Below are 49,267 nucleotides of genomic sequence, written 5' to 3'. Positions count from 1 at the left end.
GCGGGCCCCGGCTGGCCGGTCGCGTACTTGCCGCCGCGCAGCAGGGTGGGGCGGAACTTCATGCCGCGTTTTGGCGCCGCGTGCCGCCCCCCGGGGCGGCCGGCACGCGGGGTCGCCGGTGTCAGACGCCGGTCGTCGTGCGGATCCAGCTGCGGCTGGAGGCGATGCTCGCGTAGTTCTGCGTGCCCTGCGGGTTCGAACCGGAGTTGCTGCCCGTCGAGCAGACCCCGACCTGGGCGCCGTTGTACAGCTCCGGGCCGCCCGAGTCGCCGTGCCAGGCCGAGCCGTTGATGCCCTGGCTGGCGATCGCCGTGCCGCCGAAGGCGTCCGAGCTCAGGCCCGTCACGCGCACGTTGGCGGTCTTCAGGGTGCTCGACGGCGGGCTGCTGCCCTGGGTGCGGCCCCAGCCGTAGATCTGGTTGGTCGACCCGGTCGGCGGGTTGCCGGTGCCGAGCTTCATGTACGTCGTGTTGACCGCCGTCGTCAGGTGCAGCAGGGCGATGTCCCCGTTCGGGGAGGCCTTCTGCTGGTCGACGTTCGCGTTCGTGCCCTGCTGCAGCGTCACGTTGCCGACCTTGACGTGCATGCCCGGCGAGTTCAGGCAGTGCTGGGCGGTGAGCACCCACTGCGGGGCGATGATCGTCCCCGAGCACTCGAAACCGCCGTACGTCGTCACGTTGTTCCAGTAGATCTGGGCGCCCCACGGCGCGGAGGAGACCGTGCTCCCGCCGATGATGTCCTGCTGGGCGTCCGCCACCCCCGCTGAGACCAGACTCAGCGCCGCGGCGGCCGCACCCACCGCGCCTACAGCCCTCGACATTCGCATGAAAATGCCCTTCGGCCCAGGTGATCCGGATATCCGTCCCGAACGGGACGTCCAGCTCAACGTAAGAGCCGTGAAGGATTTTCGGAACCTACCGAAGTCGGTAACCCACCGTCCCGGAGATAGCGTGTGACCGCCTGTCGCTGCGGCAGCGGCCATGAAGGGGCCTTCAAATGCATTCTCGCGCGGTTGTTCCGGCGTGCCCGCAATTCTCGGGCCGGCGCCGGGCGCGTCCGAGGTGCGCCTCGCCTCGGCCGTCGGGCTGACCTCGGTTAGCCTTCCCCGCATGGGCGTTCGCCGCCCGGGGGGAGGGGAAACATGTCAGCACCACAGCACGATCCCGAGCTCTTCGACGAGCTGATGCGCACCGAGCTGCGCAACCAGCCCATCAGCCGCTACGCGGTCGCCACGCTCGTCTCCGGGCTGCTCGGCGGCCTGCTCGCGCCGGTCTTCGGCGCCATCGCGATCTCCCGGATCAGGAAGCAGCGGCAGCGGGGACTCGTGCTCGTCGTCTGCGGCCTGGTCGCCTTCACCGCCTGGATGGGCGTGCTCGCCTACCGGATCAGCACCGGGACGGCGTGGTGGCAGCAGCGGGCAGCCCAGGATCGGCTGCCCGAGAACGTGGTGCACGGACTCGACCTCGGCGCGCGCGACTGCTTCTGGTCCCCGGCGGCCTCGGGCGAGGCCGACGTGTTCCTGACGTCGTGCGCCGCGCCGCACACCGGCGAGGCGTTCGACGTGCTGCCGCTGGGCGAGGGCCCGATGCCCGACATCCTCGAGCTCTACCGCGACACCCTGGCCCGGTGCGAAGCCGGCGCCGGTCCGGTGCCCGATGTCCGCGTGCAGGTCATGACGCCGACGTCGTCGAGCTGGGCCGCGGGCAAGCACCGGGCGGTCTGCTACTACCACTTCGCCGCCGAGACGACCGGGCCCGTGCGGTGAGCCTTCCGCCCGGGGCCGTTCCGGTGGTCGCACTGTCCGGAGTGGACCGTCCGCTGCTCCGGCTGCCGGCGGGCATCACCCGGTTCCCGGTCGTGCGCGCCGCCCGGATCGAACTGCCGGCCGTGCGGGCCGAGGACGATCCGTTCCTCGAAGACTAAGGGTTGTCTCGTAACCCGGTGTCGGGCTGACTGGGCCGGTAGCCCATCATGTCGTTGTGGTGCAGGTGATCACAGCGTCGCGGCCGGAGTGGATTGCCCCGTTCACCGGCCTGGAGCCGGGCCAGTTCCGCAAGCTGGTACGGCTGGTCGCGAAGCGCGGCGGAGATGAGATCGCTGACGGCCGCCCAGGTCGGCAGTGGGCGTTGCCGCTGGCAGATCGGGTGTTGCTGGTGGCGACCTATTGGCGGACGAATCTGACGATGCGGCAGATCGGGCCGTTGTTCGGGGTGTCGCATTCCGCGGCGCATCGGGTGATCGACACGATCGGGCCGTTGCTGGCGCTGGCGCCGGTCCGCAAACGCCGCGTCGACTCCGTGGCGATCGTGGACGGCACCCTGGTCCCGACCCGGGATCACCGGCTGGCGACACCGTCGAAGAACTACCGCTACTCGACCAACGTGCAGGTCGCCATCGACGCCGAGACCCGGCTGGTGATCGCCACCGGCGACCCACGACCGGGCAGCCGCAATGACTGCACCGTCTACCGCGACTCCGGCATCGCCGAGCAACTCGCCGGTCGACCGGTCATGGCCGACGGCGGCTACCAAGGCAACCCGGCGGTCGTCATGCCCTACCGCAAACCGCGAGACGGCAGCGAACTCCCTGAGTGGAAAGAGGAACTCAACGCCACCCACCGCAAGGTCCGCGCTCGCGTCGAGCACGTTCTGTCCCGGATGAAGAACTTCAAGATCCTTCGCGACTACCGCCGCGCCGCCAGCACCCTGGCCGACACGGTGTCCGGAATCGCGAACCTGCACAACATCATCCTCACCGACTGACCGCAACACCAGCCCCACCAACCACACCACGAGTTACGAGACGTCCCTTAGGACTCCGCCGGCTTCGTCCACGCCACCTGGACCAGCCCCGTCCCGTGCCGGCGGGACACCAGCGTCCCTCGCCCCGGCGGCTGCGGTGACGGCTTCACGTCCGCGAGCAACGCGCCTTCGTCCTTCGTCCCCGACATGATCAACCCCGGCGTGCCCAGCTCCCGCAGCCGCTGCAGCACCGGCTCGAACAACGCCCGCCCGGCGCCGCCGGACCCGCGGACGATGAGCACGTGCAGGCCGATGTCCCGGGCCTGCGGCAGGAACTCCAGCAGCGGCTGCAACGGGTTCCGCCCCACCGTCGCCACTAGCTCGTAGTCGTCCACCAGCACGAACAGCTCCGGGCCGCGCCACCACGACCGGTTCCGCAGCTGCTCGGGCGTCACCGACGGCCCGGGCAGCCGGTTGCGCATCGCCTGGGCGCACTCGCCGATCAGGTCCGTCAGCTTGCCCTCGGCGCCGGCGTACCCCAGCAGGTGCGGCTCCGGCACCGCGCCGAGCAGGCCACGCCGGTAGTCCGCGACGATGATCGCCGCTTCGTCCGGCGTGTAGGCCGACGTGATCCCCGAAGCGATGGCTCGCAGCAGCGAACTCTTGCCCGACTCCACGTCGCCGAAGGCCATGAAGTGCGGGTCGGCCGCGAAGTCCAGGTACACCGGGCGCAACGTCGATTCCGCGATGCCCAGCGTCACCTGCTTGCCCGGGGCCGCGGGCAGCGTGTCCAGCGGCACCTCCGGCGGCAGCAGCCGGACCTGCGGGGCGCGCGGTCCCTGCCACGCGGCCGAAATCCGGCGGACCAGGTCGACGCCGCCCGCGCCGACCGTCTCCGGGCGCTGGTCGGCATCGATGCGCGGCAATGCCGCCAGGAAGTGGAGCTTCTCCGCGGTGATGCCGCGGCCCGGGCGGTCGGCGGGGACGTTGGCCGCCACCTTGCGGTCGATGGAGGAGTCCATCGGGTCGCCCAGGCGCAGTTCGAAGCGCGTGCCCATCGCGTCGCGCAGCTGGGCGCGGACGCCGATCCACTGGTTGAGCGAGACGATCACGTGGATGCCGAAGCCGAGCCCGCGCGCGGCCAGCCCGGTGATCTGCTCCTCCAGCTGCTCGTACTCCTGGCGGATCGTGGTCCAGTTGTCCACGAACAGGAACACGTCGCCGAACTCGCGTTCGTCGGTGCTCTCGGTGAACTCCGCACGCCGGGCGCGGAACGCCGCCATCGACTCGATCCCCTGCGCGGCGAAGAACTCCTCGCGCTGCTCCAGCAACGTCGTCAGCTCGGCGACGACCCGGCGGCAGCGTTGCGCGTCCCGGCGGGTCGCGTACCCGGACACGTGCGGCAGCCCGGCGATCGGCGCCAGCGCGCCACCGCCCATGTCCAGCACGAACAGCTGGACTTCGGCCGGCGTGTGCGTCAGCGCCAGCATGCCCGCGATGTCCTTCATCAGCGTCGACTTGCCGCTCTGCGGCGCGCCGACGATCAGCGCGTGCCCGGCCGCGCCGGAGAAGTCGGCCCACAGCATGTCCCGGCGCTGCTCGAACGGCTTGTCCACCAGCGCCACCGGGATGGTCAGCTTCCCGTTGCCGCCCCAGCCGAGCGGGCACAGGCCGCGCGCGGCGTCCTCGCCCAGCGGCGGCAGCAGCTGGTCCAGCGTCGGCGGTTCGGCCAGCGGCGGCAGCCAGATCTGGTGCGCGGCCGGGCCGCGGCCCGCCAGGCGCGACAGCATCGCGCCGATGATCGTCTCCCCGGTGCCGCCCTCCTCCGAAGGCGCCGGCGACACCTCCGACAGCTCGACCGTCACCGGGATTTCCACCGGCGCCAGGGAAAACGGCAGGACGCCCAGTTTCTGCCCGTCCTCGCGCACGACCGTGCTCCGCGGCGGCAGCTCGCCGGAGACGTAGGCCGCCTTGAGCCGGATCAGCGTTTCGGTGTCGGACTTCAGGTACGCCGAACCCGGCACCGGCGGCAGGTGGTAGGCGTCCGCGACGCCCAGCACGGCCCGGCTTTCCGCGGCGGAGAACGTCCGCAGCCCGATCCGGTACGACAGGTGCGAGTCGAGCCCGCGCAGCCGGCCCTCTTCGAGCCGCTGCGAGGCCAGCAGCAGGTGAATCCCGAGCGAGCGCCCGAGCCGCCCGATCGCGACGAACAGGTCGATGAACTCCGGGCGCGAGGACAGCAGTTCGCTGAACTCGTCGATGATCACCAGCAGCGACGGCAGCGGGTCCAGCGGCGCGCCGTCCGCGCGGGCCTTCTCGTAGTCGCGCACCGACGCGTAGTTCCCGGCCGCGTGCAGCAGTTCCTGCCGCCGCAGCAGCTCGCCGTTGAGCGCGTCGGCCATGCGGTCGACCAGCGCGAGGTCGTCGGAAAGGTTGGTGATGACGGCGCACGTGTGCGGCAGCCCGGTCATCCCGGCGAAGGTCGCGCCGCCCTTGAAGTCGATCAGCGCCAGGTTGAGCGTCTCCGACGAATGCATCACGGCCAGCGCCGTCACCAGCGTCCGCAGCAGCTCGCTCTTGCCGGACCCGGTCGCGCCGATGACCAGGCCGTGCGGGCCCATCCCGCCTTCGGCCGACTCCTTGAGGTCCAGCTCGACCGGACGGCCTTCCGGGTTGACGCCCAGCGGGATCCGCAGCCGGTCGCGGGCCGCGCGCGGAGCCCAGGTGACGGCGGTGTCGGTGTCGCGCGGGTCGCCGATGCCGAGCAGCCCGGCCAGCCCGAACGTCGCCGACATCGGTTTGTCGCCGACGACCGCGGCGGGGGTGTGCAACGGCGTCAGCATCCGGGCGAGGGCTTCCGCGGCGCCGCGGTCGAGGACGTCCGGGCGGCCGAGGAAGCCCAGCCGCTGCTCGCCGCCTTCGCCGACGACCATCCCCAGTGACTCCGGTGCGGTGTGCAGGCTCAGCAGCCGCTCGGTCGACGACGCCCGCGGCTGCTCCTGCCCCACCTCGATCACGGTGACGCCGAGCCGGCCGTCCTCGCCGATCAGCCGGGGCTCGCCGTGGGCGTTGCCGCCGTCGACGAGGACCACGAGGTGGGGCAGGTCGAGCTCGGCCGCCGCACGCCGGCTGAACGCGGGACGTTCACCCAGGTCGGCGCCCAGCAGCGTGGCCAGCCCGGCCGCGGTGCCGTCGGCCAGCCGCCGCGAGCCGACGGCGTCGGCCGAGCCGGCCGCGGTGGCGTGCGGCAGCCACTTCGCCCATTCCCAGTCGTGCTGGCGGTCCGGGGCCACGCAGAGCGCGACCCGCAGGTCGGCGGGGGAGTGGAAGGTGACGAGCTGGCACAGCAGCGCCCGGACCAGGCCGAGCACGGCGGGGCGCCGCCCGGCCACGGTGACCGCGGCGAAGGACCGCAGCGAGAGCGCGACCGGCAGGCCGTCCACCGTCGAGTAGGTGCGGATGAAGTGCTTGAGGCTGGTCGAGGACACCGGGTCGAGGTCCTCCAGCGGCACGGTCTGCGGCGCCTTCAACGGCGTCGCGAGCCGCTGTGGCCCGGTGCCCGCGCGCACCTGCGCGAACTGCGGCTCGGTGCGCCGGCGGTCCCACAGCTTCCCGGTTTCGACGTAGGCCCACAGGTCGGCCGGGTCGGGCTGGACGGCGATCATGGCCGCGCGCTGGCCGTCGGCGATGTCGCGGACCTGGGCACGCAGCCCGGAGAGGTACCGCTGGTAGTCCCGGCGTTCGTCGTTGATCTGCGCCTTCTTCGCCATCCCGCCGCGGCCCAGCGACATCACCACCATGCCGCCCATGGCGCAGAGGAACAGCGCGCCGAAGACGTAGGTCATCACGCCGCCGTCGCGTCCGATGTAGACGAACGACATCGCGCCCATGCCGAGCATCATCGGCAGGAACATCATCAGCTGCACCATCCCGCCCGAAGAGCTCTTCGGGAGCATCGGCGGGGACTGCAGCACGATTTCGCTCGGTCGGTCGGACGGCAGGCTCATCAGGACAGGCTGCTCCAGTTCGGGGGCGGTCTGACCGGTATTTTGGCCACTCGCCGCCCCGCCGCGGTGGGTACTTTTGCCGTCCGCCCGCTTCCGGGGCCGAACCTACGCTCAGCCGAGCAGACCCCCCGGAAGGAGACCCATGGCCGGCGAGTACCGGGCTGAGCCCGAGGCGATGCGCTCCGCCGTGGGCAACGTCGGGGGCATCATCGCCCACGGCATCAACGCCGTGGCCGACCTCGAACGGCTCGTCGTGCAGCCGATGTCGTTCGCGACGTTCGGCAGCGCGGTCGCCGCCGCCAACGCGGCCCTGCACTCCGGCCAGATCACCGCCGTCCGGACGCTCCTGCAGCTGCTGCAGCAGGTCAACGGGCTCGTCAAGGCCAGCGCCGACGCCTACCAGGCGGCCGACCGGGACGTCGCCTCCGGCTACGGCGGCGGGCACGCTCCCGCGAGCACCGCGTCGTCGATCTGGGGCAGCTCGCACGCTTCCGAGCTCGCCACCCTGGCCATCAACGACAGCGCGGGCGCCCACGGCGAGCCGTCGTCGGTCGGGAACGTGCTGCGCTACCTGGGGGACGCGCGGCTGGGCCGGCTCGGCGACCACCCGATCACCGACACGCGCTTCCACGGCGTCGCCGACTTCAACGACTGGCTCGCCGGCGACGCCGACAACCAGGCGCGGGTCGGGCTCATCGAGGTCTACGCGGGCACCGCGCGCACGTTCTCCGACGTGCCCGGCGGCGTGCACAGCGGCGACGTCGTGGTCGTGGAGCCGCTGCTGTTCTCCGACCGCCGGCCGGTCATCGGCGTCGCCGGCGACGGCGGCCGCCTCTACAACCACGGGCTGCTCGACGCCCGCACCGGTGGGCTGGCGAGGGTCAGCGTCTACCGGCCCGCCTCCGTCGTCTGAACTCCTTGAACCTTTGTGAGGACCGATGCTGACTTTCCCGAACTCCAGCGCGATGGACGCGACCGCGTCTTCGGGCGGCCCGATCACGATCCTGCCGCAGATCGTCACCGGCCAGCCGGAGCAGATCGCCAAGCACGTGGTGGACCTGGTCCGCAAGGCCGAGCAGTTCCTGAGCATGTACAACGAGCTGACCAAGGCCGCCGACCAGCTGGGCAAGATCTGGTCGGGCGCGGCGAGCGAGTCGGCGCTGAAGAAGATCAACGACTCGCTCGGCCAGCTGACGAAGATCATCGACGTCGTCCAGAAGGGTGCCGAGCTCCTCGGGGTCTCCGGCACGTTGATCAAGACCGCGCAGGAGGCCTACCGCGCGGTGGTCGCCGCGGTGAACCCCACGGTCGCCGCGCTGATGTCGAACTGGTGGACCTACGGTGCCGCGGTCGCTTTGTCGACCGCGACGAGCGCGTCGCTGCGGGCGTTCATCACCGCGATCGGCGCGCTGCTCAAGGCCCTCGGCGCGGTGGACCTCGCCCAGCAGGTCACCACGCTCGCGCAGGTCATCGGCGAGATCGAGAAGCTCTTCCACCACGGTTCCGGCAGCTCGGGCGCTCCGACGCCGTCGATCGGGAACACCCCGGTCACCGCGCCGCAGACCCCGCCGCCGGTGGCGAGCCCGTCGGGGCAGCAGGCGGTGGCGGGCGGGAGCGGCGGGGGGATCCCGCAGCAGCCCTCGTTCACTGACTACACCCCGCCCGCGCTCGCCACCGGCGGCGGTTCCAGCGGAACGGCTGTGTCGGGCAACGGCACCCCGCTGAACCCGGCCAACAGCTGGATCGCCGTCGACCCGGCGCAGAACGGAGCGACCGTGCCGGCGCAGCCTGCGCCGGTCACCCAGCCGGCCCCCGCGCCCGTGGTGCCCGCCCCGGCCGCCGGGCACGCCGACGAGGTCGTCATCCACACCAACCTGACCACCGGTGAGTCCACTGTGGAGGCTCCGGGCGGGCAGGACTTCGACCTCGACATCGCGCTGGACTACAACGGCAAGCACTTCAGCCAGCACGTCGGCTACGACGCGGCCGGGAACTGACCGGTGGCGGGCTCGGGGGTGGTCGATGCGTCCGGGGTGGTCAGCTCGGTGCTGTCGGGGTACCGGCGCGTGCTCGTCGAGTGCCGCCGGCGCGTCACCGGGGATCCCGGTGCGCTGAGCGCCGCTTCCCAGCGGGTCGCGGCCCGGGCCTCGGCGGTTTCGGGCCAGGCGCGGGAGATCGACGAGTCCGCCAAGAAGCTGCACGCGGACTGGGACGGCGACGCCTACACGGCGTTCGCGACGGCCGCCGGGAAACTCGGCGAAGAGCTCACCGAGGCGGCCACGAAGCTCGGCGACCAGGCGAAGCGGCTCGGGACCGCGGCCCGGCTCGTGCAGTCCGCGGAAGCCGCCGTCGATTCGGTGCTCGCGCAGTTCGACCAGTACGCGGCCCAGCTGACCGCGCAGGCCCGGGCGGTGAACTCCGCTTCGGTCGGTGCGTTCATCCAGGCCGCCCGGCAGCTCGGCGAACAGAGCGTCGCCGCGGCCCGCCAGGTGGTCGACGAGTTCTCCGACGCGCTCGCCGAGCTGTTCCCGCCCGAAGGCGTCGGCCGGCTCGAGCACGAGCTCGGCAAGTGGGCCCGCGGGCCGCTGCACTGGCTCAACGGCGAGCCCCTCGACGGCCGGAAGCGGCCGCGGACCGTGCCGTCGTGGTTCGGGAACTCCGGCTGGAAGAAGCTCACCTGGGACGGCCTCGAAGGCACCCGGGCGCCGAAGAAGGCGGACACGCCGTTCGGGCAGCCCGAAGCCGAGGGGCTGAAGAACAAGATCGGCCGCAACACCGAGATCACCTACTACAAGTTCCAGCACGAACAGGACGGATTTTCCCCGGAATACGACGGGAAGATCACGTCGAAGGGCTGGGACGCCGGCGCGTCCGGGCACGCGGAACTCGCGGCGCTGCACGGCGAAGCCGAGCTCAAGAAGGAGTGGGGCGTCGCCGAAGCCCACGCCAAGGGCACGGTGTTCGCCGGCGGCGAGGTGAGCGGCTCCGGCACGATCGGCGCACACGGCGTCGGCGCGCACGCCAACGTCTTCGTCGGCGGCAAGGTCGAGGGCGAGGTCGCCGCGGACGTCGCGGGGATCGGCGTCGGCGCGAACGGCACGCTGCAGTACGGCCTCGGCGCGCAGCTGGACGCCCAGGCCGTCTACGACGCCGGGCACCTCAAGGTCAACTTCAAGGCGGGCGCGGCGCTGGGCCTCGGCCTGGGCGTCGGCGCGAAAATCGACATCGACCTGCCGAAGCTCGGCCACACGATCGGCGAGTACGGCGGCGCGGCCGTCGACGCCGTCAGCCACACAGCCCGTGACGCCGCCGACGCCGTCGGCTCCGCTTGGGACGACGCCGTTTCCTACGTGGGGCTGTGATGACCCTTCCCCTCGACTTCGTCATCCCGGACGGCTGGACCGCCGTCGACCCCGGCGACTCCGGCGCGGTGTTCGTCGCCGTGCACCCGGTGCCGGGCGAGGAGTTCACGCCGAACATCACGGTCAGCGTGCAGCAGCGGCCGGACGACGCGTCGATCGACGCCATCGCCGCCGAGGCCGTCGAACGGCTTTCACGCACGCTGGCCGGGCTCGAGGTGCTGAGCCGCCGCGACGTCGGCGACCCGGCCGCGCCCGCCGTCATGCAGCTGCTGCGCCTGCGCACCGGCGAAGGCACCGAGCTGATCCAGACCCAGGTGCACCTGACGGTCCCCGGGGCCACCCCGGAAGACCGCGTGGTGCTCGAGCTCGCCTGCACGGCCGCGCCCGCGACCGCCCGGGCGCTCTCACCCGGTTTCCAGCGGTTCGTGGCCAGCGTCCACGTCCGCCAGCACGAAGGGAAGCAACAGTGACCGATCCGTACGCGGTGCCGGACATGGACGAGCTGCTGGCGCAGGTGCGCAAGCAGACCGAAGAGGTCCAGCGGATCCAGCGCACGGTCGAGGCGATGGAGATCAAGGCGCACTCGCGGCAGAACGAGGTCACCGTCACCCTCCGCGGCGACGGCCGCTTCACCTCGATCGACATCGACCCCCGCGCGATCCGCGAGTACGACGCCCGCAACCTCTCGGAGATCGTCCTGGAGGCGGTGAACGCCGGGTTGCAGAAGCTCGCCGAAGCCAGTTCCGCGAAGTTCGCGCCGGTGATCGCGGCCGCGAAAGACGTGTGATGACGGCGTCTCTGACGGGGACGACCCGGCGGGTCACGGTGGTCACGCCGCGGGCCCGTGTCGACGTCGCGCTGCCGCAGCAGTCGACGTTCGCCGAGCTGGTCCCGCAGCTGGTCCGGCTGGCGGGGGCGTCCGGGCAGGCGTCGGCCGAGCATCCGGGCTGGGTGCTCTCCCGCCTCGGCGGCGCACCCTTGGCATTGGGCCTGAGCGTCGCCGCCGCGCAGATCCGGGACGGCGAAGTGCTGCACCTGACCCCGCGGGAGCGCCCGCGGGGTCCGCTGCTGTTCGACGACGTCGTCGACTCGATCGCGAGTGTGGCCGACGCCGACGGCGGCTGGGGCCCGTCGGTCGCTCGGCGGTCCGGCTTGGTGGCCGCGGTGGTCCTGCTGCTGGCGGGCGGCCTGCTGGTGCAGGCGGCGGCGTCCGGCAGCGTCCTGGCGCCGATCGGGACGGGGTTGCTGGCCCTGGTTTTGCTGCTCGGCGGTGGCGCGTTGAGCCGCGCGTACGGCGATGCCGAGGCGGGCGCGGCCGGGTCGCTGGCCGGTGTCGGTGTGGCGCTGCTCGCGGGGATGTCCGTGCTGCCACCGCATCCGCTGTTCTCGCTGTCGGCAGGCCCGCTCGCCGCGGGTTTCGCGGCGGTGACGGTGTACGGCGTGCTGGCGGCGGTCTCGGTGGCCGACCGCCTGCCGTGGTTCGTGGCGATCACCGGCGCGGCGGGCTTCGGCGCGATCACGTCCGGGATCGTGCTCCTGGCGGGCGTTTCCCCGCTGTCGGCGGCGGCGGTGGCCGCGGTGCTGGGCACGGCCCTGGCGGCGGTGGCGCCGATGCTGGCGTTGCGCCTGGCGCGGCTGCCGCTGCCGCGCGTGCCGGACGACATGGCCGCGTTCCGCGCGGACGAACAGCCGTCGCTGGGCACCGAGATGATCGGCCGGACGTCCCACGCGCAGGCGGTGCTGACGGGGTTGCTGGTGGCGCTCGGGCTGGTGGTGCTGGCCGGCTCGGTGGTGCTTGCGTCGGGAGGGCCGTGGGAAGCGGGGCTGGCCGGTTTGCTGGGCCTGGCCTGGATCCTGCGGTCGCGGTCGTACGCCGGGCGCGCGCAGCGGTTGGTGCTGATCGGGTTCGGCGTCCCGACGCTGGTGTCCGCGGGGGTGTGGCTGGTGGCTTCGGGCCACCGCACGGCGGTGTTCGCGGCCGGCTGCGCGGTGGTGCTGGCGGCGGTGGTCTGCCTGGTGTACGCGACGCGGGTGGCGCGCGGGCTGCGTTCGCCGTACTGGTCACGGCTTTTGGACGTGACGGAGTTCCTGGTGCTGCTGTCGCTGGTGCCGGTGGTGGCGATGATCGCGGGGGTGTACGAAGCCGTCCGCGGCTGAGCGGCCCGGCGGCCGTCGATGTATTCGACTGAACGTTTCATTGACGGTGCGGCGCGGCCACTGTTAAACCTGATTCGGGAGCGCTCCCAGGCTGTTCGCCAGTCGACTCCAGGGAGATGCCATGTCACCACGCCAAGACCGTTCCGAGATCGCGGATTCGCCGCTCCTGCGCCGGCGGACCGTGCTGGCGGCGGGCGCCGCCCTGCCGGTGCTGGCGGCCGCGACACCGGCCGAGGCGGCCACCGCCGTGGTCGTCGAGCCGTCGAACGTGCAGCAGACGATCCTGGGCTTCGGCGGGATGAACCACACCGTCTGGATCAGCGACCTCACCGCCGCCCAGCGCGAGACGGCGTTCGGCAACGGCACGGGTCAGCTGGGCTTCACCGTGCTGCGCATCCCCGTCCACGAGGACCGCAACAACTGGAGCCGCGAGGTCGCCACGGCCCGGCGGGCGAGTGAGCTCGGGGCCAAGGTCATCGCCTCGCCGTGGAACCCGCCGGCGTCGATGACGGAAAGTTTCTCCGGCGGCAAGCGGCTGCGGTACAACGCCTACGGCGCCTATGCGCAGCACCTGAACGACTTCACCGCGTTCATGGCGAACAACGGAGTGCCCCTGTACGGGATCTCGGTCCAGAACGAGCCGGACTACGCGCAGCAGTGGACGGCGTGGACCGCGAGCGAGATCGTCCGGTTCCTGCGCGAGAACGCCGGCACGATCACCACCAAGGTGATCGCGCCCGAGTCGTTCCAGTACCGCAAGACGATGTCCGATCCCATCCTCAACGACGCCACCGCCCTGGCGAACGTGGACATCATCGGCACGCACCTCTACGGCACCTCGTTCGCGAACCTGCCCTACCCGCTCTTCCAGCAGAAGGGCGGCGGCAAGGAGCTGTGGATGACCGAGGTCTACTACCCCAACAGCACCGACTCGGCCGACCTGTGGCCGCAGGCGCTCGACGTCGGCGAGCACGTCCACCGCGCGCTGGTGGACGGCCGGTTCCAGACCTACGTGTGGTGGTACATCCGCCGCTCGTACGGCCCGATGCGCGAGGACGGCCAGATCAGCAAGCGCGGCGCCTGCATGGCGCACTTCGCGAAGTGGGTCCGCCCCGGCTACTCGCGGATCACCGCGACCGCGAACCCGCAGGCGAACGTCTACATCTCGGCGTTCAAGAGCGGAGCCAGGATCGTCGTCGTGGCCATCAACAAGAACACCTCGGCGGCCGACCTCGCGTTCACCCTCCGGGACACCGGTTCGGCGACCGCCCAGACCTGGCTGACGAACGCGAGCGCGAACCTCGCGCGCTCCACGGACGTCACCATCTCGAACGGGGCGTTCAACGCTCAGCTGCCGGCCCGCAGTATCAGGACGTTCGTGGTGAACTGAGCCGGCTCTTCCCTGTCGACCCGAACGCCGGATTGTTCAGCGGCTGCGTATCGGGTCGGCAGGGGGTGTGGCCGGAGGGCGACCCTTTGTCGCTGTCAGCCGTTGTCGCTGTTAGCCGTCCAGCGCGAGGGGAAGGGTTTTCCGCACCCCGGCGCCGTGCCGTCCGTGCAGCGGAACGGCCGGAAGCCCCGGGACCGGCGCCGAACCGCCGGCCCGGGGGCCGACGCGGATCGTCACTTCCGCCTTCTCCTTGCCGCCCGGTGTCCGGGTCAAGGTGTACGACGTCGCCGTGAAAGCCGCGCCCGGCACCGAAAAGTCGACCAGGCGCGGCGATCGCGGGGTGAAGCACACCTGCGTGGAATCGCCCCACACCCACGACTTCCACCGCTCGGGCGGCCCGGACGCCGGGCCCTGGACCCCCAGGGCCACCCGCAGCTCCTTCGCCAGCTCCCCGGCCTCCAGCACCGTGCTCTGGTACCCGGCCTCGGCCAGCGCGCCCATCAAGCTCAACGCCGCCGACGCCGTGCTCCGCAGCGCCCCGAGGTCACCGCCGCCGCGGGCGAGCGCCGCGATCGGGGCCAGGTCGGGCCGGTAGCGCACCGCCAGCCAGCGCACCCGCAGCACCTGGTCGCCGTGCGGGATCGCCCAGGTCAGCAGCTGGGCCGAGGCCAGTGGGATGTCCGCCCGCCGGTACGCCGAGCGCAGGGCCTCGACCAGGGGGCCCGGCGCGCCCGGGTCCGGCGTCAAGCGGATCAGCGCGCTCCACCCGCCGTCGACCTCCGCGACGCCGAAGCGGTTGCCCGCGCGGTCGACGTGCTGGCGGACCTTCACCGGCCCCGCCACGCGCAGCAGCGGGTCCGGGCTGTCGCGGCGGGTGTCGTGGCGGCGCAACCGGAACGCCGTCCAGGTCAGCGCCCAGCCCGCCGGGTGCCGGCCCGCGAACCGCACCGACGTCAGCAGCACGAGCAACCCGGCCACCACGTCGGCCGCGACCCGCACCGGCTGCGTGACGCCGTCGACGAGCCAGGCGAGCAGCACGGCGATCGCGGCGAGCTCCCACAGCGCCGCCTGCAGCGGCCGGATCGGCAGCAGCCACGGCAGCGGCGTGGCCGCGGGCCGGGACGGTGCCGGGCGGCGGACAGCGGTATCGACGGACACGGGCTCCCCTTTCCCCGGTCCTCGACGCTACTGCCTCCCCAGATACGGCGTGGGCGTAAAAATTACCCTCGCCGCCCGCTGGTGCGGTGCCTAGCATCGAGCACTCGGAGGGTCGACGGACACAGCCGGGGGCACAGCAGCGTGTGGACGCAGCGGGACCAGATCCAGGCGTACCAGTTCCTCCGCCGAAGGCTCGTCTCCGCGCTCGTCGCCGCCGACGCCAACCACCCCGTCTCGCCCAGCCGCCGGCTCGTGCTCGGCACGGTGCTGGGCGTCGTGGCCGCCCTCCTGGTCACCGCCGTCTTCGGCATCATCGGCCTGCTGAACCCCGCCGGCGGCAAGGACTGGCTGGCCGGCGGCAAGGTGATCGTCGAGGAGGGCACCGGCGCGCGGTTCGTGCTCGGCGCCGACGGCGTCCTGCACCCGGCGCTCAACTACGCCTCCGCGCGGCTGCTGGCCGGCGGCACCGGCGACGCGACCGTGTCCGTGTCGCCGGAGAACCTCGGCAAGGCGGGCCGCGGCGCCCAGATCGGCATCCCCGGCGCGCCCGATTCGGTGCCGGCGTCGAGCGCGCTCGTGACCACACCCTGGACGAGCTGCAGCCGGACCACCCAGGACGCGCCCGCGTCGGCCGAGCCGCGCACCGCCGTCCTGCTGGCCGCGCCCGCCTCCGGCGTCGAGCTGCCGCGGGACCAGGGCGTGATCGTGCGGCTGCCGGCGGGGGAGCGCTTCCTGCTGGCCGGGGGACGGCGCTACCGGCTGAGCGACGAGGCCGCGACGGCGCTGCAGTTCGACAGCTACCCGACGATCGCGGTGGCCTCGCGGTGGCTCGACACCGTCCCGGCCGGCCGCGACCTGACCGCGCTGCCGGTCGCCGGCGCCGGTGACCCCGGACCGGCGGTGGGTGGCCGCGGCACCCGGGTCGGCGAAGTTCTCGCCGTCGTCGACGCGATGGCCGCGCCCGGCATCGCCACGTCGTACTACCTGGTCCGCCGCGAGGGCCTCGAGCCGGTCGGGCAGACCGAGGCGAGCCTGCTGGTGACGACGGAGGCCAACGCCGCCGCCTACCCCGGGCCGCCCGCGCCGGTGGAGGTCCGCGCGGCCGACGTCGCCGCGGTCGCGAAGGCCGCCGCGCCGCGCGCCGGCGGTGCCGACCCGGCCGCCTACCCCGACCGCATCCCCGGCAAGGCGCCGATCACCGGCAACGCCGTGGCGCTGTGCGTTCAGGGCAGCCGGTTGCTCGTTTCGGCCGAATTCCCGCTTCCCGCCGGCGCCAAAGCCATCCAGGTCGCCACCCGGACCGAAGCAAGGGTGGCGGACGAGGTGTTCGTGCCTCCCTCGGGGGGAGCCGTCGTCGTCGAAGCCGGTTCGGCCACCGCGTACCTGGTGACCGACACGGGCCGGAAGTACCCGGTGGTGACCGCGCAGGCTTTGGCCTCGCTCGGCTACGGAGGCGTCGCCAAGCCGCCGGTCACAGGTAGTTTGCTGGCATTGGTGCCGACGGGCCCCGCGCTGGACCCGGCCACGGCCGGACGGCCGGCTCCGTCGGGTGGAACGGGGTGAAAGTCGTGCACATGACAGAAGAGCGTTCGACCGAGGGTGAACTGGACCAGGGGCGGGTCCGGGTCGCGGTCATCGAAGACCACCCGCTCTACCGCGTCTCCGTGGAACGTGTGCTGGCCGAGGCCGACTTCGTCGAGCTCGGCGCGGTCGTCGATTCGGTCGCCCGGTTCCACGTGCACCGGCAGCCGCCGGGCAGCGTGGTGCTGCTCGACCTGGGCCTGCCGGGCGTCGCGGGCGCGGCGGCCGTGCTGGAGGTCTGCGAGCTCGGGCACCACGTGCTCGTGGTCTCCGCGCAGGCGGAACCGGAGGTCGTGCTCGGCGCCATCGCGGCGGGGGCGCGCGGGTTCCTGTCGAAGGACGTCGACGCGGACGAGCTGCTGATCGCGATCAAGACGGTCGCCGACGGCGGCGCGTACGTCTCGGCGGTGGTCGCCGGGATGATCATGAAGGACAACGCCGACCGGCCCGCCGTGTCGGCCGAAGCCGAGCTGTCGCCGCGCGAGGAGCAGGTGCTGCGGCTGGTCGCGGCGGGGGAGCGGGACGTCGACATCGCGCTGATCCTCGGCATCGGCGTCCGGACGGTCCGCGGCTACCTCGACCGCATCCGCGACAAGACGGGCGAACGGCGGCGGCCGGGCCTGGTCAAGGAGGCCATCCGGCGCGGCCTGATCGGCGACGCGAACCCCCGGCGCGGCGGCCGCAAATGAGCGGGCCGGCGCCGTCTTCCCGGCGGATTTCCGTGGGCGTGATCGAGGACCACCCGCTCTACCGGTACGCGCTGACCCGCGTGCTCACCGAGGCGCCGGACATCGAGCTCGGCGCGGTGGCGGACTCGGTGGCCCGGTTCGCGGTCCAGGACCAGGCGGCGGGCAGCGTCGTCGTCCTCGACCTCAAGCTGCGGGGCGTCCAGGACGCGGCCGCGGTCCTGGAGGTCGGGCAGATGGGGCACAAGGTGCTGGTGGTGTCCGCGCACGCGGAGCAGCCGGAGGTGCTGGGCGCGATGCAGGCGGGCGCGAAGGGCTTCCTGTCCAAGGACGTCGACGGCGACGAGCTCCTGCGCGCGATCCGCACGATCGCCGACGACAACGCGTACGTGTCGCCGACGCTGGCCGGGATGATCATCCAGGACAGCGAAGAGCGGCACGCGGGCCCGAAGATCGTGCTGTCGGAGCGGGAAAAGCAGGTCCTCCGCCTGGTGGCGGCGGGGGAGCGGGACGTCGACGTGGCCGAGATCCTCAACATCAGCGTCCGCACGGTGCGGTCGTACCTGGACCGCATCCGCGACAAGACCGGCGAACGGCGACGCGCGGGCTTCGTCCGCGTCGCCATCCGCGAAGGCCTGCTCCGCTGACCCCGGCCCCGCTAGAGGCGGCGGTTGGCCAGGGCTCCCGTCGCCGCGCGGGCCTTGGCCGGCACCGCCGGGTCCACGTCCACCAGCAGCGTCTCCGGCGCCGCCCCGGCCTGGGCGAGCACCCGGCCGAAGCCGTCCGCGACCAGCGAGTACCCGATTCCCGTCGGCGCCTTCGGGTTGACCGTGACGTCCGTCGCCGCGGGGTCGGCCTGGCCGCAGCCCAGCACCCAGCAGCCCGAGTCCAGCGCCCGCGCGCGCACCAGGACCTCCCACTGCTCGCGCTTGCCCTCGCCCGCGCCCCACGACGTCGGCAGCAGCACGACGTCGGCGCCGTCGTCGGCCAGGGCGCGGAACAGCTCCGGGAACCGCACGTCGTAGCAGGTCGCGACGCCGTAGACGACGCCGTCGAGCTCGAACGTGGTCGCCGTGGAACCGGGCGCCACCGTGTCCGACTCGGCGAAGCCGAACGCGTCGTAGAGGTGGATCTTGTCGTAGCCGCGGTGGTGCCCGGCGCCGGTGATCAGGAGCGTGTTGCGGACCCGGCCGTCGTCCGCCGGCGTGAACATGCCGGCCACGATCACCACGTCGTGCTCGGCGGCCACCGCGGCCACGGCCGACGCCCATGGGCCGTCGAGGGCCTCCGCGACCGGCTCGAGCGGCCGGCCGAACCGCGCCATGGTCGCTTCGGGGAACACGACGATCCGCGCGCCGTCCGCCACCGCGGCCTCCACGCGGGAGCGAACGAGTTTCAGGTTCGCCTCCGGATCGTCACCCGAGTTGACCTGGCACAACGCGATTCGCGCCACCGCTGCCTCCTGCATGCTGGGATCGGCCGTCATTCCGCCGCACCAGGGAGTATCGCCGAAAACCCGTTCGGCGTGACCTCGTACCCTGGTGGTCATGTTGAACCGCACCGACCTGCGAGGGCAGGTCCCGACCGCCGCCGAACTGCGCGCCACGCTCCCCCGCGCCGAATACGACGTGGACGCGGCGCTGCATCACGTGCGCCCGGTGGTCGAGGCGGTCCGCGACCGCGGTGTCGAAGCCGTCCTCGAGTACACCGAAAAGTTCGACAAGGTGCGGCCCGCGTCCGTACGGGTGCCGCGTGAGCGGTTGACGAAGGCGCTGGCCGAGCTGGACCCGGCCGTGCGCGCCGCGCTCGAGGAGTCGATCACCCGCGCCCGGAAGGTGCACGCCGAGCAGCGCCGCACCGACGTCACGACCGCCGTCGTCGAGGGCGGCACGGTCACCGAGAAGTGGGTGCCGGTCGAGCGGGTCGGGCTGTACGCGCCGGGCGGGCTGGCCGTGTACCCCTCGACGGTGGTGATGAACGTCGTCCCGGCGCAGATCGCCGGCGTCGGCTCCCTGGTCGTCTGCTCGCCCCCGCAGGCCGCGTTCGACGGCCTGCCGCACCCGACCATCCTCGCCGCGGCCGAGCTGCTCGGCGTCGACGAGGTCTGGGCGGCGGGCGGCGCGCAGGCCGTCGCGCTGCTGGCGTACGGCGGCACGGACACCGACGGCGCCGAGCTCGCCCCGGTCGACATCGTCACCGGGCCGGGGAACATCTACCTCACCGCGGCCAAGCGGCTCCTGCGCGGCCTGATCGGCATCGACGCCGAGGCCGGGCCCACCGAGATCGCCATCCTCGCCGACGAGACGGCCGACCCGGTGCACGTCGCCGCCGACCTGATCAGCCAGGCCGAGCACGACCCCCTCGCCGCGAGCGTCCTGGTGACGACGTCGGCCGAGCTGGCCGACGCCGTCGACGAGGAACTGGTGAACCGCGTCGCCGCGACGAAGCACAGTTCGCGGGTCGCCGAAGCGCTGTCGGGCAAGCAGTCCGGCATCATCCTGGTGTCCACAGTGGACGACGGGCTGCGCGTCGTCGACGCCTACGCCGCCGAGCACCTGGAGATCCAGACGGCGGACGCGCGCGCGGTCGCCGCCCGGGTCCGCAACGCCGGCGCGATCTTCGTCGGCGCGTACGCCCCGGTGTCGCTCGGCGACTACTGCGCCGGGTCCAACCACGTCCTGCCCACCGGCGGGTTCGCCCGCCACTCCTCGGGCCTGTCCGTGCAGAGCTTCCTCAAGGGCATCCACGTCGTGGACTACACCGAGGACGCGCTGCGCGCGGTCGCCGGCCGCGTCGTCGCGCTGGCCGACGCCGAGGACCTGCCCGCGCACGGCGAGGCCGTCACCGCGCGCTTCGGAGGTTCGGTCCGATGACGATCGGCGAAGAGGTCACCCTGGACCAGCTGCCGCTGCGGGACGACCTGCGCGGCAAGTCGCCCTACGGCGCACCGCAGCTGGACGTCCCGATCCGGCTCAACACGAACGAGAACCCGTACCCGCCGCCGCCCGAGCTGGTCGCCGACGTGGCCGAGGCGGTCCGTCTCGAGGCTGCCGAGCTGCACCGCTACCCGGACCGCGACGCCTTGGCGCTGCGCCATGACCTGGCCGACTACCTGAGCGTGTCGACGCGGGTGGTGCTGTCGGAGGCGAACGTCTGGGCGGCCAACGGGTCCAACGAGGTGCTGCAGCAGATCCTGCAGGCGTTCGGCGGTCCCGGCCGCAGCGCGCTCGGCTTCGAGCCGTCGTACTCGATGCACCCGATCATCGCCTCGGGCACCCGCACCGAGTGGCTGCCGGCGTCACGCCGCGCCGACTTCAGCCTCGACACCGCCGCGGCGGCCGCGGTCATCGCGGAACGTCGTCCGGACGTCGTGTTCGTCACCAGCCCGAACAACCCGACGGGCGGCTCGATCCCGCTGGCCGAGCTGCGGTCTTTGCTCGACGCGGCGACCGGGATCGTCGTCGTCGACGAGGCGTACGCGGAGTTCTCGTCGCAGCCGAGCGCGGTCGAGCTGCTGGCGGACTACCCGTCGCGGCTGATCGTGTCGCGCACGATGAGCAAGGCGTTCGCCTTCGCGGGCGGGCGGCTCGGCTACCTGGCGGCCGCCCCGGCGGTCGTCGACGCGCTGCAGCTGGTGCGCCTGCCGTACCACCTGTCCCGGCTGACGCAGGCGGCGGCGCGGGCGGCGCTGCGGCACGCGGACGCCACTTTGGACAGCGTGCACAAGCTGGCCGCGGAACGCGACCGCGTCGTGGAAGCGCTGGCGGGCCTGGGTTACGACCCGGTGCCGAGCGACTCGAACTTCGTCCTGTTCGGACGGTTCGCTTCGCCTGCGGCGGCTTGGCAGTCCTATTTGGATCGGGGGGTGCTGATCCGCGACCCGGGCATCCCCGGTCACTTGCGCGTGAGCATCGGCACCCCGGAAGAGAACGACGCCTTCCTCGAGGCGAGTAAGGAAGTCTCGCGATGACCCGCATCGGCAAGGTCGAACGGACCACCAAGGAGTCCTCGATCTTCGTCCAGCTGGACCTCGACGGAACGGGCGAAGTCGACATCTCGACCGGCGTCCCGTTCTACGACCACATGCTGACGGCGTTCGGCGTCCACGGCTCGCTGGACCTGAAGGTCGAAGCCACCGGCGACATCCACATCGACGCCCACCACACGGTGGAGGACACGGCGATCGTGCTGGGCCAGGCGATCCGCCAGGCCCTAGGCGACAAGAGCGGCATCCGCCGCTTCGGCGACGCGTGGATCCCGATGGACGAAGCTCTCGCCCACGCGGCGGTCGACGTCTCGGGCCGGCCGTACTGCGTGCACGTGGGCGAGCCGGAGCAGTTCACCACGTTCACCATCGGCGGCAACTACCCGTTCGTGCTGACCCGGCACGTGTTCGACTCGCTGGCGTTCCACGCCCAGATCGCGTTGCACGTGCGGGTGATCCACGGCCGCGACCCGCACCACATCGCGGAGGCGGAGTACAAGGCGGTGGCGAGGGCGTTGCGCGCGGCGACCGAGCCGGACCCGCGCGCGGGCGGCATCCCCTCGACGAAGGGCGTGCTCTAGTACCGGACGCCGGCCGCCGCGACCTCGATGCTTCCCTTGTGGACGGTCGCGGCGCGCTCGGTGGCCTGCTCCGGCGTCAGGAACGGGCCGAGGTGGGTCAGCAGGAGCCGCCCGGCCCCGTGCGCGGCGCGGGCCGCGTCCTCGGGCGTGAGGTGCACCGGGGACGGGTCCGGACCGTCGGCCTCACAGAGGAAGAGGTCGGCGCCGTTGGCCAGTTCGGTGAGGGCGGCGCACGGGCCGGTGTCGCCGGAGTAGGCGAGCACGCGGTCGCCGTCGGTGACGCGGACGCCGAAGGCGGGGAAGCCGTGTTCGACCGCGGTCGTGGCCAGGGTCAGGCCGTGCACTTCGGCGAAGTGGCCGTTGTGCAGTTCGTGCACGTGAAAGGCCTGTTCGATCGGCGCCGGGCCGGTGTTGCTGAGGAAGTGGCCGAGCCGTTCGCGGATCCCGGGCGGCCCGTAGAGCGGCAGCGGCTTCGCGGGCCGGAGATCGGCGAACAGCAGCGCGTACACCGCCGGCAGCAGGTCGGCGACGTGGTCGGCGTGCAGGTGCGAGATCCAGATGGCGTCGACGTCGGTGAGCGCGGTGTGGTCCTGCAGCGCGGCGAGGGTGCCGGGGCCGGCGTCCAGCCAGACGGTCGCGTCGTTCCCGCGGACGAGGTACCCCGAGCACGGCTCGCCGGGGCGGGGGTACGGGGTCGCGCTGCCCAGCACGATCAACTCCAAGGACATGTGGCACCCTAACCGACATGAACAGCGGAGTCGTCGGCGTCCTTCTGCTCGCCCTGGGCGGTTTCCTGGTGGGCGGCGTCTATTCGACGTGGAAGACGGCGAAGTTCATGGCCGTGGTGCTGGGCGTCGCGGCGCTGCTCGCCATCGGCGGCGCGATCTTCTGGTTCTCGAGCTAGCCGTCGGCCAGCCGCTGGATGGTGGCACCCAGCCAGGCCTCGAGTTCGGCGGGCTCGCCCAGCTCGGACCGCAGGACCCGGCGGCGCGTCGAGACGCCGAGCACGAACGCGTCGATCGCGGCGGCCCGGCTGCGGGCGTCCGCGTCGGCGAGGCCGCTGTCGCGCAGGTAGCGGTGCAGCGGCTCCAGCGAGTTCGTGTCGAGGAACGCGGCCAGCGCCTCCGCCGCCTCCGGGCGTTCGCCGGACGCGCGGTGCAGCACCAGCAGCGGATCTTCTCCGGGGGCGCCGAACCAGCGTCGGACGATGTTCGCCGCGAGCCGGGCGCCCAGCGTGGACCGGTCGCCGTCGAAGGAGTCCGCGACGGCGATCTCCACGCGCGTCGCGGCCAGGAAAAGACCGTCCTTGCCGCCGAAGTAGCGTGTGATGAGGTTGGGTGACACGCCGGCGGCGTCGGCCACGCCTTTGACCGTGACGGCTGTGTAGCTGTGCCGGGCGAAGTGGCGTCGAGCGTGCTCCAGGATCCGCTGCCGGGTGGCGGCCGCGTCGCGAGAACTCATGTGTACGAGCATACACATCGATGTGTACGCTGATACACATGGACGACGAGATGCTCGACCGGCTCCGGCGGACCCGGCGGGTCACGACCCCGTGGAGTGAGGACCGCACGCGCGGCATCGGCGGCACCCGCCTCGACGCGCTCCTCGACCGCTGGGCGAACGGGTACGACTGGGCAGTGCACGAGCGCCGCATCGGCGACCTGCCTTGGGTGACGGTGCGAGCGGGCGGTGCTGAGCTGCGGGTCGTCCACCAGCGGTCCGCGGACCCGGGCGCGCCGGTCGTCGTGCTGCTGCACGGCTGGCCGGACTCGGTGCTGCGGTTCGAGCGCCTCCTGCCGCTGCTCGCGGACGCGCACGTGGTGGTGCCCGCGCTGCCGGGCTTCCCCTTCGCGGCGCCGCTCACCACGCCCGGGATGTCGGCCGGGCGGATGGCCGGGATCATCGCGGCCGCCCTCGCCGAGCTCGGTTACCCGAGGTACACGCTGTCCGGCGGCGATGTGGGCGGCACCGTGGCGGAGATCCTCGCGGGCGAGCACCCGGACCGGGTGGCCGCCCTGCACCTGACGAACGTCGCGCCCCAGCGCGCCCTCACAGTGGATCCGGCAGAGCTTGCACCCGACGCGGCGGCCTACCTAGCCCGGGCGGGTCAGTGGTTCCGGGCCGAGGGCGGCTACATCGCCGAGCAGTCGACGCGGCCGAACACCCTGTCCGTCGCCCTCGGCGACTCACCCGCCGGCCTCGCGGCGTGGATCGTCGAGAAGCTCGAGTCGTGGTCCGACGAGGGGGCGTTCACGGTGGACGAGCTGCTCACCTGGGTCACGGCTTACTGGGTCAGCGGCACGATCGGCACGTCGTTCGCCACGTACACCGAACCGGCGGCGCTGCCCGCCCGGGTCGAGACGCCGACCGTGCTTTCGGTGTTCCCGCGGGACAGCAAACCGGAGCCGCGGAGCTACGCCGAGGTGTTCTTGAACGTCCGTGAGTACGTGGAGCATGTTGCGGGGGGCCACTTCGCGGCTTGGGAACAGCCGGAGGCGTATGCCGACGACCTGCGCCGGGCGATCAAGCTGGGCGGCTAAGCATGCCCCATCCCGGCAGGTTCCGGCAAAGTCTTTGGGCCGCATGGGAAGGGCTTCCGAGCAGGGTTGCGGGCGCCGGGGCGGAGGGCTTGGGCGATGTTGGTGTGTCCGGCTTGGCGGTGGGTGCTGGTGGCGAGGTTGCGAGGGGGCGTGGTGGGAGGTCCGGTGCGGGGCTCGGGGGTGCGAGCTGGACGATGCAGCGTTCGCTGCGGCTGTCTCCGTTGCCGCTGGTGATGTGGGTGGGAATCTCGTGCCGGGGCAGGTGTCGAGCAGGCCGTGGAGACGGTGTTGGTTCTCGTTGCCGGTGAAGAGGTAGTCCGCGCGGCGGGCGTGCCGGGGGCCACTTCGCGGCTTGGGAACAGCCGGAGGCGTATGCCGACGACCTGCGCCGGGCGATCAAGCTGGGCGGCTAAGCATGCCCCCACCCTCCGGGGGGCGTCCCAAGTCCAGTCTACCGGTGGGGCCCGACAAACCCCCTGGCCGAAGCCTGGTTGTCCACAACCCCGCGGAGTTGTGGACAACCAAGCTCAGCGGCTCGCGCCGACCAGTTCCCGCTCCTCCGGCTCGTCGAGGTGCTTGGTGAGCTTCTCGCCCTCGACGTCGACGTCCGGCAGGATCCGGTCCAGCCACTTCGGCAGCCACCACGCGCCGCGGCCGAGCAGCGACATCACCGCCGGCACCAGCGTCATGCGGACCACGAACGCGTCCACCAGCACGCCGAACGCCAGGGCGAAGCCGATCGATTGGATCAGCGACGACTCGGCGAGCACGAACCCGGCGAACACGCTGATCATGATCAGGGCCGCCGCGACCACCACGCGCGCGCCGTGCCGGAAGCCGGTGACCATCGCTTCTTGCGGCTGCGCGCCGTGGACGTGCTCCTCGCGCATCCGCGTCACCAGGAACACCTGGTAGTCCATCGCGAGTCCGAAAAGGACACCGATGAGCAGGATCGGCAGCATGCTCATGATCGGGCCGGTCGAGGCGACGCCGAGCAGGTCCGTGAGCCAGCCCCACTGGAACACCGCGACCACCGCGCCGAACGTCGCCGCGACCGAGCCGAGGAAGCCGATCGTCGCCTTCAGCGGCACCACCACCGAGCGGAACACCAGCATCAGCAGCACGAACGCCAGCCCGACGATCAGCGCCAGGTAGGGCAGCATCGCGTCCGACAGCTTCTCGGAGACGTCGATGTTCGCCGCGGTCTGGCCGGTGACGGACAGCTTCGCGCCCGTCCCGGTCTCCAGCGCGCCGGATTCGGTGCGGATCGCGGCCACCAGGTCTTCGGTCTGCGAGCTGCTCGGTCCGCTCTTCGGGATCACCGTGAGCAGCGCGGTGTCACCCGTCTGGTTGACCCGCGGCGGCGTGACGGCGGCGACGTCCGGCAGCTTCTGGATGTCGGCCGCGGCCCGGCCGAGGGCGGCCTGGCGGTTCGTGCTCGAAGAGACGTCGACGACGACCAGCAGTGGCCCGTTCGAGCCGGGGCCGAAGCTGCGGCTCGCGATCTCGTACGCCTTGTGCTGCGTCGACTCCGGCGCGGCCGTGCTGTCGTTGGGCAGGCCGAGCTGCATGCTCAGCGCGGGCAGTGCGACGACGGCCATCCCGGCCAGCGCGACCAGCAGCACCGGGATCCGGTGGCGGCCGACGAACCGCGCCCAGCGTTCGCCGTGCGTCGTTTCGACCGGCTTGCGGCGCAGCCGGATGCGGCTACCGGCGACCCGGGCTCCGGAGAAGCCGAGGATCGCGGGCAGCAGCGTCAGGGCGATGAGCACGGCGACCGCGACGGTGACGGCCGCGGCGACGCCCATCTGGCCGAGGAACGGGATGCCGATCACGGTGAGCCCGGCCAGCGCGATGATGACGGTGAGCCCGGCGAACACGACGGCGGACCCGGCGGTGCCGGCGGCGCGTCCGGCGGCTTCTTCGGGGTCGCGGCCGATGCCCAGTTCGTGGCGGTAGCGCGAGACGATGAACAGCGCGTAGTCGATGCCGACGGCCAGGCCGATCATCAGCGCCAGGACCGGGGTGTTCGAGTTCAGCTCGAGGAAGCCGGAGGCGAGGAAGATGCCCGCCATGCCGGTGCCGACGCCGATCAGCGCGGTGAGCAGCGGGATCCCGGCCGCGAGCAGCGAGCCGAACGTGATGACCAGCACGACGGCGGCGACCGCGACGCCCAGGCCTTCGGTGGCCCCGGTCGCGGGCACGCCCTGCACGGCGTCACCGCCGAACTCGACGGTGAACCCGGCGGCGCGTCCGGCGTTCGCGGTGTCCAGGAGCGCCTGACGGTCCTCGTCGGTCAGCTCGTACGCCTTCGCTCCGTAACTGACCTGAGCGAGCGCGACGCGCTGATCGGGTGAGATCGACTGCACCTGGAACGGGTCGACCACGGCGGCGACCTTCGGCGCCGTCTTCAGCTGCCCGACCAGGGCTTCGACGGCGGCCTTGCCCTTCGCGTCGGTCACCGTGGTCCCGGCCGGGGCCTCGATGACGACGCGGGCGGTGGCGCCACCGGCGTTGGCCTGCGGAAACTTCTCGGTGAGCTGGTCGATCGCCCGCTGCGACTCGGTGCCGGGGATCGTCACCGAGTTCGACAGCTGACCCGACAGCGTCAGCGCGCCCAGGCCCAATGCCACCAGGACCGCCGCCCAGACGGCCGCGACCAGCGCTCTGCGCCGGAAGGAAAACCGGCCGAGCCGGTACAGGAAGGTCGCCACGAGTCAGCTCCGTTTCGCCCGAACGGGCTTGGTTCACTCCATCAGGTCCTTTCCCAAGCTAGCCGATCGGCAAGGGAAGGTCCAAGCCGATCGGCAAGGATGTGACTTGCCGAACAGCAAGGTTTATCCCTAGCCGTTCGGCTAGTAAGTCGGTTTGCCGATCGACAGGGCGTGACGTAGGCTCCGACGGCTGCTGAGGAGGAAGAATGACCGCCGGCCCGGCCGAGGACACCCGGACCCGACTGCTGCAGACCGCGCTGCGCCTGTTCACCGAACACGGGGTCGAGGGCACGTCGCTGCAGATGATCGCCGACGCGCTGGGCATCACCAAGGCGGCTGTGTACTACCACTTCAAGACGAAGGCGGAGATCACCGAGGCGGTCGCCGAGCCGGGCGTCCGCGACCTGGACGAGCTGGTCCGCCGGGCCGCAGCGCAGAAGCGCCGGGGCGCGCAGGTGGACCTGCTGCTGGAGGGGTTCGTCGACCTGGTGATCCGCCACCGCGCGCTGGTGGCGCTGTTTTCGAGCGACCCGGGCATCGCCCGCGCGATCGAGAAGTCGGCCCACGGCGGCATGGAGGGCTTCGGCCAGGCGTTGCTGGACATCCTCTCGGGCCCCGACCCGGACACGACGGCCCGCGTCAACGCCCTGGTGACGTTGACGGGCATCGCCATGGCGGGCGGCTCCCCGGACCTGGCCGCCCTCGGCGGCGAAGAGCTGCGCGTGGAGTTGCTCGACGTGGGCCGCCGCCTCCTCGGCCGTCCCCGCCGTCGAGCCACCACCCCAGTCCCCGCGCTCTAACGCCCGACCCTCCCGGTACGCGAGTCGACCCTCCAATCACGCGAGTCGACCCTTGAATCACGTGTGTCGACCCGGCAGTCACGCGAGTCGACCCTTGAATCACGTGCGTCGACCCGGCAATCACGCGAGTTCGCGTACTTGGACGGTCGGTTCGCGTACCTGGAGGGTCGGATCGTGTGAACGGCGGCGGAACTCGCGTGATCAGCGGGGCATCTCGCGTGATTGGGCGGTCGACACGCGTGATTGGAGGGGCGACACGCGTGATTGGCGGGACGACACGGCTCAGGTGAGGCGGGCGAGGTGGTGCGGGGGGACCGAGGGGGTCAGCCAGACTCCGTTCGCGCTCACCTGGAACGCGTGACCTTCCGCGGCCAGCGCGGCGGCGTCGACCCGGAGGATCGCCGGCTTGCCGCGGCGGGCGCCGACGATTGCGGCCGTTTCCACCGTGGCCGAGAGGTGGACCGCGTGGCGGTTCATCGGGCGCAGGCCTTCGCGGAAGATCGCGTCGAGGTACTTCGCCACCGTGCCGTGGTAGAGCACGTCCGGCGGGGTGGCGTCCGGGAGGCCCAGATCGACCGTGACGCTGTGGCCCTGGCTCGCGCGGATGCGCGTTCCGGTTTCGTCGAAGGCGAAGCGGCGCTTGTTGTTCTTCTCGACCACTTCGTCGAGCTCCGCGCGGGTGATCGCGAGGGCGCGCACGAGCGCGTCGACGGGGACCCAGCCGCCGGGGGTGAGCGTGAGGCCGAGGGTGGCGGGGTCGTGGCGGAGGTGCCGCGACAGCCGCTTCGAGATGCGGATCAGTTCTCTTTCGTTCATTGCCTTCCCAGCATGCTCCCCGGGCGCAAGCGGTTTAGATGCCGCCCTCGACCGCGGGACGCAGCTTGCTCGCGCCCGGCCCGAAGCGGGCCAGCTCGTCGTCGTTGTTGTACAACGCGCAGCTTCGCAGGGAAAGGCAGCCGCAGCCGACGCAGCCGGTGAGCCGGTCGCGAAGCCGCTGCAGGGCGTCGATGCGCGCGTCGAGCTCGTGCTGCCAGTCGCGGGACAGGCGGCCCCAGTCCGCCTTCGTCGGGGCGTGCTCCGCCGGCAGCGTGGCCAGCGCCGAGCTGATGTCCTCGAGCGAGAGCCCGACCCGTTGCGCGGCGCGGATGAACGCGATCCGGCGCAGCACCGAACGCGGGTACCGGCGCTGGTTGCCCGCCGACCGCTCCGAACTGATCAGCCCCTTCTCCTCGTAGAACCGCAGTGCCGTGTGCGGAACCCCGCTGCGTTCCGCCACTTGTCCGATGCTGAGATGTTCAGCGAGCCTGGTCACCAGCTCAGGCTATCCTTGACTTCGAGTTTAGTCGAGGTTGCATCGTCGGGTCATGACCACTGTGACCGCGCCGGGCTACGCCCACCTGCCCCGGCTGATATCGCTGATGACCGGCGACGAAAAGCACAGCGCCGCCGCGGAGTCCACTTTGGACGTGCTGTGGGTGCTCTACGACCGCGTGCTCGACGTCACGCCCGAGAACTTCCGCGAGCCCGGCCGCGACCGGTTCCTGTTGTCCAAGGGGCACGGGCCGATGGCGTACTACGCCGTGCTCACCGCGAAAGGCTTCATCGCCGAGGCCGAGCTGCCGACGTGGTCCGGCCCGGCGTCGCGGCTCGGCTACCACCCCGACCGGCGCCGCATCCCCGGCGTCGAAATCTCCAGCGGCTCCCTCGGCCACGGCCTGCCGATCGCGTTCGGCACCGCGCTGGGCCTGCGCGCCCGCGGCCTGACGAGCGCGAAGGTCGTGACGCTCGTCGGCGACGCCGAGCTGGACGAGGGCTCGAACCACGAGGCGATCGTCGTCGCGGCGCGGGACCGCCTCGAAAACCTGACCACGGTGGTGATCGACAACCGGTCGTCGACGCGCGGCTGGCCGGGTGGCATCGCCCGCCGCTTCGCCGTCGAAGGCTGGGAGACGCGCACGGTGTCCGGCCGCGACCACGACGCGCTGTACGAGGCCTTCACCACCACCCACCCCGGCCGGCCGCTGGCCGTGGTCGCCGTCGTCGAACCGAAGGGCTGAACCCGATGCCGATGCGGGAAACCTTCCTCGCCACCACCGAACGGATCATCGACGCCGACCCGGACGTCGCGGTCGTGCTGGCCGACATCTCGGCCGCGCAGCTCGCAGGCGTCGCGCGGCGGCACCCGGACCGGGTGATCAACGTCGGGATCCGCGAGCAGCTGCTGGTCAGCACGGGCGCCGGGCTGGCGCTCGCGGGCCTGCGGCCGATCGTGCACACGTTCCCGTCGTTCCTGGTGGAGCGCGCTTTCGAGCAGATCAAGCTGGACTTCTCGCACCAGGAGGTGGGCGGCGTCCTGGTGTCGTGGGGCGCGTCGTACGACATGTCGACGGCGGGCCGCACCCACCAGTCCCCGGCCGACGTCGCACTGATCGATTCCCTGCCGGCCTGGACGGTCCACGTGCCGGGGCACCCGGAGGAGGCACGCCGGCTGCTCCTGGAGTCCATCCCGGGTGACGGCCGCGTGTACCTGCGGCTTTCGGCGCAGGAAAACGCTTCCCCGCACCTGGGCGTGGGGTTCACCCGCTTGCGTGCCGGCGCGGACGGCGTGGTGGTGGCGGTGGGCCCGGTCCTGGACCGCGTCCTACGCGCGACGGCGGGCCTGGACGTGACGGTGCTGTACGCCTCGACGATCCGGCCGTTCGACGCGGCCGGTTTGCGGTCGGCGGTGCTTTCGTCTTCGGCTTCCGTCGTGCTGGTGGAGCCGTACCTGGCGGGGACGTCTTCTTCGTGGGTGGCGGAGGCGCTTTCGGACGTGCCGCACCGGTTGAAGGCGCTCGGGGTGCGGCGGGATGTGGAGGTGCGGACGTACGGGGAGATCGGGGACCACGATCTGGCTCATGGGCTGGATGCCGGGTCGCTGGGATTGGCGATCAGGGAGTTTTTGGGGGAGTAGGCGGAGTGTCGCCGGCGCTGGGGGTGCCGGCGGCGGGATGCTTGTAGCGGAGGTTTTCGGGATTTCCGCGGAGCAGGTTCATCAGTTTCGCGTTGACCCTGCGCTCGTCGTCCGTGCTCACCGGAAGGCGGATGTGCATGCTTTCGTAGAGCTTGAAGCGGTTCAGGTCCAGAACCGAGCGAACGACGGTCATGAAATCGTCGGCGGCTGCGACCGCGGCGCGGTAAGCGATGTAAGCCAGGCAGTAGGGGACGAGCGAGGTCAGCAGCCACCAGCCGTCGGTGAACAGGCAAGCAACCGTCTCCAAGGTGGCCAGCAAGGCCACCACACAGAGCCTGATCGAAGTGTCCATTTGCTGACGGCTGTCGATGAGGTAGCTCCGGTCCAGCTCCGGCGCGATCAGCGCCAGCAGAGGCGCGGTCCGGATCGCGCTCAGCCCGTACTGCTTGCCGATGGAGTCCTCGGCTTGACGCAACGCATTGCCCAGGCGGGTGGGCATCATGCGGGGAGGCTCCGGGTAACGGCTTTTCGCGGTCTCGACCTCGTCGAGCGCGGCGTTCAGCCCGCCCAGTCCGTGTCCCTGGTCGCTCCTGAGCATCCAGCGTTCACTGCTCTCGGCGAGCTCGTCGTCGAAATTCGCCGGGTGGACGGCATCGGAACGTTTTTCGAGTACATCGCGGAAGTACTTTTGGATCAGCAGAATCTTCATGCGGCGGTCGAAGAGATCGGTCAGCTCGCCTTCCCGTTCGCGCAAGCGTTGCCGTCGCCGTCGGTAGTGGGCGATCCGCGCGCCCAACAGCTTGACCGCCACCGGCGAACTACCCCAGTAGCCTTCCAGGAGCCGGGTCATGCCCAGCTGCAGCGGATGGAGGAACAACGCCGCCACGGTGGTGAGCAGCAGAAGCCAGGCGATCGACACGAGGTTCAAGTTGCCCAGACGGTGAACCATCAGAGGCAGATCGGGCTCGGTGTGCCAGGAGTCGCTCGCCACCAGTGCGGTCGTCCACGCAACCAGGAACAGCGACGGCAGCACGCTGACGATGCTGAAGTACCGGCCGATCCGCCCGCCGAGGGAAACCGCCGTGTCGGCGATCGACGGTGAGGTCACTTGGCAGGTCCGCCATCGGTGAGCTTGACGGCCTGCGCGCAGGTGGGGCAGTACGGTTCGCCGTCGACGAGTTCAAGCGTCGTCTTGCATCCTCGGCGGGGGCACTTGACCTTCTTCTGCCTGATCTTTTCTTCCCAGCCGGGCAACGACTGGGGCGGATAAGAGGTGAACATCGCGATCCGACGGATGAGCCGCAGCGCTCGCACGTCTCCCACCCCCGCCCGCCAGGATCGGACCATCGTAGGCCAGCATGCGGGCGGAGTCGACCAGCGGTGAGGAGGTGGTGAAGGTGCTTTCACCCTGGCTCTGGCCCGTGTTGGTGATCGTCTCCGTCGCCGCGGCCGGCGCGTTCGGGCCGGGCTGGGCCCTGGTGGTCGTGGCCGTGGCGGCATGGTCGCTTTGGAGCCGGCTCCGCCGCGGTGACCGGGAGGGGTCCGCGGAGCCTCGTGTCGTGCAGCCGCTGGTGCTCGGTCTTGTCGAGCACGACGGGAAGCTCCTCGTGTGTGAGGAAAGAGACGAAGCGGCCGGGGGCAGCGTGTGGCGCCCTCCGGGCGGTGTGATCAACTTCGGTGAGCTCGCCGAGGACGCGCTGAAACGCCAGGTCCGGCCGACGCTGGGGGCCTTGACCGGCCTGACGGCCTTCGGTGCGGTGGAGAACCACCCGGTCGTCGACGGGCGCCGAGGCCATCAGATCGTGTTGCTCTACCGGGCCACGCTCGCCGACCCCGCCCGTTATGGCGTCGAAGACCTCGGCGGGGCGCGCTGGCATCCGGTGCGGGACTTCGTCGCGGGAACGGAGAAGCTTCGACCGGAAGGACTCGCGGAACTGCTCACGCAGGAACCGCTACGGTGATGCCCATGGGGCTCACAATCCGGCCGCTCGCGCTCGGGATCATCTGGCGTGACGATGCGCTGCTCGTCTTCGAAGGGCGTGACGATTTCAAAGGCGAGACCTACTACCGGCCGCTCGGGGGCGGGGTCGAGTTCGGCGAGGGCAGCAAAGATGCCCTCGTGCGCGAGTTCGGCGAAGAGCTCGGTGCCGAGATCAAGGTCGGTGCTCGGCTCGGGGTGCTCGAGAACGTCTTCACCTGGCGTGATCGGCCCGGGCACGAGATCGCCTTCGTCTTCACCGCCGAGTTCGTCGATGACAGCTTCTACCAGCGCGACGAGATGAAGATCCTCGACGACCCCGCCACCGCGCGGTGGGTCGACGTCCGCGAGTTCCGGGACGGCAGCAAGATCCTCTACCCCACTGGGCTCATCGGACTCCTTTCAGCGGATCAGTGACCGCGAAGTCGGGACGAGCTCGAACGAGGAATCCGTGGCCACCCGGCTGAACCACACCGAGAACGGGCCGTCCGTGCGGACCGGTAGCTGCGGGAACGTGTTGGGAGCCGGCTCCGTCTCGAACGCCGCGAACGCCGACTCCGGTGGGGACGCCGGCGACGACACCGTCACGTGCAGGCCCGCTCCCGATGGTGGGGATGCCAGGCCGCGGCGGACCGGGCGCAGCAACAGCACGTTGTCGGAGTCGATCATCGTCTCGTTCGCCGCCGATCGGTGCTCCTTCCAGACCGGGCCGAAGTAGAACTGCTCCAGGGCCGCCTTGCGCTCGGCCATCGAGCGGAAGCCGCGCAACCACACGAACTCGTCCGGGGATGCCCGCGAGCGGAACAGCCCGAACAAATGCGCGCCCGCGGCCTCCTGCGGCTCGACGAACTCGCGCTCGAACAGCTCGATCAGCTCGTCGCGCCGACCGGGGTGCAGGGTGTAGCGCCGCAGCTCCACCACGGTTTCGAAGTCGGAGAAAGGCTCGGAAGAAGTCATGGTGCAGAAGCTAGCGGGCACCACCGACAAAAACCGGTCACCGGAACGCCGCCAGCCCCGTGACCGCCTGGCCGAGGGACAGCGCGTGCATCTCCTCGGTGCCTTCGTACGTCAGCACCGTCTCGAGGTTCGCCATGTGCCGCATCACCGGGTACTCCAGCGAAATCCCGTTGGCGCCGAGCATCGAACGCGCGGTGCGGGCCACGTCCAGCGCCGACCGGACGTTCGCCAGCTTCCCGAAACTGACGTGGTTGTGGTGCAGGGCGCCGGCGTCCTTGAGCCGCCCGATCTGCAGCGCCACCAGGCCGGCGCGGTTGACCTCGACGAGCAGGTCGGCGAGCTTGCGCTGGGTCAGCTGGAACCCGGCGAGCGGCTTCCCGAACTGCGACCGCGAGAGCGTGTAGTCCAACGCGGCTTCGTAGCACGCGCGCGCCGCGCCGACGACCCCGAACAGGATGCCGTAGCGGGCTTCGTTGAGGCAGGACAGCGGCCCGCGCAGCCCGCGGACCTCGGGAAACGCCGCCGATGCCGGCAGCCGGACGCCGTCGAGGACCAGTTCCGCCGTCAGGGACGCGCGCAGCGACAGCTTGTGCTTGACCTCGTTCGCGGTGAAGCCCGGCGTCGACGTCGGGACGACGAAGCCGCGGATGCCGTCGTCGGTCTGCGCCCAGACGACCGCGACGTCGGCGACGGTTCCGTTGGTGATCCACATCTTCGTGCCCGAGAGCACCCAGTCGGAGCCGTCGCGCACCGCGCGGGTCCGCATCGAACCGGGGTCGCTGCCCGCGTCCGGCTCGGTCAGGCCGAAGCAGCCCAGCGCCTCGCCGGTGGCCATCCGCGGCAGCCACTCCTGCCGCTGCTCTTCGCTGCCCCACTTGTGGATCCCGTACATCGCCAGCGAGCCCTGCACCGAGACGAAGCTGCGCAGGCCCGAGTCGACGGCCTCCAGCTCACGGCACGCGATGCCGTACGCGATGGCGCTCGTGCCGGCGCAGCCGTAGCCCTCCAGGTGCATGCCGAGCAGGCCGAGCGAGCCGAAGCCCTTCGCCAGCTCCGCCGCGGGCAGCGCGCCCGTTTCGTACCAGTCGGCGACGTGGTCCAGGAGGTGGTCCTTCGCGTACGCGCGGACGGCGTCGCGGATGGCGCGTTCCTCTTCGGCGAGCCCGGCGTCGAGGTCGAGAAAGTCGTGCGGGTCAGGGGTGCGACTCATGATGGGCTCCCGGGGACGCGTCGATGCGGCTCCCGCAGGAAACCACAGTCAGGCGTCTGTTCTCCGCGTGGCGTTCGTCACGCGGGCAGCAGACGTGCTCGGCGAGCACCGCGGGCGGGTCTGCTGGCGGGGGATCAGCAGCTCGCTGAACTGCGGAAACGGCACGCTCTCGATGTCGTCACGCCAGGCGTGCAGCATCTGGGACAGCAGATCGTCCTCGGCCATCTTCGCCTCCCTGGCGTCCGGTCGTGCCGGGCTGAGCGCACACGATCGGGTGAAGTGATACCCGGGGAGCGGGACGGTCAAACGGATTTCTTCAAGATCTTTCCGGCCGGCGCGCGCTCTGTGGCAGGATGACGTCGCCGCCGCCAAGGCCTCGACCACCAGGAGCGCACATGCGCGCACTGCGGACGGCAAGTCTGCTCGCCCTCACCACCGCCACCCTGCTCGCCGCCACCGGCGTCGCCACCGCGCACGGCACCCGCTGGCAGCAGATCGGCCACACCACCGCCGAGAACCGGATCAGCGGCGAGGGCCTCGCGACACTCCGGCTGCCCGGCCACGCCCCCGAGATCGTCTACCGCAACGGCGCCACCATCCCGCAGCCGCTCAAGGACGAGGGCTGGGGCCACGTCGGCGACCCCGATTCGCTGCGCGGGTACGTCTTCGACGTCTACCAGGACACCCGCACGCCGACGCCGGCCACGAAGATGTACCTGGTCACCAAGCCGGACGGGACGACGACGGAGTTCGTCCACCCGCTGCAGCCCGACGAGCCGGCCGCCAACGCGAACGCCCAGGTCGCGGCCACGCCCGACGGCCAGTGGCTCGTCTCCGGCCCGCTCGGGGAGGTCGACCGCCTCTTCGTCTCCCCGACGCCCTTCCTGAACCCGCGCGGCCCGAAGGTGGCCGGCGACCTCCCGGTCGCCGCCCGCATCCACCTCGACCACCACATCCGCAGTGCCCAGGGCTGTGACTTCGTCGGCGCGACGCGCTTGATCTGCGCGACCAGCGACCCGTACAACGACCTGTACCCGACGAACCTGCAGCTCCTGCAGATCGACCTCGCGCGTCCGCTGAACGGCCGCGACGTGCCCGCCCGGGTCCACGAGATCGGCCAGGTTCCGCTGGTCAGCACCTGCACGGGCACCTTCACGCCGGAAGGCGTCGACTACGACGACGGCGTGCTGCGCGTCGAGGTCGTGCCGCCGTCACCCTGCAACACGGTGACCGACGTCTATTCCTTCGAGCGCCGCTGAGGGCGACGGCTACGCTGGGTGGCGTGTCTCGTGTGGTGATCCTCGACTACGGTTCCGGCAACCTCCGCTCCGCCGAACGCGCTGTGGCGCGCGCCGGGGCCGATGTCGAGGTCACCGCCGACCCGCATGCCGCCGTCGAAGCCGACGGCCTGGTCGTCCCCGGCGTCGGTGCCTACTCCGCCTGCATGGCGGGGCTGCTGGACGTGCAGGGGCACCGGATCATCGGGAAGCGGCTGGCCGGTGGGCGGCCGGTGCTCGGCATCTGCGTCGGCATGCAGATCCTGTTCTCCCGCGGCGTCGAGCACGGCGAGGAGACCGAAGGCACCGGGGAGTGGCCCGGGGTCGTCGACCGGCTGCACGCCGACGTCCTGCCGCACATGGGGTGGAACACCGTGCGCGCGCCCGCGGACTCGCAGCTCTTCGCCGGTCTCGACCCCGAGGAGCGGTTCTACTTCGTGCACTCCTACGCCGCGCGCAAGTGGGAGCTCGACGGCCTGGCCGGGCAGGAACCGAAGGTCACCTGGGCCCACCACGGCGAGGACTTCGTCGCCGCGGTCGAAAACGGGCCGCTGTGGGCCACCCAGTTCCACCCGGAAAAGTCCGGTGACGCCGGGGCGCAGCTGCTGCGCAACTGGCTGGCGACCCTCTGACCGGGTGATCCGGGTCTCCGCCCTAGAGTGAGCCGCGTGACTTTCACGCTCCTTCCCGCCGTTGATGTGGCCGATGGCCAGGCCGTGCGACTCGTCCAGGGCGAGGCCGGCACCGAGACCTCCTATGGCAGCCCGCTGGAGGCTGCGCTGGCCTGGCAGCGCGACGGCGCCGAGTGGATCCACCTGGTCGACCTCGACGCCGCCTTCGGCAAGGGCAGCAACCGCGAGCTGCTCGCCGAGGTCGTCGGCCGGCTCGACGTGCAGGTCGAGCTCTCCGGCGGCATCCGCGACGACGCGTCCCTGAAGGCCGCCCTGGACACCGGGGCCCGGCGGGTCAACCTCGGCACCGCCGCGCTCGAGGACCCGGAGTGGACCAGCCGGGTCATCGGCGAGTACGGCGACCGCGTCGCGATCGGTCTCGACGTGCGGATCACCGAGGCCGGCCACCGGCTTTCCGCCCGCGGCTGGACCTCCGACGGCGGCGACCTGTGGGACGTCCTGGAGCGCCTCGACCGCGACGGCGCGTCCCGTTACGTCGTCACCGACGTCAGCAAGGACGGCACGCTGCGCGGCCCGAACCTCGAGCTCCTGCGTGACGTCGTCGCCCGCACGGACGCGCCGGTGATCGCTTCCGGTGGGGTGTCGAGCGTGGCCGACCTCGTCGCGTTGGCGGGCTTGGCGTCCGATGGGGTCGAGGGGTCCATCGTGGGCAAGGCGCTCTATGCCGGCGCGTTCACGCTGCCGGAGGCCCTTGCCGCGGTCGCGAAGCTCTAGCCGAGGAGCGACACCGCGGTCCGGCGCGGCAGCAGCCCGGCGGCCGCGGTGAACACGGCGTTCGGCCGCCCGGACACGACCGTGGGTCCTTCGCGGCGGCGTACCGCGCGGAGGGCCCGCGCCGCGACGTCTTCCGGTGTCTGCACGAGAAACGACGGAACGCCGTCCGCGTCCTGCGATTCGGTCGTGGTCACGCCCGGGCACAGCGCCAGCACGTGCACGCCGCGGGCTTTCTGCTCGTGCCACAGGCTTTCCGAGAACGACGTCACGAACGCCTTGCTGGCGCTGTAGACGCCGAGGCCCGGTTTGGGCGTGAACCCCAGCGTCGAGGAAACGTTCACCAGTGCGGCACCCGGCCGCGCCCGGGCGAGGAAGGCGTGGGCCAGCGTCACCACCGCGCGGCAGTTGAGGTCCATGACGGCGAGGGAGTCTTCGAGCGAGGTTTCCGCGAAGCCGCCGTGGACCGCGAGGCCCGCGTTGTTCACCAGCAGCGTGTAGGGCCCGGTCAACCGCTCGGCGGTGACCCGCAGGCCCTCGGGGGTGGCGAGGTCCGCGGCCAGGTGGTCGTGGCCCGGTCCGAGGTCCGCCATGAGGCCGGCGAGCCGGTCTTCGCGGCGGGCCACGGCCGTCACCGCGTAGCCCGCCTCGGCCAGCGCCGTGGCGAGCGCCCGGCCGATGCCCGCGCTCGCCCCCGTCACCAGCGCCTTCACCGCTTCGGCTTCGTTTCCGGCGCGAACGCGAACGAGACGCGTTCCATCAGCGGCTTCCGCTGCGTGTTGTGGAACGCCGCGACGAGCCACCGGCCGCCGTCGCGGACCAGCGTGTACGTCTGGACCTTGGACAGCTTCTTCGGCGCGTCGCCCTTGTAGGTGTCGCCGCTGGTGCTCACGACCGCGACGTCCGCGCCGAGGAACTGCACGTCGAGGACCTCGTGCGCGAGCTTGGTGCCCTTGAGGAACTTTTCGAAGAGGACGCGGTGGCTGCCGGCGATGTCGTCGCGGCCGGAATACCGCGTGCCGACGAAAGTCACGTACGTCGCTTCTTCGGTGAAGTGCGCGCCGTAGGCGTCGGCGTCGCCCCGGCCCCACGCGTCGGCGAGCGAGTCGAGCACGGCGGTGACGGCTGTCCGGTCGGTGGTCATCATGGTGGTCTCCTATACTTAGCTTCACATGTGCAGTATCTGCACGCATGCAGATATTAACCACGAGGAGGAACCGGTGGCAAGCGAGCGGCACGTGGTTTTCCGGCGGTACCTGGACGCGGTGGGCCTGCACGGCCTGGCCGGCGCGGAGGCGGCCGGGCTGCACGCCACCGAGTGGTACGCGCTCAGCCTCCTGGACCTGGAAGGCTCGCTGACCTCGGGTGAGCTGTCCGCGCGCACCGGCCTCACCACCGGCGCGACGACCCGGCTGATCGACCGGCTGGAGCGGGCCGGCTACGTCCGCCGCGCGGCCGACCCGGCCGACCGGCGCAAGGTGGTGGTCGAGCCGGTGCCGGACGCGCTCGCCGCCGTCGAGGCGATTGTCGGGCCGGCGCGCGGGCGGATCGCCGAGGTCATCGGCCGGTACTCGCCGGAGCAGCAGGAGGTGCTGTTCGACTACTTCGCCCGGGCGGCGCCGGCGTACCGCGAAGCGTCGGAAGAGATCCGGGCGGCGACGCGGGAGCGGCAGGCCGGACGGTAACCCGGCCGAAACTCCGGATGTAGTACTTTGCGCGAAGTGGTGCTGACCGGAGTGAGGTGCACGTCATGGTGCGACGCAACCCCCAGCGGCGCGCGGCGCTGCTCGACGCCGCGATCGAGGTCCTCGCCGGCGAAGGCGCGCGCGGGCTCACTTTCCGCGCCGTCGACCAGCAGGCCGGCGTCCCGGTCGGCACGGCCTCCAACTACTTCTCCAGCCGCGGCGAAATCCTCAAGCACGCGGGGGAGCGGGTCTACGAGCGGCTGGTGGACGACGCGGTGCTCGCGGGCGGCCTCGAGGGGCCGCGCGACCGGGCCCGCGTCGCCGAGCTGATGCACGACCTCGTCGACCGCGTGGCCGCGTTCCCGACGGGGTTCCTGGCCTTACTGGAACTGCGGCTCGAAGCCGCGCGCCGGCCGGAACTGCGGGAGGTGCTGACCCGGCGCATCCGCGCGGACGTCGACTTCAACGTCGAATACCACGAGAAGGCCGGCCTGCCCGGCGACGGCACGACGGTGGTCCTGCTGTGGCTGGCCTTGAACTGGCTGATCATGGAACGGCTGACGCTGCCGGACCTGTTCACCGACGAGCAGCGCCACGATCTCGTCACGGCGCTGGTGGACCGCCTGCTGGCCGGGCAGCCCTTACCTCCGGGGTAATCGACGCCATGCCGGCGAGCGGCCAGGATTCCTTCCAGGACAAGGACAACCGGAAGGACCGTCATGACCGCCTACGGACTCGCCCACCTGCGCCCGCCCGCCGTGCTGCCGGAAGAGGTTTTCCAGTACCTGGAGCGGATCCAGGCGACGCTCGACCCGTACGGCGGCAAGTTCCTCGTGCACGGCGCCCCGGTGCAGGTCGTCGAAGGCGATTGGCCCGGCGGCCTCGTGCTCATCGAGTTCCCGAGCCTCGCCGTGGCCCGCGAGTGGTACGGCTCGCCCGCTTACCGCGAGATCCTCTCCCTGCGCGCGGACCACATCCCGGGTGACCTGATCCTGGTCGAGGGCTGCGGGCCGGACCACGACTCGGCCGCGCTGGCGGCGGCCTTGCGCGCCGCCGCTTGAGGCCGAAAAGCGGCTGACAGCCGGGGCTGGGAGTCGTAGGTTGCCGCGGGTGGAGGAGATCATCACGCAGCTCGAAATGACCGCCGCCGATCAGCTCAACGCCGCTCCGCCCGTCGAGGGCGTGGCGCTGCGGACCACCCGGCCGGGGCCGCTGATCCGCGACCTGCACGTCCGGATCGGGACGCCCCACCGGTGGCCGAGCGCGTCCCGCGGCGCCGAAGAATGGGATCGCTGGCTCGCCGCGCCGCGCCGGGAATACCGGCTCATCGAGTACTGCGGTGAGGTCGCCGGCGCCGCGGATTTCGAGCCGCAGCCCGGGAACGACGTCGAGATCACCACGTTCGGCCTGGTGCCGGAGTTCGTCGGCAAAGGACTCGGCGGGTTCGCGCTCACCCTGGTCGTCGCCGACGCGTGGGAGTCGCCCGGGACGCGGCGCGTCTGGCTGCACACCTCGACCCTCGATCACCCGAACGCGTTGCCGAACTACCTGCGGCGTGGTTTTCGCAGCTTCAGCCGTCCACTTTGACCGCGATGCCGACGGTCCGGTCCTCGCGGGCGATGGCCCGCCGGACCTGTTCGGTCCCGGCGGCGTCGAGCAGCCGGGGTCTGGCCGGAGGCCTCGCGCCGTGGCGTTGCGCGGGACGCGGCGTGTCTGGCTGCACACCTCGACCCTCGATCACCCGAACGCGTTGCCGAACTACCTGCGGCGGGGTTTCCGCAGCTTCAGCCGTCCACTTTGACCGCGATGCCGACGGTCCGGTCCTGCGGGCCGCGCAGCTTCGAGAAGAACATCGTGACGCGCCCGACGATGCCGTACTTGCGGGCGATCGCCCGCCGGACCTGTTCGGTCCCGGCGGTGTCCAGCAGCCGGGCCTGGCCGGAGACCTTCGCGCCGTGCGTCTTCCGCCCGCGGACGTCGCAGGCCTGGACCTCGACCCGGCCGTCGTTGCGGATGCGCTTGACCTTGCCGGCCGCGCGCTCCGACCACAGCACCAGTTCGCCGTCGCGGCCGGCCACCCAGATCGGGGTCGGCACGGCCCGCCCGTCGCGCCGGAAAGTGGTCAGGACGACGTAGCGCTCGGCGGCGAGGCGGTCGGTCTCGGAGGTCATGGGCCCACCGTAGCCGGGTGGCGGACGGCGATGCCGGGATAGCGGGTGATCAGGCCCGTGTCGTCGTATTCGAGGACGCAGGCGAAGCCGAACGCGGGCGCCGCGTAGCCGTACCGCCCCGGCGCCAGGTGCTCGTAGGTCTGCTCGAGCCGGTCGACGCCGAGATCGGCCGCGCGGACGTAGGCGGCCGGCGCCTCGGCCCGGCCGCCCACCGGCAGGGCGAGCCGGTGCACCGGGAAGGTGTTCGTCATCGCGGACGCCTCGAGGTCGAGGTCGAGGCAGCCGTCCAGGTGCGGCGCGGGCCGCCCGTCGAGCCGCCAGTGCCCGCGGCCGTCGGCTTCGATCTCCAGATCCCGCGCACCGAGGCCGGTGATCCGCGCCGACCGCAGCGTCCACTGTGGACCCACGACGAGGGAGTAGCGCACCGCCCACGCGACGCCGTCCTCCACGGCGGTCGTGGCGCCTTCGACGAGCCAGCCGCCTTCGTGGCGCCGGAACCGGGCCACTTCGAAGCCGGTGCGGGCGTCTTCGTGGCGCCAGGCGGCGCTGCCGGGGAAGGTCATGGCCCACCGTAACCGGTGTGAAAAATGCCTAGGCTTTTCGGCCGCGAAATCCCACACGCCTGGCCCACGCGTTTCAACACTCCCACCTGCAACGCTTTCGGGGCTGCATTCCCGCACTCTGGAGGGCATCGATGGCGGTCGGACAGCAAATACCGGTTCATCCACAAGCAGGGTTCTTCGGCGCCGGGCCCTATCCCGCGCGCCGGGCCGTCATCGCGCTCACCGCCGTCGTGGCGGGGTTCGTGCTGACCGCCATCTGGTCGGCGCCCTTCGTCGACTCCGTGATCGGCGACAGTGTCGCGAACGGACTCCTCGGCTACGACGCGAAGGCCACCCCGATCAGCAGCGTCCTCGCCGGGACGCTCTTCGCGTTCGTCTCCGGCCTGGCGGGGTCGTTCACCGCCTGCAACATCGCCGCCTTCGGCGCGGTCGCGCCGCTGGTCGGTGACCAGGCGGGGGAGAAGCGCAGCGCGCTCAAGCCGCTCGGCTGGATCGCCGCCGGCATGCTCACCGTTTCGGTCGTCTACGGGGTGATCGTCGCGCTCGTCGGCACGCGGATGCCGCAGTTCGACACCGCGAAGACCACCGGCCTCTCCCCGCGCAGCGTGCAGTCCATGATCGCCTTCGGCGTCGTCGGCCTGGTCTTCCTGCTGATGGGCCTGATCGCCCTCGGCATCCTCCGCAACCCCTTCGAGGGCTTCACCCGCCGCCACCCCGCGGCGCCGCTGGTGCTGATGGGCGCGCTCATCGGCGGATTCCTCATCGGACGGCCGTACCCGCTCTTCCGGGTCATGTTCCGCAGCGCCGCGGAGCAGCACAACGTCCTCTACGGCGCCGCCGCGTTCGCCCTCCAGTCGCTCGGCAACATCGTCGTCATGGCGGTGCTGTTCCTGATCCTCACGCGGGCCACGGGCGGGCGCGTGCAGCGCTGGCTGGCCGCGAAACCGGCGCGGATCGCGACCGTGACCGGCGTGGCCCTGCTCGTCGGCGGCACGTTCACGCTGCTCTACTGGGACGTCCGCGTGCTGGGCAGGCTCGGGATCATCTGGTTCCCGATGATCAACTGGTAGGCCGCCCGAGCCAGCGGTAGTCGGGTGCCGGGTCGGGCTGGACGCCGTTCGCGACGGCGATCAGCTCGGCCTCCGGCAGCGCCCCGGAAACCGTCAGCCAGCGCCCCGACGGCAGCCGGACCGCGACCAGCGCGTCCCGCCCGTTCTGCGGCGCCGCGAAGAGGCCCTCGCCGCCGCGGACGGTCACCGGCGCGGCTCCGGTCAGCCGGGGGGCGCCCGCGCCGGCGGTGACCCGCACCACGGGGATGGCCGGCCGGGCCGGGTCGGCCGCGGTCAGCGCGGTGTGCGCGTCGCCGGGGCCGGTTCCCGTCACCGCGGCCGACCGTTCGGCCAGCCCCGCCGGCAGCGGGCCGAACCGCAGCTCGCCGTGGACGTCGACCGGTTCGGCGGTGACGGAGTCGGCGATCCGCTTGGCGACCGTGCGGGCGTCCGGGATCCCGGTGACCGAGGCGACCAGCACGTGCTGGTCGTCGGCCAGCCAGGTGACCCGGGCGTCGCTGCCGGAACCGGTGTCCATCGCGACCCGGCCGCGCACCAGGACCTGGTCCTTGAGCGACGCGATCTTCAGCGCTGCCTGCGACCACTCGGGGTCGGCGGTGGAGTACGTCAGCAGCGTCACCGCGGCCTGGCCGGCCAGCCACCGCCGGACCCCCGGGGTGGTCCCCGGGCCACCTTCGCGGTGCTGCTCGGTGAGGCCCGCCGGCAGCCACCCCGGCCCGTAGGTGAGCACCGGGCGGCCCGCGGCCGGCACCGGGGCCGGGGGCGTGGTCAGCAGCTGCGTGCCCATCATGATGCCGACGACCAGCACGACCACGGCGGCGGCGACGAGGGCCAGCCGGGACGCCGGCGGCCGGTTCCGGCCGGCGCGCGCGAGCGCCTCGTGCACCGCCGCCGCGTCCGGGGCGCGGGCGGCGAGGCGGTCCAGGCTGTCCCGGATCAGCGTCTCGGTTTCGTGCTCGCTGCGGGTCATTCGGGGACTCCGGTGGTGACGACGGTGTGGGTCAACCCGGCTTGGCGCAGGGTGGCGAGGGCCCGCGAGATCTGGCTGCGCACGGTGGAGGTGCCGCACCGCAGGAACGCGGCGATCTCGGTGTCGGAGTAGTTCTCGTAGTAGCGCAGAACCACGGCCGCGCGCTGCTTGCGGGGCAGCGTGGCAAGCAGGCCGAGCATGGCGTCCCGCTCGTCGTAGGCGGCCGACGGGTCCGGTTCGGGCGGGCCGAGCGCGTCGAGGACGTCGTGGCTGCTCGACACCATCCGCCGCACCGCCCGCCGTCGCCACGACAGGTACTCGTTGGTGATCATCCGCCGCACGTAGGTCGGCGGCGCGGTGATGTGGTCCCACCGTTGCTGGGCGCGCAGGAGCACGTCCTGGACGACGTCCTGCGCCAGGTGCGGGTCGTTCGTCAGGACGGTGGCGTAGCGGAGCAGCCCGTCGAGCCGCTCCGCCACGAACTCTTCGAAGGTCACACGCGTCCTTTCGGTCACCACTGTGGACGCGCGAGGGGGCCCGGCCGCTGCGTGGCGGGCGGAAGTTTTTATCGCGGGATGACGTCCTCGAGCCGGACGAAGGCGAAGCCCGTGGTCGGCAGGTCACCCACCGAAGGGCGGCGCTCGCCGTCGTGGACCACCAGGAGGCCGTGCGGGAAGCGGCGGCCGAGGTACGCCGTGCTGATCGCCGAGCCGTCGGAGTGCTCGACCGAGTCCGTGCCGCGGCCCGCGACGATCCGCAGGTCACGGACGTGCTTGCCGTAGACGACGAACCGCGAGTCGCCCTGGCTGGAGGCGAACAGCGTGCCGTCCGCCAGCGCGAGGCCCTCCGCGTCGGCGGTCAGCCACCGGCCGCCGTAGCCGGGGTTGGGCCCGTCCGGGACGCACTCTTCGGTGGCCGCGTCCCACCGCGAAGGGACGCCGAAGGAGCGCACGCGGTCGATCAGCTCGGGCCGCCCGAAGCCGGCCGGCGTCAGCGGGATCCGCCAGATCCCGACGTCCTCCTGGGCGGTGTAGAGGACGCGCCCGTCGAGCACCGAGCCCTCCAGTTGCGGCCCCTCTCCGGGTTCCTCGCACGGCGACCAGGCCGAACCGTCCGGGAGGCGGAAGGTCGACGGCAGATCCACGGTGGCGACCGGCGCGGTGCCGACGGTGCCGTCCGGCCGGTCGACGAGCCGCAGGAGCGCCACCCGCGTCTCGTGCCGCCGGGTCACCGCCACCCACCGGACGCCGGTGCGCGGGTCCCGGCCCGCGGCCAGGCCGTAGGCGGTCCGCTGCTCGTCCACTTCGGACTCCGACGCGGAGAACACCGGCGCGGCGGCCGGGTCGGTGACATCGCGCAGCACGTGCGACCCGGCGGCCGAGCCCGCGGGGTCGATCCGGTAGACGCGGACGCGGTCCCGCCCCCGGTCGCTGACGACGGCCAGGTCCCCGACGACGTCGACGTTGTTGAACCGGCCGCCCGGCCCGGCCGGGACCAGCTGCAGCGTCCGCCCGCCCAGGTCGAACGCGGCGAGGCCGCCCTTCTTGAGGGTGCCGAGGACGACGCTGCGTTCGGGGTCGCGGGGGTGCACCCGGATCGCGGGGTCGTCGGCGTCGGCGTTGGCGGGGGAGCCGCCGGCGTCGTCGACGAAGGCCTGCGTCTGGAGGACGGGCGCCGGCTCGCGGGGCGCGGCCGAAGCGGGGACGGCGGTCAGCAGGGAGACGGCGGCGACGGCCACCGGAAGGAGTCTGCGCACGCGCGGAAACTAGACGAATCGGGTGGCCGGAGCGTGAACGGCGGATGCCGGATCGCCGCGCCGGCCGTGCCATTGACTGAGGTCCGGAGCCCCTTGACTACGCTGGTGGGCATGTCTGTCGCGGTGCGGGTGATCCCCTGTCTCGACGTCGACGCGGGCCGGGTGGTGAAGGGGGTCAACTTCGCCGGCCTCCGTGACGCCGGTGACCCTGTCGAGCTGGCCCGGCGCTATGACGCCGAAGGCGCCGACGAGCTCACCTTCCTCGACGTCACGGCCTCCTCCGGGGACCGCGAGACCACCTACGACGTCGTCCGCCGGACCGCCGAGCAGGTCTTCATCCCGCTCACCGTCGGGGGCGGCGTGCGCAGCAACGACGACGTCAACCGGCTGCTGCGGACCGGCGCCGACAAGGTCAGCATCAACACCGCCGCGATCGCCCGCCCCGAGTTCCTCAGCGAGGCGTCGAGGCGGTTCGGCGCCCAGTGCATCGTGCTGTCCGTCGACGCCCGGCGCGTGCCCGAGGGCGGTGAGCCGACCTCTTCCGGCTTCGAGGTGACCACCCACGGCGGCCGCCGCGGGACCGGGATCGACGCCGTCGAGTGGGCCGCCCGCGGTGAGGAACTCGGCGTCGGCGAGATCCTGCTGAACTCCATGGACGCCGACGGCACCAAGAACGGCTTCGACCTGGAGCTGATCGAACTCGTGCGCAAGGCCGTGCGCGTCCCCGTCATCGCCAGCGGGGGAGCGGGGGCCGTCGAGCACTTCCTGCCCGCCGTGCGGACCGGGGCCGACGCCGTGCTCGCCGCCAGCGTGTTCCACTTCGGACAGCTGAAGATCGGGGACGTCAAGGACGCCCTGCGCGAAGGCGGGGTCGAGGTCCGGTGAAGGCCTGGCAGGCACCCGCCGAGGTGAAGGTCACCGCCGCCCTGCTGATCGGGCTGCCCGTCGCGTGGGCGCTGCTCGACCTGATCCCGGTCATCAGTGCCGGGTCGAGCCTGGCCATCTACCGGATGCCCGCGCTCGCCCTGATCCTCGGCGGCGTCGTCACCACCGGGCTCGTCCTCAAGCACGGCAGCGCACGCATCGGCGGCCTGGTCGTGGCGGTGGTGTTCGCGCTGCTGCACGCGTTCCTGCTGCTCGGCGCCGAGCTGTGGTTCAACAAGCTGTTCTCCGGCCTTTCCTTCGCGGGCTACGGCTACGCGTTCGTCCTGCTGAACTCGATGCCGCTCAAGCGGCACATCCTGGGAGCCAACGCATGACCCTCGACGCGGCCGTCTCGGCGCGCCTCAAGCGCAACGCCGACGGGCTGATCGCCGCGGTCGTCGTCGAGCACGCCACTTCGGACGTGCTGATGATGGCCTGGATGAACGACGACGCCCTCGCCGCCACCCTCGCCACCCGCCGCGGCACGTACTGGTCGCGCAGCCGGCGGAAGCTGTGGGTCAAGGGCGAGACGTCCGGCCACTACCAGCACGTTCGCGAAGTGCGGATCGACTGCGACGGCGATACTGTCCTGCTGCGCGTCGACCAGACCGGCCCCGCCTGTCACACCGGCACGCACACCTGCTTCGACACCGAGGAACGCCTCCTCCTGGCCGATGAGAAAGAGCTCGCGTGACCATCGTCGCCGACATCCTGGTCGGGCTCGTCGCCCTGATCCACCTCTACATCGTCGTCCTGGAGATGTTCCTCTGGACGTCGCCGCGCGCCCGCGCGGGCTTCGGCACGACGAAGGAGTTCGCGGAGGAGACCAAGACGCTCGCCGCGAACCAGGGCCTGTACAACGGTTTCCTGGCGCTCGCGCTGGTGTGGGGCCTCATCGCGAGCGACCCGACCGGGTTCCAGCTCAAGCTGTACGGCATCGTCTGCGTGATCATCGCGGGCCTGTACGGCGCGGCGACGGCCAGCAAGCGGATCCTGTTCGTCCAGGTGGTCCCGGGCGCGCTGGCGCTCATCGCCCTGCTGCTCGCGCGGTAGGCACCCCCTGGCCGGGGACTGGCTGCCGCCGCCGGAGCGCGCCGAGCCGCACTGGGCGGTCTGGGGTTCGGCGACGCTGCAGTCGAGGTTCGCGCGGTGGGTGTTCGCCACCGTCGCGGGCGTGCTGATCGCCGCGGCCTGCTTGTTCGCCGGTCTCGTGGTGCCCGCGGTGGGCGCCGCGGTCCTCACCGGGGTCCCCGGATGCTGGAGTTTCGCGTGTCACCGGCGGACGGTCGCCGCCCGCCGGACGGGCTGGCGCACCGCGACGATCACCCTCATCGGCATGGGGGCCACGACGAGCATGCGGGGCACCATGGCCGTGCGGTTTCCGGACGGCAGCCGCATCGACCTCCGGCCGGGGGAGACCAACGCCGCGGTGCGGGCGCTTTCGGAGTTGCCGGACCTGCCCGCGCTCATCGCCGGGGACGGGCCCGCCGGGCTGACGGTGCTCATCCCGCCCAAGCCGCCCCTGCGCGAGAAGCCGGTGCTGTTCGGAGCCCGCGCCGAGACCTACCGGTGGCTGCCGGAATCCTGAGCCAGCCGGTCGAGCACGGAACGCCACGCCCGGGCGGAGACGGTCAGCTGACCGGCCCGGCGGGCCTTCGTGTCCCGCACGCCCACGACGGGCCCGAGCGCCACCTCGACACAGTTGTCGTTGGCACCGCTGTACGACGACTTCCGCCAAACGGTCGAGCTCACCCTTGCCTCCGCTCACCGGGTGGCCTCCCGAAGTAGAGCCTGGGAAGCCTCTTCGCTCAGAGCTACCTTGCGAAGCAGCTTAGCAAGTTGCTGGTGTCCGGAGATCTGTGTGTCCTCGTGGAGGAAGGCGGTGGAGCAGGCGTGTTCGACCGAAGCGATCGGTGGCGGACCGGGGAACTCGTAGATATCGAAGGGGCCGATCAGGCCGGGGTGGTAGCCGATTCCGGCAGGCACGATCCGCAGGCTGATGTTCGAGCGCGCGGACATCGCCACCAGATGATCGATCTGATCGGACATGATTCCGGAATCGCCCACGTTCTCCTGTAGCGAAGATTCGCCGAGCAATGCGGTGAACCGGATCGGGTCACGGCGGGTGAGAATCTTCTGCCGTGCGAGCCTCACTCGCAGCCGCTTGTCGGCCTGCTCGATCGTCACCGCGGAATTTTCCATGATCGACCGGATGTAGTCCGGGGTCTGGAGCAGCCCGGGAACGATCAACGGCGACCAGGTGGTGATGGCTGTCGCGGTCCTTTCCAGGTCCAGCCTCGTGGTGAGTGCGAAGGGCAGGTCGGTGTTGCTCGACGCCAGCCAATTGGGCTCGCGGGCGTGCCGGGCGAGCGTCCGGATCCGGTCGCGTTGCTCGCCGTGGATGCCCAGCAGGGCGAGGATCGCCGACACGTCCTCCACACTCGGCAGGCGATGTCCCTTCTCCCACGCCGACAACAGCTGAGGGAGGATTCCCAGCTCGTCGGCGAGAACGCGCAGACCGACTTTGCGTGCTTCGCGTTCTTCGCGCAGTGAAGCGGCGAGAGTTCTCGCGGCGGGCCCCGAAGACGTTGGCTTCATGAGCCGATAATACGAATCCCGTCGATTCCCCGAATGTGCGAATGGTGTCC

Annotated in this window: 59 protein-coding genes and 1 pseudogene; 36 read left to right on the top strand and 24 right to left on the bottom strand. The window is 71.6% G+C overall.

Going from position 1 to position 49,267, the window contains the following annotated elements; all coding sequences use genetic code 11:
• Positions 1-121: 121 nt before the first annotated feature.
• A complete protein-coding gene (locus AB0M30_RS10785; protein WP_364582463.1) occupies positions 122-820 on the bottom strand; it encodes a trypsin-like serine protease in 699 nt (232 codons plus the stop codon).
• 321 nt (positions 821-1,141) lie between these two features.
• Between AB0M30_RS10785 and AB0M30_RS10780 the strand changes: the two genes are divergently transcribed.
• A complete protein-coding gene (locus AB0M30_RS10780; protein WP_364582460.1) occupies positions 1,142-1,765 on the top strand; it encodes a hypothetical protein in 624 nt (207 codons plus the stop codon).
• Between the two features lie 217 nt (positions 1,766-1,982).
• On the top strand, positions 1,983-2,762 hold the full coding sequence (locus tag AB0M30_RS10775) for a transposase family protein (RefSeq protein ID WP_364582646.1): 780 nt from the start codon (positions 1,983-1,985) through the stop codon (positions 2,760-2,762).
• 47 nt (positions 2,763-2,809) lie between these two features.
• On the opposite strand, the gene eccCa is transcribed toward AB0M30_RS10775, so the two are convergent.
• Complete coding sequence (gene eccCa, locus AB0M30_RS10770) at positions 2,810-6,748, bottom strand: type VII secretion protein EccCa (RefSeq protein ID WP_364582457.1); 3,939 nt, start codon at positions 6,746-6,748, stop codon at positions 2,810-2,812.
• Between the two features lie 142 nt (positions 6,749-6,890).
• On the opposite strand from eccCa, the gene AB0M30_RS10765 reads away from it, so the two are divergent.
• From AB0M30_RS10765 to AB0M30_RS10735, 7 genes are all read left to right on the top strand, one after another.
• The gene (locus AB0M30_RS10765) at positions 6,891-7,661 is read left to right on the top strand and encodes a WXG100 family type VII secretion target (RefSeq protein ID WP_360182844.1); all 771 of its coding nucleotides are present in this window, start codon (positions 6,891-6,893) and stop codon (positions 7,659-7,661) included.
• A gap of 25 nt (positions 7,662-7,686) precedes the next feature.
• The gene (locus AB0M30_RS10760; protein ID WP_364582454.1) at positions 7,687-8,745 is read left to right on the top strand and encodes a hypothetical protein; all 1,059 of its coding nucleotides are present in this window, start codon (positions 7,687-7,689) and stop codon (positions 8,743-8,745) included.
• 3 nt (positions 8,746-8,748) lie between these two features.
• Positions 8,749-10,110, top strand: a complete 1,362-nt coding sequence (locus AB0M30_RS10755) for a WXG100 family type VII secretion target (RefSeq protein ID WP_364582451.1) — start codon at positions 8,749-8,751, stop codon at positions 10,108-10,110.
• Positions 10,110-10,580, top strand: a complete 471-nt coding sequence (locus AB0M30_RS10750) for a hypothetical protein (RefSeq protein WP_364582449.1) — start codon at positions 10,110-10,112, stop codon at positions 10,578-10,580. The genes AB0M30_RS10755 and AB0M30_RS10750 overlap by 1 nt, the downstream gene beginning before the upstream one ends.
• On the top strand, positions 10,577-10,897 hold the full coding sequence (locus AB0M30_RS10745) for a YbaB/EbfC family nucleoid-associated protein (RefSeq protein WP_013224119.1): 321 nt from the start codon (positions 10,577-10,579) through the stop codon (positions 10,895-10,897). Before AB0M30_RS10750 ends, AB0M30_RS10745 begins: the two co-directional genes overlap by 4 nt.
• Positions 10,897-12,267: a type VII secretion integral membrane protein EccD gene (gene eccD, locus AB0M30_RS10740; RefSeq protein ID WP_364582446.1), complete on the top strand. Its 1,371-nt coding sequence runs from the start codon at positions 10,897-10,899 to the stop codon at positions 12,265-12,267. Before AB0M30_RS10745 ends, eccD begins: the two co-directional genes overlap by 1 nt.
• Positions 12,268-12,388: 121 nt before the next feature.
• Positions 12,389-13,657, top strand: a complete 1,269-nt coding sequence (locus AB0M30_RS10735; RefSeq protein WP_364582443.1) for a glucuronoxylanase — start codon at positions 12,389-12,391, stop codon at positions 13,655-13,657.
• Between the two features lie 111 nt (positions 13,658-13,768).
• Here the strand turns inward: AB0M30_RS10735 and AB0M30_RS10730 are convergent, their stop codons facing one another.
• Entirely contained in the window at positions 13,769-14,815 is a 1,047-nt protein-coding gene (locus AB0M30_RS10730; RefSeq protein ID WP_364582440.1) for a type VII secretion protein EccE, read from the bottom strand.
• A gap of 141 nt (positions 14,816-14,956) precedes the next feature.
• Between AB0M30_RS10730 and eccB the strand changes: the two genes are divergently transcribed.
• From eccB to AB0M30_RS10715, 3 genes are read left to right on the top strand one after another with little or no spacing between them, the layout of a single operon-like run.
• Positions 14,957-16,378 carry a type VII secretion protein EccB gene (gene eccB, locus AB0M30_RS10725; protein WP_364582437.1) on the top strand — a complete coding sequence of 474 codons (1,422 nt, stop codon included), beginning with the start codon at positions 14,957-14,959 and terminating at the stop codon, positions 16,376-16,378.
• A gap of 11 nt (positions 16,379-16,389) precedes the next feature.
• A complete protein-coding gene (locus AB0M30_RS10720; RefSeq protein WP_233225884.1) occupies positions 16,390-17,085 on the top strand; it encodes a response regulator transcription factor in 696 nt (231 codons plus the stop codon).
• Positions 17,082-17,729, top strand: a complete 648-nt coding sequence (locus AB0M30_RS10715) for a response regulator transcription factor (protein WP_364582434.1) — start codon at positions 17,082-17,084, stop codon at positions 17,727-17,729. The genes AB0M30_RS10720 and AB0M30_RS10715 overlap by 4 nt, the downstream gene beginning before the upstream one ends.
• An 11-nt stretch (positions 17,730-17,740) precedes the next feature.
• On the opposite strand, the gene AB0M30_RS10710 is transcribed toward AB0M30_RS10715, so the two are convergent.
• Positions 17,741-18,535, bottom strand: coding sequence for a carbon-nitrogen hydrolase family protein (locus AB0M30_RS10710; protein WP_364582644.1), 795 nt, complete (start codon positions 18,533-18,535; stop codon positions 17,741-17,743).
• A gap of 94 nt (positions 18,536-18,629) precedes the next feature.
• Here AB0M30_RS10710 and hisD point away from each other — a divergent pair, with 94 nt between their 5' ends.
• Genes hisD through hisB form a run of 3 tightly spaced genes read left to right on the top strand, consistent with a single transcriptional unit; the run spans position 18,630 to position 21,648 of the window.
• A complete protein-coding gene (gene hisD, locus AB0M30_RS10705) occupies positions 18,630-19,955 on the top strand; it encodes a histidinol dehydrogenase (protein ID WP_364582432.1) in 1,326 nt (441 codons plus the stop codon).
• Complete coding sequence (locus AB0M30_RS10700) at positions 19,952-21,052, top strand: histidinol-phosphate transaminase (protein WP_364582429.1); 1,101 nt, start codon at positions 19,952-19,954, stop codon at positions 21,050-21,052. Before hisD ends, AB0M30_RS10700 begins: the two co-directional genes overlap by 4 nt.
• Positions 21,049-21,648 carry an imidazoleglycerol-phosphate dehydratase HisB gene (hisB, locus tag AB0M30_RS10695; RefSeq protein ID WP_364582426.1) on the top strand — a complete coding sequence of 200 codons (600 nt, stop codon included), beginning with the start codon at positions 21,049-21,051 and terminating at the stop codon, positions 21,646-21,648. The genes AB0M30_RS10700 and hisB overlap by 4 nt, the downstream gene beginning before the upstream one ends.
• On the opposite strand, the gene AB0M30_RS10690 is transcribed toward hisB, so the two are convergent.
• Complete coding sequence (locus AB0M30_RS10690; RefSeq protein WP_364582424.1) at positions 21,645-22,376, bottom strand: MBL fold metallo-hydrolase; 732 nt, start codon at positions 22,374-22,376, stop codon at positions 21,645-21,647. The genes hisB and AB0M30_RS10690 overlap by 4 nt on opposite strands.
• Positions 22,377-22,393: 17 nt before the next feature.
• Between AB0M30_RS10690 and AB0M30_RS10685 the strand changes: the two genes are divergently transcribed.
• Positions 22,394-22,552 (top strand): hypothetical protein, encoded by a 159-nt coding sequence (locus tag AB0M30_RS10685; RefSeq protein ID WP_199191405.1) that lies wholly within the window; start codon positions 22,394-22,396, stop codon positions 22,550-22,552.
• Here AB0M30_RS10685 and AB0M30_RS10680 read toward each other — a convergent pair.
• Complete coding sequence (locus tag AB0M30_RS10680; RefSeq protein WP_364582421.1) at positions 22,549-23,109, bottom strand: helix-turn-helix domain-containing protein; 561 nt, start codon at positions 23,107-23,109, stop codon at positions 22,549-22,551. The two genes, AB0M30_RS10685 and AB0M30_RS10680, sit on opposite strands and share 4 nt — an antisense overlap.
• Positions 23,110-23,147: 38 nt before the next feature.
• Between AB0M30_RS10680 and AB0M30_RS10675 the strand changes: the two genes are divergently transcribed.
• Positions 23,148-24,188: an epoxide hydrolase gene (locus AB0M30_RS10675; RefSeq protein ID WP_364582418.1), complete on the top strand. Its 1,041-nt coding sequence runs from the start codon at positions 23,148-23,150 to the stop codon at positions 24,186-24,188.
• Positions 24,189-24,715: 527 nt separating this feature from the next.
• Here AB0M30_RS10675 and AB0M30_RS10670 read toward each other — a convergent pair.
• Positions 24,716-26,902, bottom strand: a complete 2,187-nt coding sequence (locus AB0M30_RS10670; RefSeq protein ID WP_364582415.1) for an MMPL family transporter — start codon at positions 26,900-26,902, stop codon at positions 24,716-24,718.
• A gap of 206 nt (positions 26,903-27,108) precedes the next feature.
• Here AB0M30_RS10670 and AB0M30_RS10665 point away from each other — a divergent pair, with 206 nt between their 5' ends.
• On the top strand, positions 27,109-27,702 hold the full coding sequence (locus tag AB0M30_RS10665) for a TetR family transcriptional regulator (RefSeq protein ID WP_364582412.1): 594 nt from the start codon (positions 27,109-27,111) through the stop codon (positions 27,700-27,702).
• A gap of 282 nt (positions 27,703-27,984) precedes the next feature.
• Here AB0M30_RS10665 and AB0M30_RS10660 read toward each other — a convergent pair whose 3' ends face one another.
• Together AB0M30_RS10660 and soxR are read right to left on the bottom strand one after the other, a co-directional pair.
• Positions 27,985-28,518: an RNA 2'-phosphotransferase gene (locus AB0M30_RS10660; RefSeq protein ID WP_364582409.1), complete on the bottom strand. Its 534-nt coding sequence runs from the start codon at positions 28,516-28,518 to the stop codon at positions 27,985-27,987.
• Between the two features lie 34 nt (positions 28,519-28,552).
• The gene (soxR, locus tag AB0M30_RS10655) at positions 28,553-29,014 is read right to left on the bottom strand and encodes a redox-sensitive transcriptional activator SoxR (RefSeq protein ID WP_103339802.1); all 462 of its coding nucleotides are present in this window, start codon (positions 29,012-29,014) and stop codon (positions 28,553-28,555) included.
• A 52-nt stretch (positions 29,015-29,066) separates the two neighbouring features.
• Between soxR and AB0M30_RS10650 the strand changes: the two genes are divergently transcribed.
• Entirely contained in the window at positions 29,067-29,759 is a 693-nt protein-coding gene (locus AB0M30_RS10650) for a thiamine pyrophosphate-dependent enzyme (protein WP_364582405.1), read from the top strand.
• Positions 29,760-29,764: 5 nt separating this feature from the next.
• Positions 29,765-30,655, top strand: a complete 891-nt coding sequence (locus AB0M30_RS10645) for a transketolase (RefSeq protein WP_364582403.1) — start codon at positions 29,765-29,767, stop codon at positions 30,653-30,655.
• Here the strand turns inward: AB0M30_RS10645 and AB0M30_RS10640 are convergent.
• Both AB0M30_RS10640 and AB0M30_RS10635 read right to left on the bottom strand, forming a co-directional pair.
• Entirely contained in the window at positions 30,633-31,763 is a 1,131-nt protein-coding gene (locus AB0M30_RS10640) for a hypothetical protein (protein ID WP_364582400.1), read from the bottom strand. The genes AB0M30_RS10645 and AB0M30_RS10640 overlap by 23 nt on opposite strands.
• Positions 31,760-31,969 carry a hypothetical protein gene (locus AB0M30_RS10635; protein WP_364582397.1) on the bottom strand — a complete coding sequence of 70 codons (210 nt, stop codon included), beginning with the start codon at positions 31,967-31,969 and terminating at the stop codon, positions 31,760-31,762. The genes AB0M30_RS10640 and AB0M30_RS10635 overlap by 4 nt, the downstream gene beginning before the upstream one ends.
• A 44-nt stretch (positions 31,970-32,013) precedes the next feature.
• On the opposite strand from AB0M30_RS10635, the gene AB0M30_RS10630 reads away from it, so the two are divergent.
• Positions 32,014-32,616 (top strand): NUDIX domain-containing protein, encoded by a 603-nt coding sequence (locus tag AB0M30_RS10630; RefSeq protein ID WP_364582394.1) that lies wholly within the window; start codon positions 32,014-32,016, stop codon positions 32,614-32,616.
• A gap of 5 nt (positions 32,617-32,621) precedes the next feature.
• Entirely contained in the window at positions 32,622-33,050 is a 429-nt protein-coding gene (locus AB0M30_RS10625; protein ID WP_364582391.1) for an NUDIX hydrolase, read from the top strand.
• On the opposite strand, the gene AB0M30_RS10620 is transcribed toward AB0M30_RS10625, so the two are convergent.
• The 3 genes from AB0M30_RS10620 to AB0M30_RS10610 are packed head-to-tail and all read right to left on the bottom strand — an operon-like array spanning position 33,036 to position 35,025.
• Positions 33,036-33,590: an NIPSNAP family protein gene (locus tag AB0M30_RS10620; protein ID WP_364582388.1), complete on the bottom strand. Its 555-nt coding sequence runs from the start codon at positions 33,588-33,590 to the stop codon at positions 33,036-33,038. The genes AB0M30_RS10625 and AB0M30_RS10620 overlap by 15 nt on opposite strands.
• 37 nt (positions 33,591-33,627) lie before the next feature.
• Positions 33,628-34,800: an acyl-CoA dehydrogenase family protein gene (locus AB0M30_RS10615; RefSeq protein WP_364582385.1), complete on the bottom strand. Its 1,173-nt coding sequence runs from the start codon at positions 34,798-34,800 to the stop codon at positions 33,628-33,630.
• A gap of 48 nt (positions 34,801-34,848) precedes the next feature.
• Entirely contained in the window at positions 34,849-35,025 is a 177-nt protein-coding gene (locus AB0M30_RS10610) for a hypothetical protein (protein WP_364582382.1), read from the bottom strand.
• Between the two features lie 170 nt (positions 35,026-35,195).
• On the opposite strand from AB0M30_RS10610, the gene AB0M30_RS10605 reads away from it, so the two are divergent.
• From AB0M30_RS10605 to priA, 3 genes are read left to right on the top strand one after another with little or no spacing between them, the layout of a single operon-like run.
• Positions 35,196-36,059, top strand: a complete 864-nt coding sequence (locus tag AB0M30_RS10605) for a hypothetical protein (protein ID WP_364582379.1) — start codon at positions 35,196-35,198, stop codon at positions 36,057-36,059.
• Between the two features lie 32 nt (positions 36,060-36,091).
• A complete protein-coding gene (gene hisH, locus AB0M30_RS10600) occupies positions 36,092-36,709 on the top strand; it encodes an imidazole glycerol phosphate synthase subunit HisH (RefSeq protein ID WP_364582642.1) in 618 nt (205 codons plus the stop codon).
• A gap of 36 nt (positions 36,710-36,745) precedes the next feature.
• A complete protein-coding gene (priA, locus tag AB0M30_RS10595; RefSeq protein WP_364582377.1) occupies positions 36,746-37,483 on the top strand; it encodes a bifunctional 1-(5-phosphoribosyl)-5-((5-phosphoribosylamino)methylideneamino)imidazole-4-carboxamide isomerase/phosphoribosylanthranilate isomerase PriA in 738 nt (245 codons plus the stop codon).
• On the opposite strand, the gene AB0M30_RS10590 is transcribed toward priA, so the two are convergent.
• Both AB0M30_RS10590 and AB0M30_RS10585 read right to left on the bottom strand, forming a co-directional pair.
• Complete coding sequence (locus AB0M30_RS10590) at positions 37,480-38,193, bottom strand: SDR family NAD(P)-dependent oxidoreductase (protein ID WP_364582374.1); 714 nt, start codon at positions 38,191-38,193, stop codon at positions 37,480-37,482. The two genes, priA and AB0M30_RS10590, sit on opposite strands and share 4 nt — an antisense overlap.
• Positions 38,190-38,627 (bottom strand): SgcJ/EcaC family oxidoreductase, encoded by a 438-nt coding sequence (locus AB0M30_RS10585; protein ID WP_364582371.1) that lies wholly within the window; start codon positions 38,625-38,627, stop codon positions 38,190-38,192. The genes AB0M30_RS10590 and AB0M30_RS10585 overlap by 4 nt, the downstream gene beginning before the upstream one ends.
• Positions 38,628-38,700: 73 nt before the next feature.
• On the opposite strand from AB0M30_RS10585, the gene AB0M30_RS10580 reads away from it, so the two are divergent.
• The 4 genes from AB0M30_RS10580 to AB0M30_RS10565 all read left to right on the top strand — a co-directional run bounded on the left by AB0M30_RS10580 (position 38,701) and on the right by AB0M30_RS10565 (position 40,752).
• A complete protein-coding gene (locus AB0M30_RS10580) occupies positions 38,701-39,165 on the top strand; it encodes a MarR family transcriptional regulator (RefSeq protein ID WP_364582368.1) in 465 nt (154 codons plus the stop codon).
• A 65-nt stretch (positions 39,166-39,230) separates the two neighbouring features.
• On the top strand, positions 39,231-39,821 hold the full coding sequence (locus tag AB0M30_RS10575) for a TetR family transcriptional regulator (protein WP_364582365.1): 591 nt from the start codon (positions 39,231-39,233) through the stop codon (positions 39,819-39,821).
• Between the two features lie 63 nt (positions 39,822-39,884).
• A complete protein-coding gene (locus AB0M30_RS10570) occupies positions 39,885-40,226 on the top strand; it encodes a DUF1330 domain-containing protein (RefSeq protein ID WP_364582363.1) in 342 nt (113 codons plus the stop codon).
• A gap of 49 nt (positions 40,227-40,275) precedes the next feature.
• Positions 40,276-40,752 (top strand): GNAT family N-acetyltransferase, encoded by a 477-nt coding sequence (locus AB0M30_RS10565; RefSeq protein WP_364582360.1) that lies wholly within the window; start codon positions 40,276-40,278, stop codon positions 40,750-40,752.
• On the opposite strand, the gene AB0M30_RS10560 is transcribed toward AB0M30_RS10565, so the two are convergent.
• The gene (locus AB0M30_RS10560) at positions 40,736-40,888 is read right to left on the bottom strand and encodes a hypothetical protein (protein ID WP_364582652.1); all 153 of its coding nucleotides are present in this window, start codon (positions 40,886-40,888) and stop codon (positions 40,736-40,738) included. The genes AB0M30_RS10565 and AB0M30_RS10560 overlap by 17 nt on opposite strands.
• Between AB0M30_RS10560 and AB0M30_RS10555 the strand changes: the two are divergent.
• Positions 40,856-40,966 (top strand): annotated as a pseudogene (locus AB0M30_RS10555) (GNAT family N-acetyltransferase); the annotation flags it as partial. The gene AB0M30_RS10560 and the pseudogene AB0M30_RS10555 overlap by 33 nt on opposite strands.
• Here the strand turns inward: AB0M30_RS10555 and AB0M30_RS10550 are convergent.
• Both AB0M30_RS10550 and AB0M30_RS10545 read right to left on the bottom strand, forming a co-directional pair.
• A complete protein-coding gene (locus AB0M30_RS10550) occupies positions 40,950-41,336 on the bottom strand; it encodes a PPOX class F420-dependent oxidoreductase (RefSeq protein ID WP_364582357.1) in 387 nt (128 codons plus the stop codon). The pseudogene AB0M30_RS10555 and the gene AB0M30_RS10550 sit on opposite strands and share 17 nt — an antisense overlap.
• Positions 41,333-41,899, bottom strand: coding sequence for a putative glycolipid-binding domain-containing protein (locus tag AB0M30_RS10545; protein WP_364582354.1), 567 nt, complete (start codon positions 41,897-41,899; stop codon positions 41,333-41,335). Before AB0M30_RS10545 ends, AB0M30_RS10550 begins: the two co-directional genes overlap by 4 nt.
• A gap of 131 nt (positions 41,900-42,030) precedes the next feature.
• On the opposite strand from AB0M30_RS10545, the gene AB0M30_RS10540 reads away from it, so the two are divergent.
• Positions 42,031-42,969 (top strand): hypothetical protein, encoded by a 939-nt coding sequence (locus AB0M30_RS10540; RefSeq protein WP_364582351.1) that lies wholly within the window; start codon positions 42,031-42,033, stop codon positions 42,967-42,969.
• On the opposite strand, the gene AB0M30_RS10535 is transcribed toward AB0M30_RS10540, so the two are convergent.
• The 3 genes from AB0M30_RS10535 to AB0M30_RS10525 all read right to left on the bottom strand — a co-directional run bounded on the left by AB0M30_RS10535 (position 42,959) and on the right by AB0M30_RS10525 (position 45,677).
• Complete coding sequence (locus tag AB0M30_RS10535) at positions 42,959-43,939, bottom strand: hypothetical protein (RefSeq protein ID WP_364582349.1); 981 nt, start codon at positions 43,937-43,939, stop codon at positions 42,959-42,961. The two genes, AB0M30_RS10540 and AB0M30_RS10535, sit on opposite strands and share 11 nt — an antisense overlap.
• Complete coding sequence (locus tag AB0M30_RS10530) at positions 43,936-44,436, bottom strand: SigE family RNA polymerase sigma factor (protein WP_364582347.1); 501 nt, start codon at positions 44,434-44,436, stop codon at positions 43,936-43,938. The genes AB0M30_RS10535 and AB0M30_RS10530 overlap by 4 nt, the downstream gene beginning before the upstream one ends.
• Positions 44,437-44,504: 68 nt before the next feature.
• The gene (locus AB0M30_RS10525) at positions 44,505-45,677 is read right to left on the bottom strand and encodes a phytase (protein WP_364582640.1); all 1,173 of its coding nucleotides are present in this window, start codon (positions 45,675-45,677) and stop codon (positions 44,505-44,507) included.
• Positions 45,678-45,806: 129 nt separating this feature from the next.
• Between AB0M30_RS10525 and hisF the strand changes: the two genes are divergently transcribed.
• From hisF to AB0M30_RS10500, 5 genes are all read left to right on the top strand, one after another.
• Positions 45,807-46,580 (top strand): imidazole glycerol phosphate synthase subunit HisF, encoded by a 774-nt coding sequence (gene hisF / locus AB0M30_RS10520; RefSeq protein ID WP_364582345.1) that lies wholly within the window; start codon positions 45,807-45,809, stop codon positions 46,578-46,580.
• Positions 46,577-46,954 (top strand): hypothetical protein, encoded by a 378-nt coding sequence (locus AB0M30_RS10515; protein ID WP_103339787.1) that lies wholly within the window; start codon positions 46,577-46,579, stop codon positions 46,952-46,954. The genes hisF and AB0M30_RS10515 overlap by 4 nt, the downstream gene beginning before the upstream one ends.
• Positions 46,951-47,313, top strand: a complete 363-nt coding sequence (hisI, locus tag AB0M30_RS10510) for a phosphoribosyl-AMP cyclohydrolase (RefSeq protein ID WP_013224158.1) — start codon at positions 46,951-46,953, stop codon at positions 47,311-47,313. The genes AB0M30_RS10515 and hisI overlap by 4 nt, the downstream gene beginning before the upstream one ends.
• Positions 47,310-47,672 carry a DUF1304 domain-containing protein gene (locus AB0M30_RS10505; protein ID WP_364582341.1) on the top strand — a complete coding sequence of 121 codons (363 nt, stop codon included), beginning with the start codon at positions 47,310-47,312 and terminating at the stop codon, positions 47,670-47,672. The genes hisI and AB0M30_RS10505 overlap by 4 nt, the downstream gene beginning before the upstream one ends.
• Positions 47,673-47,772: 100 nt before the next feature.
• Positions 47,773-48,207, top strand: coding sequence for a hypothetical protein (locus AB0M30_RS10500; RefSeq protein WP_364582339.1), 435 nt, complete (start codon positions 47,773-47,775; stop codon positions 48,205-48,207).
• Here AB0M30_RS10500 and AB0M30_RS10495 read toward each other — a convergent pair.
• Entirely contained in the window at positions 48,183-48,371 is a 189-nt protein-coding gene (locus tag AB0M30_RS10495; RefSeq protein WP_364582336.1) for a DUF397 domain-containing protein, read from the bottom strand. The genes AB0M30_RS10500 and AB0M30_RS10495 overlap by 25 nt on opposite strands.
• Positions 48,372-48,383: 12 nt before the next feature.
• The gene (locus tag AB0M30_RS10490; RefSeq protein ID WP_364582333.1) at positions 48,384-49,217 is read right to left on the bottom strand and encodes a helix-turn-helix transcriptional regulator; all 834 of its coding nucleotides are present in this window, start codon (positions 49,215-49,217) and stop codon (positions 48,384-48,386) included.
• Positions 49,218-49,267 lie beyond the last annotated feature (50 nt).

The sequence above is a fragment of the Amycolatopsis sp. NPDC051716 genome (assembly GCF_040681595.1).
Taxonomy (GTDB): domain Bacteria; phylum Actinomycetota; class Actinomycetes; order Mycobacteriales; family Pseudonocardiaceae; genus Amycolatopsis.
This window is presented reverse-complemented; position numbering and strand designations above follow the sequence as displayed.

What these genes read in the sequence shown, in the direction of transcription:
- AB0M30_RS10575 (WP_364582365.1), top strand. Translation starts at nt 39,231, where the DNA reads ATGGTGCGACGCAACCCCCAGCGGCGCGCGGCGCTGCTCGACGCCGCG.
- AB0M30_RS10715 (WP_364582434.1), top strand. Translation starts at nt 17,082, where the DNA reads ATGAGCGGGCCGGCGCCGTCTTCCCGGCGGATTTCCGTGGGCGTGATC.
- hisF (WP_364582345.1), top strand. Translation starts at nt 45,807, where the DNA reads ATGTCTGTCGCGGTGCGGGTGATCCCCTGTCTCGACGTCGACGCGGGC.
- AB0M30_RS10490 (WP_364582333.1), bottom strand. Translation starts at nt 49,217, where the DNA reads ATGAAGCCAACGTCTTCGGGGCCCGCCGCGAGAACTCTCGCCGCTTCA.
- eccD (WP_364582446.1), top strand. Translation starts at nt 10,897, where the DNA reads ATGACGGCGTCTCTGACGGGGACGACCCGGCGGGTCACGGTGGTCACG.
- AB0M30_RS10605 (WP_364582379.1), top strand. Translation starts at nt 35,196, where the DNA reads ATGCGCGCACTGCGGACGGCAAGTCTGCTCGCCCTCACCACCGCCACC.
- eccCa (WP_364582457.1), bottom strand. Translation starts at nt 6,748, where the DNA reads ATGAGCCTGCCGTCCGACCGACCGAGCGAAATCGTGCTGCAGTCCCCG.
- AB0M30_RS10680 (WP_364582421.1), bottom strand. Translation starts at nt 23,109, where the DNA reads ATGAGTTCTCGCGACGCGGCCGCCACCCGGCAGCGGATCCTGGAGCAC.
- AB0M30_RS10630 (WP_364582394.1), top strand. Translation starts at nt 32,014, where the DNA reads ATGCGGGCGGAGTCGACCAGCGGTGAGGAGGTGGTGAAGGTGCTTTCA.
- AB0M30_RS10735 (WP_364582443.1), top strand. Translation starts at nt 12,389, where the DNA reads ATGTCACCACGCCAAGACCGTTCCGAGATCGCGGATTCGCCGCTCCTG.
- hisI (WP_013224158.1), top strand. Translation starts at nt 46,951, where the DNA reads ATGACCCTCGACGCGGCCGTCTCGGCGCGCCTCAAGCGCAACGCCGAC.
- AB0M30_RS10765 (WP_360182844.1), top strand. Translation starts at nt 6,891, where the DNA reads ATGGCCGGCGAGTACCGGGCTGAGCCCGAGGCGATGCGCTCCGCCGTG.
- hisD (WP_364582432.1), top strand. Translation starts at nt 18,630, where the DNA reads ATGTTGAACCGCACCGACCTGCGAGGGCAGGTCCCGACCGCCGCCGAA.
- AB0M30_RS10760 (WP_364582454.1), top strand. Translation starts at nt 7,687, where the DNA reads ATGCTGACTTTCCCGAACTCCAGCGCGATGGACGCGACCGCGTCTTCG.
- AB0M30_RS10550 (WP_364582357.1), bottom strand. Translation starts at nt 41,336, where the DNA reads ATGACCTCCGAGACCGACCGCCTCGCCGCCGAGCGCTACGTCGTCCTG.
- AB0M30_RS10665 (WP_364582412.1), top strand. Translation starts at nt 27,109, where the DNA reads ATGACCGCCGGCCCGGCCGAGGACACCCGGACCCGACTGCTGCAGACC.
- AB0M30_RS10700 (WP_364582429.1), top strand. Translation starts at nt 19,952, where the DNA reads ATGACGATCGGCGAAGAGGTCACCCTGGACCAGCTGCCGCTGCGGGAC.
- AB0M30_RS10645 (WP_364582403.1), top strand. Translation starts at nt 29,765, where the DNA reads ATGCCGATGCGGGAAACCTTCCTCGCCACCACCGAACGGATCATCGAC.
- AB0M30_RS10685 (WP_199191405.1), top strand. Translation starts at nt 22,394, where the DNA reads ATGAACAGCGGAGTCGTCGGCGTCCTTCTGCTCGCCCTGGGCGGTTTC.
- AB0M30_RS10650 (WP_364582405.1), top strand. Translation starts at nt 29,067, where the DNA reads ATGACCACTGTGACCGCGCCGGGCTACGCCCACCTGCCCCGGCTGATA.
- AB0M30_RS10570 (WP_364582363.1), top strand. Translation starts at nt 39,885, where the DNA reads ATGACCGCCTACGGACTCGCCCACCTGCGCCCGCCCGCCGTGCTGCCG.
- AB0M30_RS10660 (WP_364582409.1), bottom strand. Translation starts at nt 28,518, where the DNA reads ATGAACGAAAGAGAACTGATCCGCATCTCGAAGCGGCTGTCGCGGCAC.
- AB0M30_RS10690 (WP_364582424.1), bottom strand. Translation starts at nt 22,376, where the DNA reads ATGTCCTTGGAGTTGATCGTGCTGGGCAGCGCGACCCCGTACCCCCGC.
- AB0M30_RS10780 (WP_364582460.1), top strand. Translation starts at nt 1,142, where the DNA reads ATGTCAGCACCACAGCACGATCCCGAGCTCTTCGACGAGCTGATGCGC.
- AB0M30_RS10545 (WP_364582354.1), bottom strand. Translation starts at nt 41,899, where the DNA reads ATGACCTTCCCCGGCAGCGCCGCCTGGCGCCACGAAGACGCCCGCACC.
- AB0M30_RS10720 (WP_233225884.1), top strand. Translation starts at nt 16,390, where the DNA reads ATGACAGAAGAGCGTTCGACCGAGGGTGAACTGGACCAGGGGCGGGTC.
- AB0M30_RS10625 (WP_364582391.1), top strand. Translation starts at nt 32,622, where the DNA reads ATGGGGCTCACAATCCGGCCGCTCGCGCTCGGGATCATCTGGCGTGAC.
- AB0M30_RS10610 (WP_364582382.1), bottom strand. Translation starts at nt 35,025, where the DNA reads ATGGCCGAGGACGATCTGCTGTCCCAGATGCTGCACGCCTGGCGTGAC.
- AB0M30_RS10535 (WP_364582349.1), bottom strand. Translation starts at nt 43,939, where the DNA reads ATGACCCGCAGCGAGCACGAAACCGAGACGCTGATCCGGGACAGCCTG.
- hisB (WP_364582426.1), top strand. Translation starts at nt 21,049, where the DNA reads ATGACCCGCATCGGCAAGGTCGAACGGACCACCAAGGAGTCCTCGATC.
- AB0M30_RS10615 (WP_364582385.1), bottom strand. Translation starts at nt 34,800, where the DNA reads ATGAGTCGCACCCCTGACCCGCACGACTTTCTCGACCTCGACGCCGGG.
- AB0M30_RS10585 (WP_364582371.1), bottom strand. Translation starts at nt 38,627, where the DNA reads ATGATGACCACCGACCGGACAGCCGTCACCGCCGTGCTCGACTCGCTC.
- AB0M30_RS10540 (WP_364582351.1), top strand. Translation starts at nt 42,031, where the DNA reads ATGGCGGTCGGACAGCAAATACCGGTTCATCCACAAGCAGGGTTCTTC.
- AB0M30_RS10785 (WP_364582463.1), bottom strand. Translation starts at nt 820, where the DNA reads ATGTCGAGGGCTGTAGGCGCGGTGGGTGCGGCCGCCGCGGCGCTGAGT.
- AB0M30_RS10750 (WP_364582449.1), top strand. Translation starts at nt 10,110, where the DNA reads ATGACCCTTCCCCTCGACTTCGTCATCCCGGACGGCTGGACCGCCGTC.
- AB0M30_RS10620 (WP_364582388.1), bottom strand. Translation starts at nt 33,590, where the DNA reads ATGACTTCTTCCGAGCCTTTCTCCGACTTCGAAACCGTGGTGGAGCTG.
- AB0M30_RS10675 (WP_364582418.1), top strand. Translation starts at nt 23,148, where the DNA reads ATGGACGACGAGATGCTCGACCGGCTCCGGCGGACCCGGCGGGTCACG.